The sequence below is a fragment of the Pirellulales bacterium genome (genome assembly GCA_019636335.1).
Lineage (GTDB): Bacteria > Planctomycetota > Planctomycetia > Pirellulales > JAEUIK01 > JAHBXR01.
Map to the genome: position 1 here is coordinate 173,015 of JAHBXR010000004.1, position 57,671 is coordinate 230,685.

At 64.4% G+C, this 57,671-nt stretch carries 36 protein-coding genes (2 of these 36 running past the window's edge); 19 read left to right on the plus strand and 17 right to left on the minus strand.

Features of this window, described 5'->3' with window-relative positions; genetic code table 11:
* The 6 genes from KF708_06075 to KF708_06100 all read left to right on the plus strand — a co-directional run.
* A protein-coding gene (locus tag KF708_06075; protein ID MBX3412267.1) for a hypothetical protein crosses the window boundary here: on the plus strand, nucleotides 1-5,909 show its 3' portion. The gene continues 3,706 nt to the left of window position 1, outside the view; the window shows 5,909 of its 9,615 coding nt (coding positions 3,707-9,615); its start codon lies beyond the left edge, outside the window; the stop codon is at nucleotides 5,907-5,909.
* Nucleotides 5,910-6,072: 163 nt separating this feature from the next.
* Nucleotides 6,073-7,923, plus strand: coding sequence for a glycosyltransferase family 39 protein (locus tag KF708_06080; protein ID MBX3412268.1), 1,851 nt, complete (start codon nucleotides 6,073-6,075; stop codon nucleotides 7,921-7,923).
* A 60-nt stretch (nucleotides 7,924-7,983) separates the two neighbouring features.
* On the plus strand, nucleotides 7,984-9,741 hold the full coding sequence (locus KF708_06085) for a glycosyltransferase family 39 protein (protein MBX3412269.1): 1,758 nt from the start codon (nucleotides 7,984-7,986) through the stop codon (nucleotides 9,739-9,741).
* Nucleotides 9,742-10,035: 294 nt separating this feature from the next.
* Entirely contained in the window at nucleotides 10,036-11,271 is a 1,236-nt protein-coding gene (locus tag KF708_06090; protein MBX3412270.1) for a glucose-1-phosphate thymidylyltransferase, read from the plus strand.
* Between the two features lie 37 nt (nucleotides 11,272-11,308).
* On the plus strand, nucleotides 11,309-12,187 hold the full coding sequence (gene metF / locus KF708_06095) for a methylenetetrahydrofolate reductase [NAD(P)H] (protein MBX3412271.1): 879 nt from the start codon (nucleotides 11,309-11,311) through the stop codon (nucleotides 12,185-12,187).
* Nucleotides 12,188-12,430: 243 nt separating this feature from the next.
* Nucleotides 12,431-13,894, plus strand: a complete 1,464-nt coding sequence (locus KF708_06100; protein ID MBX3412272.1) for a hypothetical protein — start codon at nucleotides 12,431-12,433, stop codon at nucleotides 13,892-13,894.
* A gap of 34 nt (nucleotides 13,895-13,928) precedes the next feature.
* Here the strand turns inward: KF708_06100 and KF708_06105 are convergent, their stop codons facing one another.
* Nucleotides 13,929-15,614: a sigma-70 family RNA polymerase sigma factor gene (locus tag KF708_06105; protein ID MBX3412273.1), complete on the minus strand. Its 1,686-nt coding sequence runs from the start codon at nucleotides 15,612-15,614 to the stop codon at nucleotides 13,929-13,931.
* Between the two features lie 466 nt (nucleotides 15,615-16,080).
* On the opposite strand from KF708_06105, the gene KF708_06110 reads away from it, so the two are divergent.
* Together KF708_06110 and KF708_06115 are read left to right on the plus strand one after the other, a co-directional pair.
* Entirely contained in the window at nucleotides 16,081-17,715 is a 1,635-nt protein-coding gene (locus KF708_06110; GenBank protein MBX3412274.1) for an acyl-CoA carboxylase subunit beta, read from the plus strand.
* Between the two features lie 39 nt (nucleotides 17,716-17,754).
* Nucleotides 17,755-18,540, plus strand: a complete 786-nt coding sequence (locus KF708_06115; GenBank protein ID MBX3412275.1) for an enoyl-CoA hydratase/isomerase family protein — start codon at nucleotides 17,755-17,757, stop codon at nucleotides 18,538-18,540.
* 34 nt (nucleotides 18,541-18,574) lie between these two features.
* Here the strand turns inward: KF708_06115 and KF708_06120 are convergent, their stop codons facing one another.
* Nucleotides 18,575-19,408, minus strand: a complete 834-nt coding sequence (locus KF708_06120; protein ID MBX3412276.1) for a PIG-L family deacetylase — start codon at nucleotides 19,406-19,408, stop codon at nucleotides 18,575-18,577.
* A gap of 381 nt (nucleotides 19,409-19,789) precedes the next feature.
* On the opposite strand from KF708_06120, the gene KF708_06125 reads away from it, so the two are divergent.
* Nucleotides 19,790-22,309, plus strand: coding sequence for a hypothetical protein (locus KF708_06125; GenBank protein ID MBX3412277.1), 2,520 nt, complete (start codon nucleotides 19,790-19,792; stop codon nucleotides 22,307-22,309).
* On the opposite strand, the gene KF708_06130 is transcribed toward KF708_06125, so the two are convergent.
* On the minus strand, nucleotides 22,270-22,710 hold the full coding sequence (locus tag KF708_06130) for a hypothetical protein (protein MBX3412278.1): 441 nt from the start codon (nucleotides 22,708-22,710) through the stop codon (nucleotides 22,270-22,272). The two genes, KF708_06125 and KF708_06130, sit on opposite strands and share 40 nt — an antisense overlap.
* Nucleotides 22,711-23,385: 675 nt before the next feature.
* Between KF708_06130 and KF708_06135 the strand changes: the two genes are divergently transcribed.
* Together KF708_06135 and KF708_06140 are read left to right on the plus strand one after the other, a co-directional pair.
* Nucleotides 23,386-25,065, plus strand: a complete 1,680-nt coding sequence (locus tag KF708_06135) for an SH3 domain-containing protein (protein MBX3412279.1) — start codon at nucleotides 23,386-23,388, stop codon at nucleotides 25,063-25,065.
* 338 nt (nucleotides 25,066-25,403) lie between these two features.
* On the plus strand, nucleotides 25,404-27,290 hold the full coding sequence (locus KF708_06140) for a BBP7 family outer membrane beta-barrel protein (protein MBX3412280.1): 1,887 nt from the start codon (nucleotides 25,404-25,406) through the stop codon (nucleotides 27,288-27,290).
* Between the two features lie 165 nt (nucleotides 27,291-27,455).
* Here KF708_06140 and KF708_06145 read toward each other — a convergent pair whose 3' ends face one another.
* Nucleotides 27,456-28,361, minus strand: coding sequence for a hypothetical protein (locus KF708_06145; GenBank protein MBX3412281.1), 906 nt, complete (start codon nucleotides 28,359-28,361; stop codon nucleotides 27,456-27,458).
* Nucleotides 28,362-28,470: 109 nt separating this feature from the next.
* On the minus strand, nucleotides 28,471-29,289 hold the full coding sequence (locus tag KF708_06150; GenBank protein MBX3412282.1) for a formylmethanofuran dehydrogenase subunit C: 819 nt from the start codon (nucleotides 29,287-29,289) through the stop codon (nucleotides 28,471-28,473).
* 98 nt (nucleotides 29,290-29,387) lie between these two features.
* Between KF708_06150 and KF708_06155 the strand changes: the two genes are divergently transcribed.
* On the plus strand, nucleotides 29,388-29,999 hold the full coding sequence (locus tag KF708_06155; protein MBX3412283.1) for a molybdenum cofactor guanylyltransferase: 612 nt from the start codon (nucleotides 29,388-29,390) through the stop codon (nucleotides 29,997-29,999).
* 136 nt (nucleotides 30,000-30,135) lie between these two features.
* Here KF708_06155 and treY read toward each other — a convergent pair whose 3' ends face one another.
* The 5 genes from treY to glgX all read right to left on the minus strand — a co-directional run bounded on the left by treY (nucleotide 30,136) and on the right by glgX (nucleotide 42,896).
* Nucleotides 30,136-33,309: a malto-oligosyltrehalose synthase gene (gene treY, locus KF708_06160; protein ID MBX3412284.1), complete on the minus strand. Its 3,174-nt coding sequence runs from the start codon at nucleotides 33,307-33,309 to the stop codon at nucleotides 30,136-30,138.
* On the minus strand, nucleotides 33,294-35,198 hold the full coding sequence (gene treZ, locus KF708_06165) for a malto-oligosyltrehalose trehalohydrolase (protein MBX3412285.1): 1,905 nt from the start codon (nucleotides 35,196-35,198) through the stop codon (nucleotides 33,294-33,296). Before treZ ends, treY begins: the two co-directional genes overlap by 16 nt.
* Before the next feature lie 66 nt (nucleotides 35,199-35,264).
* Nucleotides 35,265-37,400, minus strand: coding sequence for a 4-alpha-glucanotransferase (gene malQ, locus KF708_06170; GenBank protein ID MBX3412286.1), 2,136 nt, complete (start codon nucleotides 37,398-37,400; stop codon nucleotides 35,265-35,267).
* A gap of 2 nt (nucleotides 37,401-37,402) precedes the next feature.
* The gene (gene treS / locus KF708_06175; protein ID MBX3412287.1) at nucleotides 37,403-40,756 is read right to left on the minus strand and encodes a maltose alpha-D-glucosyltransferase; all 3,354 of its coding nucleotides are present in this window, start codon (nucleotides 40,754-40,756) and stop codon (nucleotides 37,403-37,405) included.
* Between the two features lie 34 nt (nucleotides 40,757-40,790).
* Complete coding sequence (gene glgX / locus KF708_06180) at nucleotides 40,791-42,896, minus strand: glycogen debranching protein GlgX (protein ID MBX3412288.1); 2,106 nt, start codon at nucleotides 42,894-42,896, stop codon at nucleotides 40,791-40,793.
* 486 nt (nucleotides 42,897-43,382) lie between these two features.
* Here glgX and glgC point away from each other — a divergent pair, with 486 nt between their 5' ends.
* From glgC to mgtE, 5 genes are all read left to right on the plus strand, one after another.
* On the plus strand, nucleotides 43,383-44,645 hold the full coding sequence (gene glgC / locus KF708_06185) for a glucose-1-phosphate adenylyltransferase (protein MBX3412289.1): 1,263 nt from the start codon (nucleotides 43,383-43,385) through the stop codon (nucleotides 44,643-44,645).
* 229 nt (nucleotides 44,646-44,874) lie between these two features.
* Nucleotides 44,875-45,321 carry a hypothetical protein gene (locus KF708_06190; protein ID MBX3412290.1) on the plus strand — a complete coding sequence of 149 codons (447 nt, stop codon included), beginning with the start codon at nucleotides 44,875-44,877 and terminating at the stop codon, nucleotides 45,319-45,321.
* 3 nt (nucleotides 45,322-45,324) lie between these two features.
* Nucleotides 45,325-46,185 (plus strand): purine-nucleoside phosphorylase, encoded by an 861-nt coding sequence (locus KF708_06195; GenBank protein ID MBX3412291.1) that lies wholly within the window; start codon nucleotides 45,325-45,327, stop codon nucleotides 46,183-46,185.
* Nucleotides 46,186-46,497: 312 nt separating this feature from the next.
* Complete coding sequence (locus KF708_06200; protein ID MBX3412292.1) at nucleotides 46,498-47,868, plus strand: hypothetical protein; 1,371 nt, start codon at nucleotides 46,498-46,500, stop codon at nucleotides 47,866-47,868.
* Nucleotides 47,869-48,025: 157 nt separating this feature from the next.
* The gene (gene mgtE, locus KF708_06205; GenBank protein MBX3412293.1) at nucleotides 48,026-49,387 is read left to right on the plus strand and encodes a magnesium transporter; all 1,362 of its coding nucleotides are present in this window, start codon (nucleotides 48,026-48,028) and stop codon (nucleotides 49,385-49,387) included.
* A gap of 45 nt (nucleotides 49,388-49,432) precedes the next feature.
* On the opposite strand, the gene der is transcribed toward mgtE, so the two are convergent.
* A complete protein-coding gene (gene der / locus KF708_06210) occupies nucleotides 49,433-50,857 on the minus strand; it encodes a ribosome biogenesis GTPase Der (protein ID MBX3412294.1) in 1,425 nt (474 codons plus the stop codon).
* Nucleotides 50,858-51,111: 254 nt separating this feature from the next.
* Here der and KF708_06215 point away from each other — a divergent pair, with 254 nt between their 5' ends.
* Nucleotides 51,112-51,945 (plus strand): uracil-DNA glycosylase, encoded by an 834-nt coding sequence (locus KF708_06215; GenBank protein MBX3412295.1) that lies wholly within the window; start codon nucleotides 51,112-51,114, stop codon nucleotides 51,943-51,945.
* A gap of 72 nt (nucleotides 51,946-52,017) precedes the next feature.
* Here KF708_06215 and KF708_06220 read toward each other — a convergent pair whose 3' ends face one another.
* Complete coding sequence (locus KF708_06220; protein MBX3412296.1) at nucleotides 52,018-52,992, minus strand: alpha/beta hydrolase; 975 nt, start codon at nucleotides 52,990-52,992, stop codon at nucleotides 52,018-52,020.
* 170 nt (nucleotides 52,993-53,162) lie between these two features.
* Between KF708_06220 and KF708_06225 the strand changes: the two genes are divergently transcribed.
* Entirely contained in the window at nucleotides 53,163-53,519 is a 357-nt protein-coding gene (locus KF708_06225; GenBank protein ID MBX3412297.1) for an STAS domain-containing protein, read from the plus strand.
* Between the two features lie 222 nt (nucleotides 53,520-53,741).
* On the opposite strand, the gene KF708_06230 is transcribed toward KF708_06225, so the two are convergent.
* The 5 genes from KF708_06230 to KF708_06250 all read right to left on the minus strand — a co-directional run.
* The gene (locus tag KF708_06230) at nucleotides 53,742-54,812 is read right to left on the minus strand and encodes a lipase (protein ID MBX3412298.1); all 1,071 of its coding nucleotides are present in this window, start codon (nucleotides 54,810-54,812) and stop codon (nucleotides 53,742-53,744) included.
* Between the two features lie 127 nt (nucleotides 54,813-54,939).
* Nucleotides 54,940-56,358, minus strand: a complete 1,419-nt coding sequence (locus KF708_06235) for a hypothetical protein (protein MBX3412299.1) — start codon at nucleotides 56,356-56,358, stop codon at nucleotides 54,940-54,942.
* Between the two features lie 139 nt (nucleotides 56,359-56,497).
* Nucleotides 56,498-57,004, minus strand: coding sequence for a hypothetical protein (locus KF708_06240; GenBank protein ID MBX3412300.1), 507 nt, complete (start codon nucleotides 57,002-57,004; stop codon nucleotides 56,498-56,500).
* Nucleotides 56,971-57,474, minus strand: coding sequence for a sigma-70 family RNA polymerase sigma factor (locus KF708_06245; GenBank protein MBX3412301.1), 504 nt, complete (start codon nucleotides 57,472-57,474; stop codon nucleotides 56,971-56,973). Before KF708_06245 ends, KF708_06240 begins: the two co-directional genes overlap by 34 nt.
* 108 nt (nucleotides 57,475-57,582) lie before the next feature.
* A protein-coding gene (locus tag KF708_06250) for a hydantoinase B/oxoprolinase family protein (GenBank protein ID MBX3412302.1) crosses the window boundary here: on the minus strand, nucleotides 57,583-57,671 show its 3' end. The gene runs 3,712 nt beyond the window's last position; 89 of the gene's 3,801 nt are visible here — the last part of the coding sequence; its start codon lies beyond the right edge, outside the window — the gene reads right to left on this strand; the stop codon is at nucleotides 57,583-57,585.

A 57,671-nucleotide genomic window follows, 5' to 3' on the forward strand; every position in this document is an offset into this window, starting at 1 on the left:
TCGCGCCGCAGCGTCCCACGATCGACCTTTTAGCGGCCGACGACACGGGCTTTTCCAACGATGACGACTTCACGAGACTCACGGTGCTCCGTTTCCGCATCTCGGCCGAGGCCGGCAGCGACGTCGTCATCAAGGATGGCAACACCGTCATCGCGACGATCGACAACATCGTGCTCGATTCCGATGGCTTTGCCACGGTTACGCTCGACTTCGTGGCCAATCAAATCAACCACGGCATTCCGGCCGAAGGGCCACATCCCCTGTCAATCGAGTCGACCGACACGGCCGGCAATCGCAGCGCGCAGAGTGCCGTGCTGCCGCTGGTGATCGACAGGACCGCTCCCACCTGGACGTCCCTCGAACTCCTGAATGCCATTGCCGATGGACCGAATCTCTACACCAGAATCAACCCGATCACGATCGAGGGGCACGCGACCGCCCTGGCGCTGGTGCGTATCTACACCGACAACGGCTCCGACCTCATCGGCGAGGCCTACGTCGGCGACGACGATAGCGATGGCATCCCGGGCGATGGTTTCGGCGTCTTCACGGTCACGCTGGCGCCGCTCGTCGATGGCTCGTACGCGTTCCAAATCGAGATCGAGGATCGCGCCGGCAACCTCGATGGCCCGGACGACATCTTTACCAACACGATTCTCGACACCCTCCCCCCCCAGCGGCCGACGATCGACCTGATCACGCCGGACGACACCGGTTCGTTCGACAACGACGACATCACGAATCTCAGCACACTGACCTTCCGCATTTCGGCCGAGCCGGGCAGCGACGTCGTGATCAAGGACGGCGATACCGTCATCGTCACGTTGAACGATCTCGTGGTCGGCCCCGACGGCTTCACCACCGTCGTCATCGACTTTGCCAACATCCCCAACTTCGCGACCGAGGGTCCGCATCCCCTTTCGATCGAGTCGACCGATACGGCCGGCAACCGCAGCGCCCAAAGCGCCGTCCTGCCGTTGGTGATCGATCTGACCGACCCGATTCTCAGCGACAATCCGATCTTCATCCTCGCATCGAGCGTCACCGACATCTGTCTCGACGACGACGTCACGCAAACGAGCGTCAACGAGCCGGCCTTCTCGGGCTACGTCGAGGCCCTGGCCATCGTGCGGCTCTATGCCCGCAATGTCGACGACCCCGACTCCGTGCCCCAGTTGATCGGCATTGGCCAGGCTGGCTCCGACGAGAGCGATGGTGACCCGGCCGACGGCTACGGCATCTGGGAGATCACCGTCGAGCCGCTGGCCGACGGCAACTACGAGATCACGATGCAGGTCGAGGATGTGGCCGGCAACATCACGCCCTGGCCCGATCCCGACGGCGACGGCCTGTTCATCAAGATCGACACGCTCGCGCCGCAGCGGCCGACGATCGACCTGGTCAACATCTACGACACCGGTTCGTCCGATCTCGACAACGTAACGAACCTGTGGTGGCTCGACTTCCGTATCTCGGCCGAACCGGGGAGCCGCGTGCTGATCAAGGATGGGGAAGTCGTGATCTACGAGATCGACCACTTCATCCCCGGCCCCGATGGCTTCGCCATCGTCTCGATCGACTTCTTCTGGGAAGAGTTCGAGCACTTCATCTCGGCCGAAGGCCCACACCCGCTGTCGGTCGAGGCCTTCGATTGCGCCGGCAATCGCAGTGCCCAGTCGGAGGAGTTGCTGGTCGAAATCGATCTCACTGCCCCCTGTGCGGTGACGGCCGACATGCTCTCTTCCAGCGACTCGGGCACGTTCGACGACGACAACGTGACCAACATCCGCACGCCAGCCTTCTCGGGCTATGCCGAAGCGAACGCCACGATTCGCATCTATGCCTCGCCCGTCATCAACGGGGTCGTCGGCGCGCCCGAGCTGGTGGGAGTCGGCCGCGTCGGTTCGGACGAGAGCGACGGCAGACCCTGGGATGGCCTGGGCATCTGGGAAGTTACCATCGAACCGCTCGACGACGGCCAGTACATCATCACGACCGAGGTCGAGGATCTGGCCGGCAACGTTGGCTACTGCGAAGACGACTATGACTGCGGCGGTGGTGGCGGAGGGCCCGCCTTCGCCCCCGCCGGCGAAGGTGGATGGGGCTGCTGCTGCGATTGCTACTGCGACTGCGAACCCCTGACCATCTATATCGACACGCTCGTGCCGAACACGCCCTACCTCGATCTGGTCGCCTCGAGCGATACCGGTCGCCACAACGCCGACAACGTCACGTTCGACATCACGCCCACCTTCACGATCACTGCCGATGACCTGCCGGGCAACGTCAGCATCGATCCCAACGCGATCGTGAACCCGTTCTGGCACGACGTCGTATGGCGGCTCTTCGCGCGTCGCGGCGACACGCCGGAAGTGCTCGTGGCCAGTCTTAATTCGCTGAGCGAGCTCGGCCACTTCGTCACTACGCTCGACTTGCCCGCCTTCTTCGGTACGAATCCCGGCGACGTCGACGGCGTCTACAACTTCAAGCTCGAAGTAGAGGATCGCGCCGGCAACATCAGCCCCGACTTCCTGCTCCAGGTCACGTTCGACACGATCGCGCCGATTCCTGCGGGCGACCTGCACCCGAACAGCGACTCGGGTGTCACCGGCTACACCCCCACGTTCGGCGACAAGGTGACGAACGTGAAGACGCCCAGCTTCTTCGGCTCGGCCGAGGCGAACGTGTTCGTCGATCTGTTGATCGACGGCGTGCCGGCGGGGGGCTCGGTCTCGGTGCCGCTCGACGGCAACTTCGCCTTCCTGTTGAACGGCGAATTCTACACGCAGTCGAATCTGAATCTGCAAGACGGCCTGCACACGGCGATTTTCATTCACGAGGATCTGGCCGGCAACAAGCAGTCTTTCACGCGGCTGTTCTTCGTCGATACGCAAGGCCCGCGGATCACCAACGTCGTGCGGGGACAAGTCTCGTACGACGGCGTGCTCGATTTCGACGGGGTGAACAGCCTCTTCGCGCCGAAGCCGCAGAGCAACGTCGATCCGCTGATCCATAGCATCGTGGTCAACTTCCTCGACAACCCGCCGCGCGTGCAGCAGTTCTTGTACGAGGCAGTCTTCGCCGCGCTGGCCTCGCAGCCGGGCAACTACACCCTGATCGGTGATCGCACCGGTTACGTGACGATCGTCCAGGCGATTCCCACCTTCACGACGATCGCCGGCGTTCCCGCGCTGGCCAGCGTGGAGCTCGTGTTTTCGGAACCGCTGGCCGACGATCGCTACACCTTCTCCGTCTCGCAGAATCTCCGCGACCCGGCGGGCAACGCGTTGGACGGCGAATCGTCGGCCGCCGGGCCGTTTGCCGGCAATCCGGCGCCGCAAGATACGCCTCCCTTCTTTCCCACCGGCGATGGCTCGCCCGGTGGCGGTTTCGTCTCGCGCTTCACGGTCGACAGCCGTCCGGAACTGGGCACGTATGCCTCGACGACGATCTATCTCGACATCAACGGCAACGCGATTTGGGATCCGCAGGGTCAGAACAACGATCGTACGAACGTCGACTTGACGTTCCTCTTCGGAAATCCGTCGAGCCCGAACGACTCGCGCTTCGCCGGCAAGTTCAGCCCGCTGGTGAACGGCGTGAAGACGTTGACCGACGGCTTCGACAAGCTTGCTGCCTACGGCAACTTCGGCGGTACGTTCCGCTGGTTGATCGACACGAACAGCGACGGCGTCCCCGACCTGAACCTGGTGGACGCCTTCCAGAAAGACGGCATTCCGATCGCCGGCAACTTCGACGGGAACAAGGCCAACGGCGACGAGATCGGCTACTTCACCGGCGACAAGTGGTATCTCGATACGAACGGGGACTATATCCTCGATACCGTCATCACCTCGGCGTTGCGTGGCTTCCCGATCGTCGGCGATTTCGACGGCGACGGCTACGACGATCTGGCCACCTACGCGGCCGATCGGTTCCAGTTTGACTTCTACGCCAACGGCGGCTGGAACGGCGTCATCGAGGACACGATCCTGTGGGGCTTCGACGGCGTGGTCGAACGCCCGGTCGCGGCCGATATGGATGCCGACGGCGTCGACGACATTGGCCTGTGGGTACCCGGTCGTAGCGGCCAGCTCCCACGCGTCGCGGCCGAGTGGTTCTTCCTGGTCTCGGGACGCGATCCGATCCCGTCGCAGCCGGCCAACGGCGTGGCCCCCGCCAACGTCTATTACGGAACCGCCAACTGGCTGAAGCATGCCTTCTCGCCGGTGCCGTTCGGCAACGATCTGTTCTTCCAGTTTGGCGATGAGTTCGCGATTCCGATCATCGGCAACTTCGATCCGCCGAACGATCCGCTGACCGACAACTTCGCCTTCTTGCCGTTCGAAGATTCGTTCGACCGGGCCGATAGCACCAACCTGGGGCCGAAATGGGTCGAGCGCCTCGGCAACGTGCGGATCGCCAGCGGCGAGTTGGTGCTGCACAATAACGCCACCAGCATCGCGGCGCTCAACGGCGTCACGGCCACCGACGTCAGCGTCGAAGCCGTGATCGACGTCACCAACGGCAGCAGCGTCGGTTTGCTGGCACGCTACGGCGGCTCCGGCGACTCGAACGCCTACATGGGTCTGCTCGTCAAGACCGGAAGCGGCTACGCGGCGCAAATCTGGCGCAACGTCGGTGGCACGTGGACGAACCTGACCAGCCAGTCTGTCGGGCGCGGCCAAGGCACCCTGCGGTTCGAAGTGGTCGGCACGAGCCTGCGGCTCCTCTTCAACGGACAGACCGTCGGTCAGGCGACCGACGGCGTGCTCACCACCGGGGGTGGCGTCGGCCTGCGTCACTCGGGGGGCAAGGTCGCTAGTTTCAAGGCCGAGACCCAACTGCTCCCGTTCCGCGCCGCGACCGCGTTGCCCTTCGTCGACGACTTTGCCCGAGCCAACAGCACATCGTTGGGCGTCAACTGGCAAGAGCTCGAAGGCGACATCGGCATTTCGAACGGGGCCGCCGTGCTCTATCGCAATGCCACCTCGGTGGCCACGCTCGTGGATGTGGCCGTGGCCGATGTCGTGGTCAGCGCCGATATCGACATCACGGGTGGTGGCAACGCCGGCCTCTTGGCCCGTCACAGCGGGCCGGGCGATTCGAACGGCTACATGGCCCGCTTGTACCGCGGCGATGCTTTCTACGCGGCACAAATCTGGCGCAACGTCGACGGCCAGTACGTGCCGCTCCGCAGCGTGCCCGTCTCTGGCGGCGCCGGCAACCTGCGGTTCGAGGTGATCGGCTCCGAGTTGAAGCTCTACTTCAACGGACAGCTCGTCGCCAGCACGATCGATACCTACATCACGGGCGCCGGATCGGCCGGCATCCGGCACTCGGGGGGTAAGCTCGATAACTTCCAAGTCGAACGCGCCACGGCGCCCACCGCACTGGCCGCCTCGCTTCCCTTTGCCGATGCCTTTACGCGGAACGACAACTCGCTGCTCGCGGCCGATTGGGTGACCCGCGCCGGCGACTTCCGCATCTTTGGCGGCAAGGTGAACATCGGCGCGGGCGAAACCTCGATCGCGGTCCTCAACGGCGCGGTTCAGGCCAACGTCAGCGTCGTGGCCGAGATCGACGTTACCGCCGGTGGCAATATCGGTCTACTGGCCCGCTACAGCGGACCGGGGGACTCGAATGCCTACATGGGACGGCTTGTGACCAGCGGCGGACGCTACTATGCCCAAATCTGGAAGAACCTGGGAGGCAACTGGACCTACCTCACCCACGCCGAAGTTGCCAGCGGCAGCGGCACGCTGCGATTCGACGTGGTGGGCAACTCGTTGAAGCTCTACTTCGACGGCCTGCTGGTCGGCGATACGGTCGATGCGAGCATCACCGCCGCCGGACAAGTCGGCTTCCGACACTCGGGGGGCACGCTCGACAACTTCAGCGCGCAATAGCTTGCCCTGAAACTGCCCGCGGAAAATCGATACGCCTGGGCCGCTGTGCGACGGTAATCCCGTTGCACAGCGGCCTTTTTGATACCTGGATGGAGGGGGACGGCCCGGCCATCGCCGAGCGCGGGATTCGAGTTGACGCCCCGCAGCGGCGCGTCGATCATGGATGGTTGCGTCTGGCGCGGTGCTTGGCCGGGCAGACATGGGCAAGGTCATGCACGGGGGAAGCATGGATCCGACGATCGCGGCACAGCCACGCGCACACGAATCGCCAACAGCAAATCGCGAAGCACAGCGGTCTGCTGCCACCGCGACCTCGGTGCGACTCCTGTGGCAGCATCGGGCCGTCCTGGTGCTCGCGACGCTCTTCGTCACGGTCCCCTTTCTCGGCAAGCCGTTGCACATCGACGACCCCCTCTTCGTCTGGTCGGCGCAGCATCTCCAATCCGATCCGGTCGACTTCTACGGGTTCAATGTCAACTGGTTCGGCTATTCGGCGCCCATGTCGGACATGATGAAGAACCCCCCTCTGGCCTCCTATTACATCGCGGCGGCGGCCACGCTGCTGGGCTTTGGCGAGGTCGGTCTGCACACGGCCCAACTTCTGCCCACGATCGCCGCGGTGCTCGGCACCTTCGAGTTGGCGCGGCTGCTCTGCCGGCGTCCGTTCCTGGCGACGCTCGTCGCCCTGACGACCCCCGTCTTCGTGATCTGTGCCAGCACGCTGATGTGCGACGTGCCGTTCCTGGCGCTGTGGGTTTGGTCGCTCGTGTGCTGGCATCGCGGGTTGCACGAAGAACGGCAGGGGCTGCTCCTGGCGGGCGCCGTGCTTGCCACGCTGGCGGCACTCACCAAATACTTCGGCATGTGCCTCGTGCCGCTCATGCTGCTCGACGCCATCGACGTGCGCCGCAAAGCCACCTGGGGCATGCTCTGGCTGCTCGTGCCGGTGCTGGCCATGCTCGCCTTCGAGCGAGTCACCGAATCGATGTACGGCTTCGGACTGGTCTCGGACGCACAATCGTATGCCTCTCGGGCGAATGAAACCGAAGGCGCCCCGCGCAACTTGCAGGGCTTTTTCCGGCTGGTCGTCTATATCGGCGGCTGCGTCGTGGGAGTGGCCTTGTTTGCGCCGCGCTGCTGGCAGTATTGGACGCTCGGCGTTACGGTGGTCGCGTCCCTCGTGCTTTCATTCCTGGCGCTCTACCGCGGCTGGGCCGACGTGCTGCAGCAAGTCACCAGCCTGACCACGGGCGAAGGCTGGCGCCTCTTCGCCCACGTGTTCGTCTTTCTGCTGGCCGGGTTCACCGTGCTGGGTCTGGTGGTCTCGGATTTTGCTGCCCAGCGCCAGCGTTCGAAACTTCTGCTGGGGGGCTGGATGGTCGGCACGCTCCTGTTCGCCGGCTTCGTCAATTGGACGATCAACGGCCGCTCGGTGCTGCCCATGGTGCCGGCGCTCGGCATACTCGTGGCACGACGACTTGAAGAAACCGAAAGTGATGTCGCTGAGAAAAAGTGGCTGGACGAAATCAGTCTCCGCGACGCGGCGCCCTTGCTGGTCGGTCTTGCCGCGGCCATGCTAGCTACGGCGGGAGATTACGAACACGCGGCCTCTGCCCGACGCGCTGCCGAGATCCTGGCCCGCGACCATCGTCCGCAGGACCAGCAGTTTACCTTCGTCGGACATTGGGGCTTCCAATACTATTTCGAAAAGCTGGGCGTTGCGCCGCTCGATTCGAGCCGAATTCGCTTCCAGGAGGGCGATGTCGTCGTGGCCCCACTGGCCAATACGAACACGGTGCTTCTGCCTACCGAACTTGCCGAAGTGAAGACCGCCGTCACGATGAACATGAAACTGCCCGTGGCCACCCAGCGGAAGCAGGCAAACGCGGGCTTCTACGGCACCAGCTATGGTCGGCTCCCCTGGCGGTTGGGATCTGTTCCTGCGGACCAATACCTGGTACAGGTTCTACGGCGCGATTTCAAATTGGATCTTCCCCCGCCGGCCATTCGCTAACATGTACTCCGCGCGGCAAGCTTATCGCGCGCCCTTCGACCTTTGCGCGAGCAGTATTCGATGTCATTTCCGGCGCCGGCCACCTCGAAGCCTCTCGTGCAGACACCCAAGCTCGCACAAGACTCGACACCGGATTGCTCCGCGCGCCTCGTCGTCCGCTACCCCAGGCTGCTGCTCGCGGGACTGACGCTGGCCTGCCTGCTCCCCTTCGTGGCGCAGCCGCCACACGTGGACGACCCCCTCTTCATCTGGACGGCCCAGCATATCGCGCAGGTACCGGCCGACTTCTATGGCTTCTCGGCCAATTGGTTCGGCACCGAAGCGCCGATGATCATCAACATGAAGAACCCGCCCCTGGCCTCCTATTATCTGGCGGTCGTGGGGTCGCTGTTTGGCTTTCACGCGGTCGTGCTCCATCTGGCCATGCTGGCGCCGGCCGTATTGACCGTGTGGGGGGTCTATACACTGGCCGACCGCTTGGGTCTCGACCCCCTTCTCTCGGGCTGCCTCACGCTGGCCATGCCCGTGTTTCTCATGTCGGCCACCATGCTCATGTGCGACGTCATGTTGTTGGCCTGCTGGACTTGGGGCATCGCCTTTTGGGTCGATGGCATCCAGCGCCGCAGGTTGCTACCCCAAGCATTGGCCGCGCTCTGCATGGCATTGGCCGTGCTCATCAAGTATTTCGGCATCGCCCTGGCCCCCTTGCTACTGGTCTATGCCCTAACCGTCCGGAAGAACGTCGGCTGGTGGTTGCTCTGGTTCGGCGTGCCACTGGCGACCCTGGTCGGTTATGAGTCGTGGACGGCTCACCTCTACGGCGCGGGGTTGCTCGCCGATGCCATGCACTACAGTTCTGAAGCCCGGCAGGCAAATCAACTGCTCATCAGTTTGGAAACGAGCTTTGTCGCGGTGCTGTTTCTCGGGGGCTGCCTGTTGGGGGTGCTGACCTATGCTCCGCGAATGTGGAACATCGTTTGGCTGGTGGGCATCGTCGTGGTGATCTGCCTGATTAGCGTGGCAGCCGTGTCGCAGGGCTGGCTCGACCCCGACAATCTCGCGCCTGATATCTCGAGTCCAAGCGAACGCACCATTCAGGTCGTCCATGTGCTGCTGATGGTTGGAGCAGGACTCACCGTTCTCGTGCTGGTCGTCAGCGACCTGAAAAACCAGCGCGACGCCCTGTCGCTAATGCTGGCCTTGTGGGTCGGCGGAACGTTCATCTTCGCCGGCTTTCTGAATTGGACGGTCAGTGGAAGATCGATGCTCCCCATAGCGCCGGCCGTGGCCCTGCTGGTGGCACGCAACCTCGAGCGTTGTTCGCTGCTGCGGGGACCGCGACGCTGGCGATGGGACTACGGCTCGCTACTTTTTGGTCTGGCCGTGGGGATGCTGGGAGCCTGGGGTAACTACGCCCAGGCCTCGACCGCTTACGAAGCAGCCCAACAAATCGTCGCCAAGTACCAGAAAGACGGCACTCGACTCTGGTTCGAAGGACATTGGGGATTCCAATACGAGATGCAGCGTCTCGGCGCGATGCCCCTCGACTACGATCACCTCGATTTGGCCGTGGGCGACTACGTGGCAATCCCCAGCTACAACACGAATCTGTGGCACCTCTCGACCGAACTGGCCACGACCCGCGAGTCGTTCGAGATCGCGCACCGCTCCCCCGTGATCACGATGCGGGCCCCGCTCCACGCGGGCTTCTATGCCGCCGTGATCGGCCGCTTCCCTTACATCATGCTGGGAGACATCTCCCCGGATCGCTATACCGTCTACCAGATCCGCCAGCCGTTGCAGCGCAAGTCGCGCTAACAGGCCGGGGAAATATTCCTCGGCCCGTGCGGATCGCGGGATGCGATCCCAGAATCGCGACGCAAGTCGTCATTTTGCGAGCCGTGAGCAGCTACACGCGAACCTGGCGATGGCTTCGACCGGGCCTTGGCGGCGTGCCAGGCCCTTGCTTCGTCCGGCGGCCCAGGGCAGCAGCGGTTGACCGTCTGGCAACGCGGCGCTAAGGTTATCGGCGGATAGACGCGGCAGGGAGCCGTTTCAGCCGGCTGCTGCACGCAGCAAGACTTCGCCTCGCCCCTCGGGCACAGGACCGCCGTGACCGTCGTTCTCTTCGAAGATGAATGGGTGCCGCAGCTCTACCCGGTTTCGATCGGCAAGCCGGCCTTTGCGATCACCTGCGGCGGATACCGGCTCATCGATCTGATCGCGGAGTTCGATGCCTCTGTCCGTTGGATCGTGCGTCCCTACTTGCGCGAGATTCAGCGCGAGAATTTTCCTGAGTTGGCCGCCGCACCTGCCGATCCAGGCCCGACGCTGCTCGTCAATGCGGCGCTCGCCCCGCTCGCCTCGTCGCTCGACACGCTCGACAGGCTCGTGCGCGAGGGGCGGCCCTGCATCGTGCGAGCCAAGAAACGCACGGTCGTGGCGCTGTTGCCCGCCGGCGCCTCGCCTCCGGCCGAAGGTTCGACCGCCGAGGAGCTCACGCTCTACTTCAAGGGGCTCGAGTTCGACGCGCTCGAGCTCGACCTGCCGCTGCTCGAGTATCCGCACGACATCGTGCGTTACCACCTGCTGGGGCTGGCCGGCAATCTCGAGCGGCGTCTGCAGCGCGGCCACTACCGCGAGGCCTCGCCTGGCCTGTTCGTGTCCGACGAGGTTCAGCTCGGCGCGCACGTGGTGACCGACACGCGCAAGGGCCCCATCCTCGTCGACACGGGTGCCAACATAGGTCCCTACTGCTACCTGAATGGCCCGGCCTACATCGGCGCCCACGCCCGGGTCATCGAGCACTCGGCCATCAAGGATGGCGTCGTGCTCGGCCATACGACCAAGATCGGCGGCGAGGTCGAGGCCTCGGTCATCGAGCCCTACACGAACAAACAGCACCACGGTTTCCTCGGGCACAGCTATCTGGGAAGCTGGATCAACCTGGGCGCCGGTACGTGCAACAGCGATCTGAAAAACACGTACGGCGAAGTGAACATGGAGTACCAGGGCAAGCGCGTGCCGACCGGCATGCAGTTCATTGGCTGCATCGTGGGAGACTACGTCAAATCGGCCATCAATACCGGAATCTTCACCGGCAAGACCATCGGCGTCTGTAGTATGGTCTATGGCTTCGTGACGACGAACGTGCCCAGCTTTGTCAACTACGCGCGCCTCTTCGGCCAGGTGACCGAAACGCCGGTCGAGGTGCTGATCGACACGCAGGCACGCATGTTCGCGCGGCGTAACGTGACGCAACGACTCTGCGATCGGCAGTTGCTGCGCGACATGTACGAGCTGACGCGCTACGAGCGTCAACTGGCCGGCGAACCGCTGGTCCTGTAAGGGGGACAGGGGATCTTTGGAACGGGTGGATAGATCGTTGGCGACGAAACTCTCGCAAGTCTACGGCTCTGGACGCTTCACGCTTTCCTTCGAGCTCTTTCCGCCCAAGACGGCCGAAGGAGAAGCGGAGATGTTCCGCCACGTGGCGGAGCTCGTAAAATTCTCGCCCAGCTTCGTCACCTGCACTTACGGGGCCGGTGGATCGACGCGCGATAAGACCCTTTCGATCGTCGAACGCGTGCGGCGCGACTTCGATCTCGACGTGGCAGCTCACCTCACGTGCGTCGGCTCGACCGTCGACGAGCTGCGCGGCTATCTCGCCGAGGCGATCCAGCGCGGCGTCGGCAGCATCGTCGCCCTGCGCGGCGATCCCCCCAAGGGCGAAACCAGCTTCCGCGCCGTCGCCGGCGGATTGTCGTATGCCAACGAGCTGGTGACCCTCATCCGACGCGAGTTTGCCACGCTGGGCATCGCCGTGGCTGGTTACCCCGAGACCCACCAAGAGGCCCCCAGCGCGGAGAGCGATCTCGAGAACCTCAAGCGCAAGGTCGACGCGGGCGCCGACGTCGTCGTGACGCAGTTGTTCTACGACAACGACGACTTCTTCCGCTTCCGCGACCGCGCCGAAAAGCTGGGCGTGCGCGTGCCGATCGTGCCGGGCGTCTTGCCCGTCACGAACCTGGCCCAGATTCGCCGCATCACCTCGCTCTGCGGCGCGAAGCTGCCGCTCGACTTCGTCACGCGACTCGAAGCGCAGCAAGACGATGCCGCCGGGCAATTCGACGTCGGCGTCGAGTTCGCCACCGCCCAGGTCCAAGGGCTGGCCGATGGCGGCGTGCCGGGCGTTCACTTCTACGTGCTCAACAAGTCGCAGGCCACGGCGGCCGTGCTCCGCAACGTGAAACGGCCGGGATAACGCCGTCCGAATCGTCCATCATCGTGTGGCGCTGCCCGTCGCACCCCCCAGGGTCTTCGCGACTGATCTCGGCGCGTGGACGATAAGTTTTTCAACTTCGACGTGCGAGCCAGTCGATACTCACTTGATGGGTGCTTGCGTGCGACGAGCCGACTTGGACTAGGCGCCAAACGGCAATTCGGTTACACGTTGGGCACGATTTTGCAGGCGGTCCGCTCACAGCACAGCGCAAGGAATGCACTGGTGCCGAGACCGTTGAGCTTTGCTCCGAGCCGGCGCGAGCTCCGCCTGGGATGGCGGTCCTGGCTCACTCTCTCGGCGGTGGCCGGCCTCTTTCTCCTGCTCGGCCTGGAGACCCTCTGGCAACACGGTCGCAGTCCCGACCCGAGCCTCTACCGCGCCCCCAGTGGCGTCGTGCTCGTGCTGTTGGCCCTCGTGCAGTGGCACGTCCTGTGGCGTCTCTACCGGTGTGGCGGCGCCGCCGATCCACGTCAGCTCTATTGGCGTCCCAACTTCTGGCAGTGGATGTTCGCCGGCGCTGTGCTGAACTACGTGGCCGTTCTTTCGCTGGGCGAACCGCACGACGTGCGGTACCTGTTTCGGGCCGCCGTAGCCGCCTGGTACACCGCGAGCCTGCTGCCGCTGGCGGCCCCGCGACGCTTCGAAAAAATCACCGTCACGCTCGGCGAACGCGCAACGATGCGCTCTTTGGGACGGCTGGCGTTTTACATCCTGCTGCTCGTCGCCTCGTTCGAGGCGACGTTGCGGCTGCACACGCTGGTCTTCGATGGTCGCGGTCCGGCGGCCTTCGTCGCCCAGGGCTTGCGGCTTCCCCCCGGCAGCCAGCACGGCGGCCGCAACGTCAATCGCCACGGGTACTGGGACGACGAATTCGTTCGCGCGACCACGCCCGGCGTCTTCCGCATCGCGGCCCTGGGGGATGGCGTGACCATTTCCGGCACGGCTCAGACGAACTACCTGGAGCTCGTCGAACAGAGCCTGCCCGGCGTCGAGATCTACAATTTCGGGCTGCCGCATGCTGGCCCGCGAGAATACGCCGCCCAGCTCGTGCATGAAGTGGCCGGCTTCCGGCCGGGGCTCGTCCTCGTCTTCCTCTCGGTCGACGACGACATCACGCGCGAGCTGCCCCTGCCCGATCCCTTTGAATGGCAGGGACTACGGCTCTATCAAACCATGACCGGCGCACTGCTCCCCCGCACGGGCAGGCAGCTTGCCGAAGAAGAATCGGCCGAGCGCGAGCGCCGCAAGGCCGAGGCGCTCGCCGTCTGTCGCACGCCCCTGGGGGACGAGATGCGCACGCGGTGGGACGAAGCCCTGGCCCACGTGAACGATCTCGTCGAGCAGTGTGCGCGGCGCGATTTACCCTGCGCCCTGGTGATCGTGCCGGGCGAGTTTCAGCTCAACGACGCCCGTTGTCAGAGCCTGGCTCGCCGCGCCGGTTACCCCCTGCAAGAGCTCGATCTGGAATTGCCGCAGCGGCGGATCGTGGGCTTCGCCCAAGAGAGGGCCGTGGCTCACCTCGACCTGCTTCCCTACCTGCGGCGCGCCGAGCAGCCCGTCTACGCGCCGCAGGATGGAAACTGGACGAGTGCCGGCCATCTCGCCGCGGCCGATTCGATCCGCGGCTGGTTGACGCGACAGTTTGGCCCCCTGATGACCTCGCACGCCCAAGCGGCGGCGTACTAGGTGCATCCTCAACTCGCAGGCCGACGCGATCGTCTCAGGCGATCTCGACGCCGTCGACGAAGCCACCCAACTCGCGGCAGCGCACCGGGTGCTGCAGCTTGCGGACGGCCTTGGCCTCGATCTGTCGCACGCGTTCGCGGGTCACGGAGAAGATTTTGCCCACCTCTTCGAGCGTGTAGGCATAACCGTCCGTCAGGCCATATCGCAGGCGGATGATTTCCCGCTCGCGATAGTTCAGCCCCTCGAGCACGTCGTCGATGGTGCGCTTGAGGTGCTCCTGGCTCAGGTCTCGCAGCGGATCTTCGTTGTGCCCATCCTCGACGAATTCTCCGAAGAAGCTATCGTCGTGCTCGCCGACCGGTTGATCGAGCGAAAGAGGATGCCGGGTCATGTTCAACACGCAGCGGGTCTCTTCGAGCGAAAGTCCCGCGGCCAAGGCGGTCTCTTCCAGGCTGGGATCGCGCCCCTTCTCCTGGTACAGGTCGCGCGTCACGGTGCGCACCTTGCTCATCGTCTCAATCATGTGAACCGGCAGGCGGATCGTGCGGCTCTGATCGGCGATGGCCCGGGTAATCGCCTGGCGAATCCACCACGTGGCATAGGTCGAGAACTTGTAGCCGCGGGCGTGCTCGAACTTGTCGACGGCCCGCATCAGGCCGGTGTTGCCTTCCTGAATCAGGTCGAGGAAGCTCAGCCCCCGGTTGCGATAACGCTTGGCGATCGACACGACCAGACGCAGGTTGCCGGCTGAGAGGACCCGCTTGGCGGCATCATAGCGAGCCTGCAAGTGGTGCGTCCTCGCCACGCGACGACGCAGCGTGGCGGGACTCTCGTAGGTGATCTTCATCAGGTAGTGCAGCTCGCTCTTCAGCTCGTCGGGGTGCGACATGCACAGGCCCCCCCGCTTCGCCTCGGCCAGTTGCTGCTGGAGGGCGTCCATCCGAGCACTGATCTCGGCCAATTGCTGCATGAGCGGTTGCAGGCGTTGCGTACGCAGGCCCAACTCTTCGACGAGGCGGACCGCCTTGTGACGGCGGCGCACCAGGCGGCGCCAGGCGGCACGGCGCTCCGACATGGGATAGCGCTTCGACACGGCGACCCGGTAATCGTGCGCGTTCTGCGCGAGCAGGTGATCGAGCGTCGTGAGATTCGGCTGCAGGCGACGTAGCACGTGGCGCTTCTCGGCGGCGTCGGTCACCGAGACCTCGACCGTGCGATCGAGTCGCAATTCGCCATCGCGCACCTTGCGGAGCAGGCTCACTGCTCCCTGCAACAAGTAGTCGCTGGCGAGCATCGAGTTGCGATAGTGCGTGCGGCTCTGCTCGATGTCGCGAGCGGCGTTCAATTCTTGCTCGCGCGAGAGGAGCGGAATCTCGCCCATCTGCATCAAGTAGATGCGGACCGGATCGTCGATGCGGGCATCGCCGTGCTCGTCCGATTCGAGGAGATCGTCGCCGTAGACGTCTTCTTCTTCACCGCGGTGCTCGTTATCGACGCCTTCTTCCTCGAAGCGTTCGTCGCGATCTTCCACGCCGGCGCGGGGCGAGGTTTCGTCTTCAAAGACCGCTTCGACCAGGCGCTCGACGCCCGATTTCTCTTTGCGAGCGGGCGTCGCGTGCTGGGCGACCTTGGAGCGAGTGACGCGAGAAGAGGGCTGCTTCCGGGTGTTCTTTCGCAAGTTGCTTCCCTTGTTCCGTGACGCACAAAAGGTCGCCGGCATCGAGCACGGCGGTCTGGCTGGCAGTTGAATGCACGTCGAGTGCCAGACCTCAGAGCCTTGCCGTCCGAACGACGACAAACGCCGAAATAGACGAGAGTTACGATGAGTTGAAGAGCCGCCGCCGCCGGTCGATCGAGGGGAGCATGTTGCCCGGCGGCATCGTGGACCGAACGGTCGCGTTGTCTTTCTGCAATACGTGCCCCGGTCACGCCTGGATCGAAGGGACCTGGGAGAAAGCGTTCTCGCGCCGTCAGAACCGCCCCGATCGGCACGACACTGCCGGTCAGCCGCCGGTCAACTTGGCCCGTCGCAGGGGGCTGCTATCATGGCCTGTTTCGCCGGTTGGCAGGTCGTCGTTCGAGGAAAACGAGCGATGCCCGGATCGACCCCCTTGGAGCATCCAGGGGCTGCCTGCCAGCGAGCGAACGAGCCGCCGCTTCCTCTCCTTGCAGCCTTCTGGAACGCCATGCCCCCCACGACGACAGCCCCAGCCAGCACCCTTTCGGCCCTGGTCGCCGAGTTCAAAAAGCAAGAAGAGGTGATTCGTCTGGGGGGTGGCAAAGCGGCCATCGCACGCCAGCACGAAAAGGGCCGCCTCACGGCCCGCGAACGCATCGAGCGGCTCATCGATCCCGGCACGAACTTCTTCGAGATCGGGTTGTGGCGCGCCTTCGAAATGTACGAAGAATGGGGGGGCGCCCCGTCGGCCGGAGTGGTCGTCGGCATCGGCAAGATCGCCGGCCGCCGCCATATGATCGTGGCCAACGATGCCACCGTGAAGGCGGGGGCCTTCTTCCCCGCCACAGCAAAAAAAGTGCTCCGCGCGCAGCGCATCGCCCTCGTGAACCGCTTGCCACTCGTCTACCTGGTCGACTCGGCCGGCGTCTTCTTGCCTCTGCAAGAGGATGTCTTTCCCGACGAGGACGACTTCGGCCGCATCTTTCGCAACAACGCCGTGATCTCGGCCGGTGGGCTGAGCCAGATCGCCGCGATCATGGGAAACTGCGTCGCCGGCGGCGGATACCTGCCTGTGCTGTGCGACAAGCTGCTCATGACCGAAGGCTCGGGCCTTTACCTGGCCGGGCCGGCCCTGGTACGCAGCGCCATCGGTCAGCGCGTCTCGCACGAAGAGCTCGGCGGCGCGGCCATGCATGCGCAGGTCTCAGGCACGATCGACTATCGCGATCCGAACGACGAAGCGTGCCTCGAGCGGCTGCGGAAGCTTGTCGCGCTCGGGGCCCCCGATTCCGAGCTGCCGCCAGCCCCGTTTACGCGGCAGGCTGCCGCGGGGCCTGCCCGACCGGGAACCGATCTCTACGACCTGGTGAACCCCGATCCGCAGAAGCCGTACGAGGCACGCGATGTCATCGCCTGCCTGGTCGACCGCGACAGCTTCGAGGAGTACAAGCCCGAGTACGGCCAGTCGGTCGTCTGCGGCACGGCCCATCTCGGCGGCTTTCCGGTGGGCATCTTCGCGAATCAGCACCACCAGGTGCAGCCGGCGCAAGGGCCGATCCAATTCGGCGGCGTGCTCTACGTCGACAGCGCCGAAAAGGCCGCCCGGTTCATCATGAACTGCAACCAGGACTGGCTGCCAATCATCTTCTTGCACGACGTGAACGGCTTCATGGTCGGCCGCGACAGCGAGCAGGAAGGGATCATCCGAGCGGGGGCGAAGCTCGTGAACGCCATCAGCAACAGCCGCGTGCCGAAGCTTAGCGTGATGCTGGGGGGCTCCTTCGGGGCAGGCAATTACGCCATGTGCGGCAAGGCCTACGACCCGCGCTTCATTTTCGCCTGGCCCACGGCCCGCTGCGCCGTGATGGGAGGCGAGCAGGCCACGTCGACCTTGCTCGACGTGACGGTGAAGAGCCTCGAGCGGCAGGGGCACGCCGTCGATGCCGCCGAGTTGGCCGCCCTGCGCGACAAGGTCAAGGGAAGCTACGATCGACAGATGGACCCGCGCTACGGCGCCGCACGCGGCTGGGTTGATGCCATCATCGATCCGGCCGAGACGCGCGACGTCCTGATCACGGCGCTGGAAGTCGCCACGCGACATGCCGAACAGGAGCCCTTCCGCGTGGGGGTCTTCCAGGTGTAACGTCGGATGCCGCGGACCGAGGAAACCGAGGAGATCACCATGAGCGACGCGCCGGTCCGCATCCACATCCACGATTCGACCGCCACGGTCGTCATGAATCGCCCCGGCAAGCGCAACGCGCTCAGTCGCGAATTGCTGGCCGAGCTGGCGCAGGCCTTCAGCGACCTGCATCAAGAACGCCGCGTTCGCGCCGTGATTCTCACCGGCTCTGGACCCGCCTTCTGCGCCGGCATGGACCTGGGCGAGATGCTCGACGTGGCCGGCACGCCCGAGGCCTATGCCACCTGGCAGAACGACGCGCTGGCCTACCGCGATCTCGTGCAGCAGATGCTGATCTTTCCCAAGCCCATCATCGCCGCCGTGAATGGCGCTGCGCTGGCCGGCGGAGCGGGACTACTGCTTGCCTCGGACATCGTCGTGGCGGCCGAAGGGGCCTCGTTCGGGCTGCCCGAGCCACGGCGCGGCATCGTGGCGGGGCTGGTTGCGCCGCTGCTGGCGTTCCGCGTCGGAGCCGGTCCGGCCGGCTACCTGATGCTCACCGCCGCGCCGATCTTCGCCTCCGAGGCCCTGCGCCTGCATCTCTTTCACGAAGTGGTGCATCCCGACCATCTCTGGCCCCGCGCCAAGGAGATCGGCACGGCCTGCGCCGAATCGGCCCCCGAGGCCATTCAACTCACCAAGCGGATGCTCAACGAGACGGTCGGCGAGCACCTGAACACGCTGTTGACGGCCGGCGCGGCCGTGAGCGCCACGTCGCGCACGACCGAAGCGGCGCGCGAAGGGCTAGCGGCGTTCCGCGAGAAGCGCGCGCCGCAGTGGGTATAAGGCAGCCGTCGGCGATGCGTAGCTCGCGCGCTCGTCAACTGCGGGTGTAATAACGTCCAGGCAGTAGATCGACAAGCGAGTTGTGGCTGGGGTAGGGATGTCCCACGTGCTGCCGATAGGCTTCGGCGAACTTGACCCCCACTTCCCAACCGCGACCGGCGCCCCAGCGACGCTGGCTCTCGAGATACTCGTCGACACCGTGCTGCGCGCGGAGCCAGTTGCGCTGGCTTTCGTGACACGCCAGCATCTGCTGCTTCGTCTCGAAGACGTCGCTCACGTCGATGTAGAAGTGCGGCAGGATCGGCTCCCCCCACAGATCCTTCCCCTCGACCGGATCGACATAGAACAGCGCCGGAATTCGATCGGTCGGCGGCGCCGGCTCCCATTGACGCGTGGCGTAATTGGGACAGCTCGCGTTGAAGCAGGCGTCGCGTACCAGCTTGCTCGTCGCCTCGTGATCTTCCATATAATCGACCGGCGGCGCCGTCAGCACGACGTCGGGTCGGGCGCGGCGCACCAGCTCGGTGACGCGGCGCTTCGAGTCGTTGTCGATCACGATGCTCAGATCGCGGAACTCGAGGCAGTGATACTCCGCGCCGATGATCTCCGCCGCGCGACGCGCCTCTTCGCGGCGCACCGCGGCGATCTCCTCGGGACCCATCTCGCGGCTGCCGCAGTCTCCCGGCGTCATCGTGGCGATGATGACTGTGTGCCCCGCCGCGGCCAACAGTGCCAGCGTGCCCGCGCACTGGAATTCCACGTCGTCCGGATGGGCGTGGATGGCAAGAATGCGACGCTTCACGTCGCGGGCGCGGTCTGGCGCCGTTTCGCCATGCGCGGGGGAGTGCATATCGTGCTTGTCGTTCATCGGTCGCCTGCTGGTCGCGAAGTGAACAGATGGTTCAGGAGCGACCAGATTAGCAGATACCAAGGTAGCTGCCGAGCAGACCCGGCGCTCGGATGTAGCGGACGTAGATGAGGAGCCATCTGAGCCATGTGGCCGGCTGGACTTGGTCCGTCCCTCGCCCAGAGGATACACTGGGGAATGACGAGCGGCCCGCACTTCGGGCTGCACTCGTGGTCCCGCTCCGATGAACCGGCTCACGACGCGTCGAGCATGCCAGCGACGTGTTCCAATACGGTGGTGTTTCGTAATGCCGGAGGGGACAGGGTGGCCAGCGGGGCCGCCGAATTTTCCAGGCGCCCACGAAGCGCATCACGGCCGCGCATTTTCCAGGAGACAGACGCCATGTGGAATTCATTGCACCGGTTGTTCCGTTCGCCGTCGTCGCGGCCGGCACGCGGCTCCTCCGCGCCGCGTTCGGCTCGGCGCAAAGGCTTGACGCGCGCGACAGCCCAGCTCGAATCGCTCGAGCATCGCCGGCTGCTCGCGCTCGCGCCGGTGCAGTTCGACCAGGTGCTCGACATCGAAACCGTGGGAGATCAGTTCTACTTTTCCGCGGCCTATGAATCGCAACAAGGCGCGCCCGGCACGGTGGGCGTCGAACTATGGGTGAGCGACGGCACCACGGCCGGCACGCGACTGGTCAAGGATATTCGGCCCGGCCCGGCGAACTCGTCGCCCCAGCAACTCACCAATGTCAATGGCACGCTCTTCTTCATCGCGCGCACCGACGAACACGGCCTCGAACTGTGGAAGAGCGATGGCACCACCAGCGGCACCGTGCTGGTGAAAGACATTAGCAGCGGTCCCAATTCGTCGGCGCCCAGCGATCTTTCCAACGTGAATGGAATGCTCTACTTCCGGACGCAATTGGAGGGCAACACCACTACCATCCATCGGAGTGACGGTACGGAAGCCGGCACCGTGCTGCTCGCCGTCATCCCCAAGTTGTCGCCGAGCAGCGAGGTGGTGTCAGGCGGTTTTACCGAGGTGAATGGCCTCGCCTTCTTCCGCGGCGACGATGGCACGAACGGCATGGAACTCTGGAAAAGCGACGGCACGCCCGGCGGGACGAGCATCGTGAAGAACATTGGCCCCGGCATAAATCGCGGTGTCAACAACCATGGAATCAACGTCGGCGGCACGCTGTTCTTTACCGCCGACGATGGTACGGGATTCAGACTCTGGATGAGCGACGGCACCCCAGCCGGCACGGTAAAGTTGGGAACCACCTCGCCACACGACTTGACGAATCTCAACGGCTTGTTGTATTTCGGCGCATTCGAAGCCGGCTTGGGCAATGAACTCTGGAAGAGCGATGGCACTCAAGCCGGGACGGTCCTCGTGGGCGATATCACCCCGGGCTCCTCATCGAGCGCGCCCGATGGGCTCACCACGATCGGCAATACCCTCTATCTCAAAGCCGAAAACCGGCTGTGGTGGAGCGACGGCAGCCCGGCAGGCACCAATCGTATCTCGAACAATGTCCAACCGACGTTCAACACCCTGGCCGCGGACGAAACTCCTTTCGTCGGCGCGAATGGCCTGGTCTTCTTTCCGGGTCGGCCCCCCGGCTCTCTCCCGAACGTGCCGACGGTATTGTGGAAAACCGATGGGACGAACGCCGGCACGGCCCCCGTCTCGCAAATCGCCGACATTCCCCACCGGCTGCGTTCGTTTGACAACTCGGTCTATTTCGTGGCGCAGAGCGAACGCGTGCTGATGCGCACCGACGGTTCGACCGCAATCCGCGTCTTGGGTCTCGATCCGCAAGATACGAATGGCGTGAACCTCAGCCCGTTCCCCTACTTCGATTCGTTCGATCGCCCCGACAGCAGCCGCCTGGCGGGACCCTGGCTGGAACAGGTCGGCGATTTGCGCATGGCCAACAACGTCGTTGAACTTGCCCAGAACACCGAGTCGGTCGCCACGCTGTTCGGGCTGAGCAAAACAGATATGCTCGTTCGTGTCGACTACGACCTCAGCGGCGGCATCGAAGGCCAGAGCGTCGGCGTGCTGGCACGCTACGGTGGTCCGGGCGATGCCAATACCTACATGGCGCGCGTCATACGTGGTCCGAACAACACCTACAGTGCCAACATCTGGTTGAACCTGAATGGCAACTACACGCCGCTGGCCAGTGCCGCTACGAGCGCCGCGGTCGGCACCCTGCGGTTCGAGGTCCTCGGCAATCGGCTTTCGCTCTTCATCGACGACGTGCTGATCACCAGCGTGACCGACAACAGTATCGCCGGGCCGGGTTCAGCGGGCATCCGTCTGACGGGCGGAACCGCAAACAATTTCCTCGTCGACGAACCACTTTTCACGCCGCCCGCTAATGTCACGCTCCCGTTCACTGACAATTTTAATCGTGCCAACAATCCGAATCTCGGCGCCGATTGGACCGAGCAGTTGGGTGACCTGCGCATCCTCAACAACGCCCTGGTGCAACAATTCAACTCCACCGCCGTTCTGACGCTGAATGGCCCGGACGTGTCGAACGTAACCATCTCGGCCGATATCGACCTGACCACGCTCGCCCAAACCGGCAGCAGCATCGGGCTTTTGGGACGCTACAGCGGACCGGGGGACTCGAACGGATACATGGCGCGGCTCTACCGCAGCAATGCGTCGCAGTACTTCGTGCAGATCTGGCGCCATACCGGCCTCGACTGGGAGTTCCTCAATCAGAATTCCGTGGCGAGCGGCGTGGGCAATCTGCGCTTCGTCCTGAACGGCACGTCGCTCCAGGCCTTCTGGAACAATGTGCTGACCGTGAGTGTCATCGACAGCGCCATCACCGGACCAGGTCTGATCGGCATCCGTCACTCGGGAGGCGTGCTCGACAATTTCAGCGCGCAATGAGCCGTCGCTGCGTCGAGGGGCGTCGAGTCGTCCTCCGTGCGGATCGTTTCCTTGGCGGTCCCCGGCTCGTTCGCCGCCCCCGCGAAGCTCAGATCGAGGAACAACTCCTCGCTCGTCTCGGCCAGCACGTTGTCGAGGATCGTCGCGTCGACCGGCTGCGACGTTTCGTCGCGTGCGATGTCGAGCAACCCATTCTCGGCGCTACAGTCGGAAATGGCGCCGTCCGTCCCGTCGTGCAGCGCGACGGCCGACGGCCCCACGGAATTGCCTTGTTCGGTCGTGGTGAAGCTCACCTCGGGGAGATCGGCCGTCAGCAAACGGCGAACTTCCAACGATTCCTGCTTCAAGCGTCGGGGTAAATGCGAATTGTGCGCGGGCATGCGACGACGCGGGGGTGCCATGCGGCCATCTCCTGCGGAAAAACAAACGTTCAGCGGCGCTCAGCTACGGAGTTCCCTGGCAAACATCGCTTGCAGAGAAACATCGTGCGCATGCGGTGCAACAACAGCGCAGCGCGCTGAACTGCCGCGTTCGACGGGGAGACACCAACCTCCGCCGCCAAACATGGGTACTGGCTTCGGCGGGGTTTGTTTAACGGGGTTGGCCTCGTCGACAGAAGGAGGATCGAGATCCCATGGTGCATCGGGCCTCGTCTTGAGGACAGCGATTCAGTATGCACGGCTGCCTCCAATACGCCCACCAGAAGGGAGTGGTTCTCGCACCTTAAGAAAAACCCAGCAACTTTCTTGGCCCCGCTCGGGCGAACCCACTAGCGGCGACGGTCTCACCGTTGCGAAACCGGGATTTCGGTTCTCCGCTGGTAGGACCGCTCCCATGTCGCAGAATTCATGCCATAACCGAATATTTTCGATCGCCTACTACGATGCGAGGCCAGAACGAAGCGGTCCGCTGCTCGGCAGGTTGCTTCTCTGCTATCACGCGCGGAAATGCACCCCGCACGCCAGCAGACTGGCAAGTGCCCTTGAGCCGGTCGACTCGTTCGGCTACAAGACGCCCCTCTTCTCTCCGCATCTTATCTGTCTGCGTCCGAACTTATCGACGAGGAGGCCCTCTCGATGCCCCCGCGTATTGCGCTTGCCGCACTCATCGCCTTGCTCGTTGCGTCCGCGCCGCTGGCCGCGCAAGAGTTTCCCTACGTAGGCTACATTCAACGCGACGACGTCTATCTGCGCAGCGGTCCTGGCAAGAACTACTATGCCACGACGCGTCTCTACGAGGGAGACACGGTCGAAGTCTATCGCCACGATCCCGGTGGCTGGTGCGCCGTGCGACCGCCGCAAGGCAGCTTCAGTTGGGTGCTCGCCACGCAAGTGCGCTTGCTCGACGGACAACGGGGCGTGGTCCAGGCGGACGACGTCGTGGCGCGCGTCGGCACCGAGCAGGGGGATACGCGCGACGTGATTCAAGTGCGGCTCGACCGCGGCGAAGAGGTGGTTGTGCTCGAGGCGCAACAGTTCGGCGAGGGTCCGAAAGCCGTCACGTGGTTCAAGATCGCGCCCCCCGCTGGCGAGTTCCGCTGGATATCTGCCGCCGATCTCGCGCCGGAGCCGTCCGGTGAGGAGTACGTCGAGGAACCCGCGCCGCACGAAGCAGAGATGGAACAACCCGCCGGCGATGAAGAGCCAGCGGCGCCGCGCCGATTGAAACCGATCGCAGCCAGGCCGATTTCGGGGGCAGCATCGGACGCCGAAGAATTCGTCGCGGACGAAGAGGACGAGCCCGCGCCCTCCCAACGTGCCAAAAAGAAATCGGCCAACCCGCGTCCTGCCCAGCGCAAGCCTGCGCCTCTCGACCAAGTCGAAGAGGAGGACGTAGAAGCGACTCGCTACGAGGAAGCATATGCCGACGAAGCGGACGAAGTACGGAAGCAACCTCAGCGCCGTCCAAGCCGTAGCGCCGAGCGCAAACGACCGGCTCGCCAAGAATACAACGACGAATACGACGCGGAAGAATCGTACGAGTCGTTGGACGACGAGAGGTACGACGACCAGGTCGCGCCGGCGCAATACCAGACGCCCTCGGAGAAATCTCGCGCGCGTCGCGAAGAAGCCGCCGCCAAGATCCGTCACGAACGCATCGCCTCGCGTCAAAAGTACGAGCGCGATCACGCCGACGAAAACATCTATCCCCCACGCGTGCCGCAGCATGGCGACCGCGAGGGGGATCACGAGTCGACCGAACTCCCCCCGGGCGCTGCGCTCGAAGAAATCGACCTGGCGCTCTCGCGGATGGTGACCGCAGAGCCCCAACGTTGGAAGCTCCAACCGTTGAAGCTTCGCGCCGAGGAGATTCTCGCGCAGTCCAGCACCGCGGTGGAACGAGGCCGCGCGCGCTTGCTCGTGGGACGCATCGAGCGCTTCGAGGACGTCCAGATGCGGGCCAAGTCTCTCGGGAGCGCGCAAGCCAGCCTCGAGGCTCGTCGCGGAAGGGTCGACCAGGTCCGCGAGGCGCGCCGCGCTACCCCCGCCGCCGACGACGTCAATGCGTCGCGCTACGACGGCGTGGGCAAGCTCGCCCAGATCGAATCGAACAAGCCCGGCGGCGCCAGCTACGCCTTGGTCGATTCGGCCGGCCGGGTACGTTCCTACGTCACCCCTGCGCCGGGCGTCAATCTGCGGCACTACCTGGGACACAACGTGGGCATCTCGGGCACGCAGGGCTACCTGCCCGATGCCGACCGTCATCACGTTACCGCCCGACGTATCACGGTTCTCGACGGCCGTACGTTGCGTTAGACGCTACTCCAGCGACAGCCCCCACGCCCTCCTTTGCGCATGGCGCCGCTGCGCCGCCACGCTCCCTTCCGGCAGCCGGTTGCTAGCATCGCTGGCGCGCCGGCCCGCAAACTCCCCTCGTTTTGCTGCAACCTCGCACCTCAGAAAATCGTCTGCAAGGGACGCTTTCTACTTAACTGGCACTTCTCCCTCGACCGATACAAGCCACACGGTCCGCGGCAGCGATTGCGCGCCCGTTGCGCCGCAACGGCATCGCCGCTCGCCGGGAGACGTCTGTGTGGGATCCTTCGCATCCTCAATTCGGATGGCGAAGGTGAGCTTCGAGGGAGATCGATCCGATGAAATGCCGGTGGTTCGAAGTCGTGGCACTCGCAGGGCTCGTATGCGCCTGCCAGGCACTGCAACCAACAGCCACGGGTCAAGAGCGAGCCCGTTCGGCTCCGCGCTCGACGCCCCCTCGCGTCCGCTTGCCCATCGATCCGCTCGACGAGTTTTCGAACCCGGCCGTCAGTGTCGCGGAAGAAGACCCGCGTTGGACGCCACGTCGTCCCGCCAATCGCCAACCGGTTCCCGCGCGCCAGAGCCGTACGACGAGCCATCCTGCGTCGAGCCAGCCGCGCTCCTCGCGCGCTCAGGCAGCGCGTGCCAACCACGAACGTTACTCGCGCGAACGAGCTGCCTACGACGACGAATTCGGCAACGAGTATGACGACCGTGTCGCGCCGGCCAGTTACAACGACGGGTACTACGATCCCACCGTGCGCGGCAATACCGACGTCCTACAGCACAAGTACGATCAAGAGTACGTCGAGTACGACCACGAATACGGCGTTCGCTATCGTCCCTATCGCATCGCGCGGACGGCCTACGACGATCCCCTGCCCCTGCTCGAAGAGGTAGCGCCGCCGGGCGAATGGCACGGCGACTACGCGCCCAACTACGATCCTGCCTTCGATGCCGGACCGGGAGGCCCTGGATCCTATCGAGACATGGATCCTTACGCCTATGGTCCTCCGCCAGGCGGATGCCGTAGCGGCCAACCCCCGGGTGGTTGCGCTGCCGGGGGATACGGAGGCGGTTGTGGCAGCCATCCCTGGTGGTACTCCCCCGAATGCTGCGATCCGCTCTTCGACGATACGTACACCAAGTCGTTCGGACTTTGGGCGCAGGCCGATTACTTGCTGTGGTGGACCAAGGGCGAATCCGTGCCCGCTCTCGTCACGACCAGCCCCGCCGAGACCCCCCGTCCGCAAGCCGGCGTGTTGGGCCAACCAGGAACGGAAACCCTCTACGGCGGCGACCGCTACCTGAACGATTACCGCTCTGGCGGACGACTCGATTTCGGCGCCTGGCTGAACCAGCGACGGTCCGTCGGCATCGGCGGTGGTTTCTTCGCGCTCGAAGACGCTACGAGTAGCTTCTCGGCCACGTCGCTGGGCGAACCGATTCTCGCGCGACCGTTCTTCAACCCCAACTCCGGCGCGCAAGACTCGGCCCTGGTGGCCTACAGCAGCACCGCCACGGGCGACATCATCGCCGGCACCATCAACGCCAACACCTCGAACAGCCTGATCAATGCCAACGCCTACATGACCGGCATGCTCTTTCGTAACAACGGGGTGCGCTTCGACCTGCTGGGCGGTTATCGCTTCACCCGCTTCGACGAAAGCGTCGGCATCACCGAAAACCTGGTGATTACCGAACAGGGAGGCCTGGTTCCGACCGGCACCACCTTCAACACGCTCGACACGTTCGACGTCACCAATACCTTCAACGGCGGCGAGTTGGGCCTGCTGTTCGAAACCACGACCGGCCGCTGGTCGATGGATGGCGCCTTCAAGCTCGGGCTCGGCAACATGCACGAGACGGTGAATATCTGGGGCAGCACGATCGTCACGCCCCCCGGCGGCGGTTCCGACTCGCGCGAAGGGGGGTTGCTCGCCCTGCCGTCGAATATCGGTTACTACAGCCGCAACGAGTTCGCCGTCGTGCCCGAGGCACAGATCAACCTCAGCTACCACTTCACCACTTGGTGGCGCGTGCAGGTCGGCTACACGTTCATCTACTGGAACAACGTCGTGCGCGCCGGCCACCAGATCGATACGACCGTCAACACGACGCAGCTCGATCCGGTGCAGGTCGGTCCCGATCGCCCCGCCTTCTCCTTCGTCAGCGGCGACCTCTGGGCGCAAGGCCTCAACGTCGGTACCGAACTACGGTACTAATCAAACGCACGCGCACACGTCGAGCAGTGGGTAGCAGATGATTTTGCGGTGCGACTGAACGACACCAGAAGACACCGAGTCGCAAAATCGTCGGTGTCGCGCAGCGACAAGAGGATCAGTGCCGAGCCTCAAAGCGCCGTTCGCATTGCGTTGAAGTAAACAACTTCACCAGGCCAACTTCGCCGGCAGGTACTCCGCCGCCAGCTCTTCATAGTATGGCCGCAACTCGACGGCGTTGGGGCGTTCTTTGCTCTTCGTGTACAGATCGTACGGATTGAACGCGTCGACCCAGCGGAACAGCTCCCGGTCGTGATCGTTCATCAGGTGGTCGTACGCATGCTCGCGGTGGCCTGCATAGAACGAGTGATACCGCAGCATGTAGAGTGCCGGCTCGGGCAGATAGTCCTTCATCACCTGGTAGATGTACTCGTCGTGCCCCCACGAGAGCAGCACGTTGTCCAGGCCGCAGTTCGGCTCGTAGATGCCGCACGGCGTTTGATACTCCGACACATGGCTGTCGGGATTGTCGGCAAAGAACTCCGGGAACACGATCCGCTCCGAGTAGCGACAGCCCACCGGGAACGTATCGCCCACGACGGCCCACTGCGGCTCGCCGTATAAGCAAAGCACCTTGCCCAGGTCGTGCAACAACCCGGTGAGCACGAACCAGCGCGGATGGCCATCGCGGCGAATCGCCTCGGAGGTCTGCAGCAGGTGTTCGATCTGCGGCAGATCGGTATCGGGATCGCTGTCGTCGACGAGCGTGTTGAGAAACTCGAGGGCCTCCCACAGTGTCATCTCGCGCCGCCCCGGCGGCAGATACTCGGCCCGCTTCTGCCGAACGAATTCGAGCGTCTGATAGCGATGATTCAAGCGGTAGAACTCCTTGACGCTCGCGCGAGCCTCGGCGCGGTAGTCGCGGAACTGCTCTTCCTGCTTGTCGGGATCGGTGGCCTGAAAGGCAGGCTTCGCGCCGGCCGGTTCGGGATACCGCCGCTTGAGGTCATCTTCCCACTCGTCGAGACTCGCCAGCGGGGCATGCGACTTCGGATCACGAGCGGCGTCGACCATGGAAAAGGCTCCGGAACAGGGGCTGAAGGCCACTTCATCCTAGTCGCAACGCCGACCCTGCGGCAATGCGGGTGGAAGGCTCAAACCAAGCCCCCCCCCAGCTCCATTCTCAATGGACGCGTACGAAGATCTCCCCCCGTCCGAGTGACAGGAAGTCGCCGTGGTGCAGATCGAAGTCGGCTTGGATCGCGCTCTCATCCAGCGCGAATCGATCGCTACGAACGCGGGCCAGCGTCATGCCCAGGAAAGGCGGCTTCAAGCGGCACGCGTAGCGGAACGTGGGTAGCAGCGGCGGATGTTCTCCAGAGAGCAACACGATCGTGCCGCGGCGCATGCCGCCACCGGTACGAGCTCCTGCCGAGCCACCGACGACGATGGTGCCCGCCAACATCTCGTAACCCAACGCATCGCCGACCGAGCCCCCGACGAAGAGCATTCCTCTCCGCATGGCGCGTCCGACCTCGGTACCGGCATGGCCGGCGATGAGAATCTCGCCCCCCTGCATGCCGCGTCGGGCGCCCCGATAGGCGGCCCCCACCAGATGGCCCGCGTTGCCGCGAACGAGAATCCTGCCCCCCAGCATCTCGGCCCCCAGCCAATCGCTGGCGTCTCCCTCGATGGTGATCGTGCCCCCCGACATGTCGGCGCCCGTGTGGCGACCAACGCTGCCTTGCACCAAGATCGAGCCGGTCGTCATGCCCGCGCCGATGCGATGCACGCCACTCAAGTCGCCAACGAAATGAATGGCACCATCCGCGGGATCGCCCGAGATGCGAAACAACTCGGCCAGCGGCACGCGCCGATTGCCATGAAAGATCTCGTGCCGTTCGACTTCGGCCAACGACATAGATCGCGTACGGTCCGGAGTCAGTCCTTCGACTTCGACCGGCACACGGTCCAGCGGCGTATACTCAAGCAGGAGCGGCATCAGCGGTAATCGCGCGGCGACCCGAGTTGAACGTCCCTAAACGGCAAGCAGAATCGAGTATAGATGGCCACTCCACAGCCCGATAGGACCGAACCGTCATGACGCGCGGGACGATCATCCTCTGCGGGGGACACAGCCGGCGGATGGGTTCGGCCAAGGCGCTGCTGCCGTTCGGGCCCGAGACGATGCTGGCCCGCGTCGTGCGCCTCGTGGGTCAAACGGTCGACGAGTTGGTCGTCGTCGCCGCGGCCGAACAAAGCCTGCCGCCGCTGCCGGACAACGTCCGCATTGCGCGCGATCGTCAACCCGATCGCGGTCCGCTCGAAGGCCTGGCCACCGGGCTGCGTGCGCTCGCCGGAACAGTCGACGTCGCTTTCGTCACCAGTTGCGATGTGCCGTTGCTCGTGCCTGACTTCGTGACGCGCTTGTTCGAGCTGATCGGAAAGCATGACGCCGTGGCGCCCCTGGTTGAAGATCGACTGCATCCTCTCTCGGCCGTGTATCGCCAGAGCGTGCTCGCCGCGGTCGAACAACAATTGGCCGCCGATCGGCGTCGCGTCACTGAGCTCTTGCGCGAGATCGACACCCGGTACGTCACCGCGTCCGAGTTCGCCGACGCCGATCCCGACTGCCGCAGCCTGTGCAACATCAATGATCCAGCAGACTATGAGGCGGCGCTGGCTGCAGCAGGATTCAGTCCGCCAACTTAACCGGCAAGTGGCACCGGCCGCCGGTCGGTGTGGGAAATACCGAACCTGGAAAGCGCTTCTGAAGCCACTCTTGATCTCTGCACAGGCCGGCAGCCTGTGCTACTTTAGTGGTTCATGACCTTGATCTGTCGAGATGTTAAGCCTTCTCGAGCAGCGCGACGGGAAAGTCGGCCAGCACCTCCGCCAGCGGCACCCCTTCGTCGCGCCAGGCAAGCTCTTCGCCCGTAAACACCTGGCGGAACTTCACCCCCGCCAGCCCTTCGGCCACGAGCATGGTATCGCCCCAGATGGCCGGTCCCAGTGGGGGTGGCGTCATCTCGCCCTCGGCCGCGGGCGTCAATCGCGCGAGCAAGCGTGGCATCACGGCGATCGCTCCTTCGTCGGGAGCCGCACCCTGCCACGACCACGCGCACACGTGCGCCGCCTGCCCGCCGCGCACCTCGAGGGGTCGATACTCTCCTTCACCGAACAGCCTGGCATGCGCCCGGCGAAACTGCAGCGCTCGCCACGTAACGAACAACTTTGCGCGCTCGTCGCGCACGTGGCGCCCCAACTGCCTGGCCATTTCGTAGAGGCTGCCATCCTGGCGCTGCTCGGCGGCCGTGAACTCATCGAGCGCCGCGCGGCGCCGATCGTAGTCCACCGGCCGGCGGTTGTCGGGATCGACCAGGCTGAAGTCCCACAACTCCTGCCCCTGGTAGATGTCGGGTACGCCGGGCGAGAGCAGCTTGCCGAACGTCTGCGAGAGCGCCGTATAAAGCCCCCAGTCGACGATTCGCTCGTGAAACGCCTGTAGCTCCTGCAAAAAACGCGCGCTGCGCACCGGATCGAGGGCATGCGCCACGAACTCCGCCACCGCACGATCGTACTCGGCATGCGGGTTGATCCAGCTCGTGCGGAGCTTGGCTTCGCGGGTCGCCTTCTCCATGTAGGTCTGCATCCGCGCGGTCAGCTCGCGCAAGGCGACTTCATCGGGACGGACCAGGGGCCACACGCCCAGCAACGACTGGTAGAACAGGTACTCGGCATTGCGACTGGGCGCCTCTTCGCCGTCGACTTCACGGCGGAAACGGCGGTTCCAGCGCGCGAAGCGATTCAACGCGACCCGCCACAGATGGGGTACCTCGGACAAGACGCTGATCCTGGCGCGCACGTCTTCGCTGCGCTTGGTGTCGTGCGTGGTGGTGCAGGTCAGCGAGTTCGGCCGCTGCGTGCGGCGTTCGAGATTGTCGCGATGGAAGGCCTCGACGGTCGTGACCGAATGCGGCGGATCGCCCCCTACCTCGTTTTCCGACACGAGCGGCACATATTGATAGAAGGCCGTGTCTTCGATCCCCTTGGCCATCGCGGGGCTCGTGATCTGCTGGCAGCGACCGACGAACAACATGCGCTCGTAGTAGTTGGCCGATTCCTTCGTCGCCCAATCGGCCGACAAGAACACGTCGCGGATGAAATCGAACAGCGCCCCGTCGAGCGTGGGATTGCGCCGCCGCGCCTGCGCCACCGCCTGCAGCACCACGTGGCGACCTTCTTCCGATACGTCGGCCGAATCGATGTACGTGCGATAGACGGGAAAACAGGTCAGCACCTCGCGCAGGGCTTGCCTCAGCGTGTTGAGCGTAAAATCGCAAAAACGCCGCTGACGCTCCGAGATGCGATTCAAACGATGCGCGAGCACCTGGACTTCGCTCGAGAGCGCGCTGCGCAGGATCAACTTCTTCGCCGTGTAGGCTACTTCGTGGAAGTCGAAATGCCGGCCGAGAAAGCGATCGTAGGTCTTGATCACCGCCTGCCGCCCGACAGGATCGATGAACAACCCGCCCAGCGAATTGAGGAAGTCGTAGCCCGTGGTGCCCGCCGTGGCCCAATCCTGTGGCAAAGGCTCGGTCGGGCCAAGAATCTTTTCCACGACCACGTAGAGTGGCGGCGCGTGCTCGCCGGCAGAGGCGTCGCCGGCCGGAGGCAGATCGTTGGTCGCGTGGTCGAGCTTGGCGGGCAGCAATCGCTCGGGCGCCGGCCGGGCGTCGGCCTCTTGCCATAGAGCCGGCAGTTCGCTTCCCACGAGCGGTACCAGCGCCGCGAGTGTCGCCTCGGCCACGTCGTGCCAGGCGGCGCCCTCGACGGCCGTCGCGAACTCTCGCTCGAAGATTGCCCGGGCCAACGCTCGCACGAACTTCCATTGCAGGCGGCGCAGATACTCGCGCGGGTTGTAGAGGCCGTCGATATGATCGATGCGCAACCCCAGCACATCGCCGCGCACGAGCAGTTCCGTCACCAATCGATGCGCATGCTGGAAGACCTCGGCGTCCTCCATGCACACGGCGGCCAGCTCGTTGATGTCGAAGAAGCGGCGGTAGTTGATCTCGTCGGCCGCCGCTTTCCAGTGCGAGAGCCGATACGGCTGCCGGCGCAACAATTGATCGAGCGGATCGAACGTTTCCGGCTCGCCGACTTGGCCGTTGAACCACGCCACGCTGCGCTCGATGGCCACGGCGACGCCCGGTTCGCTCGCCACGAGCGCCGCGAGACGTCGACGCAGGATCTCTTTCTCGCGGCGTCGCTCGGCCATCGCGTCGGGAAACACCGTCAGCGTATCGGGCAGGTGTTCGAGTCCCGACCGAATGCTCTCGAATTCCCAAAGCGCCGGCGACTCTGGCCCCAACTCGCGGCGCAGCGTTTCACGATCGTGATCCAGCAGATCGGTCGTCGTCCGCGGATCGAGCGGAAACGACTGGTGAAAGTAGTTCACCGAGAAGCTGCCCTCGGCGAACGCCAGCTTCAACTGCCCCGCTTCGAGCACGTGACCATACTGATCGCCCAGGACGGGCAGCAGCACTTTGCCGGCCAGCTCGGCCTTGACCGGATACCAGTCGATATCGAAGTAATGTGCGAAGGGGGAGCTTTGCCCGTTCTCGAGGACGTCGCGCCACCAGGTGTTGTCGTCGCTGGTGATGCCCATGTGATTGGGCACGATGTCGAGTACCTGGCGCATGCCATGCTCGGCCAGCGTCGCGCACAGCGCCTCGAAATCGTCGGACGTCCCCAGCTCGGGATTCAAGCGATTGTGGTCGCAAACATCGTACCCGTGGCGGCTGCCTTGCCTGGCCTTCAGGTAAGGCGAGGCATAAAGATCGCTCACTCCCAGCGCCGCGAGATACGGCACCAGGGCTTGCACGTCGCGAAACGTGAAGTCGGCGTGCAACTGCACGCGGTACGTCGCATGCGGCACGGCGCGCCGACGGCGCAGCAGGTCGCGCACGCGATCGGCCACCTGCTCGGCGAGCTTGGCCGCGTCTAGCGTGGTCGCCATGACTGGGGCCCCCATATCACCAACTCGAACGGTTCGAGTACGCTCACTTCGTCGAGCGACGTTCGCTCCCCTGCATAACAAGATTGTGCCGTGCTGAGCACGGCGGTGGGCAGCTCGCCCAAAATGTCTGCCAGTTCGCCCGCGACGTCCGGACAGGCCTGCCTCGACTTGCTCAGATTGGCCACCGCCAACAAGGCTGGCTGTGCCCCGCGGCGCACGATGAGCAGTGGTGGCGGACCGTCATCGGCGCCGCGACGATCACCCCCGTCACCCGACACCACGCGTGCCGTCGTAGGGGCGATGTCGCGCAACGCCGGCCACGTACGCCGCGCGGACAACAGGTCGCGGTACAGCGCCCGCAGGCCGGCCGCCTCGCTCCCCGCTGGCCAGCTCCAGGTGAGCTTGGCCGCTTCGAACGTGGACAGCGCCTGCGGATCGAGTGGTTCCTTACTCCAGCGGAACGTGTGCCCGGCGAATTCCGCCGCGCGCCCCCGGCGCACCGCCTCGACCAGGCCGCGATCTTCGAACGAGCAGAAGAACGGAAAGGGTCGTTGCTCGCCATATTCCTCGCCCATGAAGAGCATCGGCACCCCCGGCGCGATCAGCAAGAGCGCCGCGGCCAGACGCTGTTCGGCCATCGAGAGCAGCGCGCCGAAACGATCGCTCTCCGCGCGATTGCCCACCTGGTCGTGATTCTGCAGACAGATCACGAAGCGATCGCGCGGCGCGTCCCCCGCAGGCATGCCATGCCGCCGCTGGCGATAATGACTGTAGCAGCCGTCGAGCACGAAGACGTCGTTGAACGACTTGGCCAGGTGCTCCGGCTGTCCGTAGTCCTGGTAGTAGCCGTCTCGCTCGCCCGTGAGCAGCGCGTGAACGCTGTGGTGAAAATCGTCGCTCCACACGCCATCGAGGCCGTAACCGCCGAGCGCGGGGGGGTTCACCAGGCGCAAGTCTTCCTGATTCGTTTCGGCAATGACGTGTGTCGTGCGACCTTGTTTCTCACCGGCTTCGTGCGCCACGGCCGCGATCTCGCTCAGCAGGTGCCGCGTGCCGAGATCGTAAATCTCTTGCGCTGCATCGAGCCGCAGCCCATCGAAGTGAAAATCGCGGATCCACATCCGCACGTTGTCGAGTACGAAGTGGCGCACGGGATCGCTGAACGCGCGATCGTAATTCAGCGCCCGACCCCACGGCGTGTGGTGATAATCGGCAAAGTAATGGCCGAAGCGCGAGAAGTAGTTTCCCTCGGGCCCCAGGTGGTTGTAGACCACGTCGAGAATCACGGCCAGCCCCGCCGCATGCGCCGCATCGACCAGACGCTGGAGCGCGCGAGGTCCACCATAGCTTTGCTGCACGGCAAAGGGATAGACGCCGTCGTAGCCCCAGTTGCGCGAGCCGGGGAACTGCGCCACGGGCATGATCTCGATCGCCGTCACCCCTAATTCGCGCAGCTCGGCCAAACGCGGAATGATCGCCTCGAACGTCCCCTCGCGCGTGAACGTGCCGGTGTGCAGCTCGTAGATCACCAATTCGCCTCGCGGCACGCCACGCCAGCCGCTGTCGGTCCAGCGAAAATCCTGCGGAAAGAAGACGGCTGAGGGGGTATGCACGCCGTCTGGCTGCCAGCGCGAGGCAGGATCTGGAAACTCTCCCTCCCCGTCGAGTCGATAAATGTATCGCTGCCCTTCGCGCACTCCCCGGGCGCGGTACGTGAAGAAGCCGTTGCCCGCCGGCTTCATCAGGTGCGCGCGGGGAGGCCCCTCGGTATGCAGCACCAGTTCGAGCTTCTGATGGCGCGGCGCCCAGATGTGCCATGCCACGCCGCCATCGGGCTGACGCAGCGCGCCCTGCTCGAAAAAGGGTGGATCGACCGGCAAACGGCTCATCGTGCAGATATTCTCCCGACGTGACGCCGCACCGCGGTACGCACCACGAACTTCGACCACATTCTATCAAGTGGCGCTCGAAGCTGGCACCCGACGGGCAGCCCGGATCCGCTGAAATGCCGCGATAACCTCGGGCAATTGCGCGAATTGCTCGAGGCTGTACTTGGCGCGGCGACACCAGTTGCGGCGCTCGTGCAACGTGCCCGGCACGTTGTGCGGCGCCAGCTCCTGCCAGAGATCCTCGATCGTCACCAGCAACATGCGGGCATCGCTCGTCACCAGCCATTCGAGACAGGCCGCCACCACGCTCCCCGCGTCGTCGGCATCGGCGGCCAGCAGTTGCTTGCCGCGCAGCCATTTCACGAGGGCCGCGCGCACCTCGGCACGCTCCTCATGCTCGACGTGGGCCTCCTCGGCCGAGAGCAACTTGAGATCCAGCCGGTCGTCGATATCGAGGCCCCGCCAGAAGGCGGCGAACATCGGCAGATCGTGCGTGTTGATGCTCGCCACCGCGCCGTGCGGCACCGGACGAATCGCGTCGTCCCCTTTCGGATCGAGCGAGAACTGCAGCACGTACAGGCCGTGGATGCCGTCGCGCTTCAGCGCGCGATTGACGTAGCGCGGCACGGTGCCGAGATTCTCGCCCACCAGCCACGCCCGGCGGCGGAACGATTCGATCTTGAGAATCGCGTAGAGCTCTTCGTCGCGGTAGCGCACGTACACGCCGTCGCGCGCGTCGAGACCGCTGGGCACCCAATACAGGCGATGCAGCCCCATCACGTGATCGATCCGCAACAAACCCGTGTATTGCAGATGATGCCGCAATACGTTGATCCAGTAGGCATAGTGCGTTTCGCGCAGGCGCTCGGGGTGAAGCGGCGGAAAGCCCCAGTTCTGTCCGCGCGTGAAGAACGCATCGGGAGGCGCACCCCCCGCCGCCGCGCGGGCAAAGACATCGCGATGCCGCCACACGTCGTAGCCATCGCCATTCACGCCCAACGGCAGATCGAGATACCAGATCAAGCCGCGCCGCTCGGCGTCGGTCGCCAGCCTGGCCAACTCTTCATCGGCCAGAAACTGCACGTACAGGTGATACTGCTCGTTGGCGCGCTCGCAGCAGTCGTCGCCGAGCCGGCCGTCGCGCGCGAGCGACGGCCAATTCAACCAGGGGCGCCCCAGCTTCTCGCACGCCGCGCGGAAGCGGGCATAATCTTCCACCTCGGGACGCCGGTGGACGAACTTCTCGAACGCCGCGCGACGCTCCGTGTGCCCCGCGAAAAACGCCGCGGCCATTCGCTCGAGCACTTGACGCTTCAAGCCCGCCTGGCGGCGATAGTCGACCCAACCCGCCCCTCGCAACTCGGCCAGCGCCTGTTGAAACTCGGGCGAAGCCACGAGCGACGCGGCCTCGGGCGACGCGGCCAGCTCCGGGGCGCGCTCGACATCGAGATACATCTCTTCCCAAAAGAGTCGCGTGGCGGGGGAATAGGGGCTCACGCCGTCGTCGTGATCGGAAAACGACGCCAGAATCGGCAACGTCGCTACACAGTGTCCTCCCTGGTCGGCCACCCAGTCGGACAACGCGTGCAGATCGCTCAAATCGCCGGCGCCCCAACTTCGCGAGGTGTGCAGCGCGTAGAGGGGCAGGAACACGCCCCATTGCCGCGCGTTGGCCCCCGCCGCGCCTTGATAGGCCTGTTTCGGCGCGGCAAGGATCAACACCTCGAACTGCCGGCCATGTAAGCGCAGGATGAGCTTGTGGTAGCCCAATTCCAGGGCCCCCGGCAACGGGCAGCGCAACAGCACGTGACGCTCTCCGGCGATCTCGAGATGCCCCGCCAGGTGCAGGTCCTCGACCAGATTCACAAACGTGAACGTCTCGCCCGTCTCGAGGAACAGCTCTCCTTCGAGCCGCCCCGTGGCGCGCGACTCGGGCAGCCGCAGCCCCACCGTGTCGATCGCGCCCATCTTGACTACCGCCACCGGTTCGACCCACGCGGCGTTCTGCGCGGACTCGAAGGCGCGGAGCGCCTCGGGCACGTCCTCGTACGTTTCGAGCGGCGCGCCAAAACCCTGCAACGTGGCGAGCATCGCCCGCGGCGTGGCGTTTTGGCGCGTGCCGCTCACATCCTCGTACGAGGTCTGCAAGCCATGAGCACGAGCGAGCTTCTTCAGAGCGGCCAAATGCTTCGGAGCGGCCATCGTCAGGTTGTCCCATCCACGAGTTGCAAAATGCCTTCCAACGGAATTCGCGCCCATACCGGCCGGTCGGCCAACTCATCGACCAGCTCGTCCAGCATGCGCTCGAACAAGAAGAAGCGCAGCAGTTCGTGGCATTCCTCGGGCTTCGACGGAACGAACGGTGCATCGTGAATCGCCTGCAAGTACGCGTCGAAGAACGCGGCCGCCGTCCAGCGCCGCCACTGCTCGGCCCAAGGCTCGAGCTGCGTGTAGTCGGCCGGGCGGTCCTGCTTGGTGAACTCCTGCAAGGCGGCGAACGCCACATAATCGAACGAGCGCACCATGCCCGCGATATCGCGCAACACGCACTGCTTGGCCCGGCGCTGCACCAAGGGGCGCGCCGCCTCTCCTTCAAAGTCGAGGATGACGTAGTCATTCTCGACCCACAGCACCTGACCCAGGTGATAGTCGCCGTGAATGCGAATCTTCATCACCGCCAGCTCTTCGGCGGGCTGCTGGCTGAAGCGCGTCACCAGCCGCGGAATCTCATCAAGCACCTGCTCGGCCAGCGGCAACCAGGGGGCGGGCAATATCTCCAGCCGCGCCGAAAGCCGACTCTGTGCCAGGCGACCTCGTTCCCCCAGGCGCTTTACGAACGTGGCGACATCGCTCGAGTTCAACGGCTCGGGCTTGAAGAGCGGATCTTGCCGCTCATCGGCCAGCGCCAGGTGCAGCTCGCCCGTGCGCTGCCCCAACAGTGCCGCGGCGGCCAGCGCCGGACCGATCCGCTCGGCAACGAACGCCGGCGGTTCTGCCTGGGCGCGGATGGCTTGGGGCTCCGACTCGATCCCGGCCGAAGAGGCCGTGGTCGAGTCCGTATACGCCCGCTCGTAATACTGACCCAGCATGTCGAGCAGACGTTCCCAGGCGTCTCCCTGGTTGGGCACGAATTCTTGCAGCAGGGCCAGCGTCGTGGGCTCGCGCCGCAGCGGCTGGTATTCGATCGCCCCCGCCGTGCGCGGCACGCGATTGAACTGCACCCGTTCGGTAAGAAAGCGCCCGATCTCGTAGTCGGGATTCGGTCCCGGCTCCAGCCGGCGAAACATCTTGAGCGCGAAACGCTCGTTGAAAAAAACGGTCGAGTTGGCCTGGTTCGTCGTGTTGGGCCGAATCGAGAGGGTCGTGGGATCCACCTCGCCGCGAATATCGGCCAGGGCCCGCATCGCGGTGGTCCGCAGTTCACCAACTTGGGTGGGCCATTTGACGGGCGATTCGATCGCGCGGAACATTTCGGCACAGGCCGCCTCGTCCACCAGCGCATCGTACAGGATGCCCATCGTCGCGCCCGACTGCAGTTGCGCCACGATCGCGCTCGGCTGCCAACGAGCGATCGTTTCTGCCTGCTGCCCGAGGGCGATCGCCAAGGGCACGAAGTAGGACTCGCTCGCGCCGCCGCTGTACGCCGCGTCGACCACGGCCAGGATCGTGGGGAGCGCGCCGCCATTGAGCAGCGCCCAATCGCGAATGGTAACCGTTTCGAGCGTTCTCGATTTCGTGCTGAACCAGCGCTGCTGCTGGAGAAATCGCGGCAGCGCGCTGCGTTCGAGCCTCGCCCGAATCTGTCCTTCAGTGATGGTCGACCACCCGCCGGGAAGGGTCACCTTGGGCAATGCGCCGATCGCTTCGTCCGAAGGCGCCACGGCGTGGACTGTGATCTGCTCCGGATTGTGCTCCAAACGAAACCAATAGAACGAGTGGGGCCCCAGCGTGACGAAATAGGGCAACTCGCCGATCGGTGGAAACTGCACGTGGCCGAACAACTCGACCGGCGTGCGCCCGGCAAACTCCGACAAGTCCAACTCCGCCGGCTGGACGAACCGCGACAGGTTCGCCACGACGAGAATCACGTCTTCCTCGTAGCGCCGCAGATACGCCAGGACCTTGCGGTTCGTCGGATACAGAAACTGCATCTCGCCGCGGCCAAACGCCGTAAAACGTTTGCGCAGCGCGATCAGTCGCTTCATCCAGTGCAAGAGGGACGAAGGATCGCGCTGCTCGGCCTCGACGTTCACCGCCTGGTAGCCGTACACGGGGTCCATGATGATCGGCGAATAGAGCTGGGCGAAGTCGGCCTTCGAAAAGCCCGCGTTGCGATCCCCCGTCCATTGCATCGGGGTGCGCACGCCGTTGCGATCGCCGAGATAGATATTGTCTCCCATACCGATCTCGTCGCCGTAGTAGACGATCGGCGTGCCCGGAAACGAGAACAGCAAACTGTTGAGCAGCTCGATGCGGTGGCGACTGTTGCCCAAGAGCGGCGCCAGCCGGCGGCGAATGCCCAGGTTCAACCGCGCCTGCGGATCCGACGCATACTCGCGATACATGTAGTCGCGCTCTTCGTCGGTCACCATCTCGAGCGTCAGTTCGTCGTGATTCCGCAGGAAGAGCGCCCATTGGCACTCGGGCGGAATCTCGGGCGTCTGCCGCATGATCTCGATGATCGGGTGCCGATCTTCCTGCCGCAGCGCCATGAACATGCGCGGCATGAGCGGAAAATGAAACACCATGTGACACTCGTCGCCGTCACCGAAATAGGGACGCACGTCGAGGGGCCACTGGTTCGCCTCGGCCAGGAACATGCGATCCTGATAACCGGCGTCGAGCTCGCGCCGCAGCGCCCGCAGCACGCGGTGTGTCTCGGGCAGATTCTCGCAGTTCGTCCCCTCGCGCTCGATCAAGTAGGGAATCGCGTCCAGCCGCACGCCGTCGACCCCCATGTCCAGCCAGTGTCGCATCACGCGCGTCACCGCCTTGAACACCACGGGGTTGTCGAAGTTCAGGTCGGGCTGATGGTGGAAGAAGCGATGCCAGTAGTACGTTTCCGCCACCGGATCCCAGGTCCAGTTCGAGCGCTCGGTGTCGGTGAAGATGATCCGCGCCTCGCGATACTTCTCGTCGCTGTCGCTCCAGACGTAGAAATTGCGTTTGCTCGAGCCGCGCGGCGCCCGCCGCGCCGCCTGGAACCAGGGATGCTGGTCGGACGTGTGATTGATGACGATCTCGGTGATGATCCGCATGTCGCGGCGATGCGCCTCGCGCACGAACTGGCGAAAGTCGCGGACCGTGCCGTACGAAGGATGCACGCCGAAATAATCGGCGATATCGTAGCCATCGTCGCGCAGGGGCGAGGGATAGAAGGGCAAGAGCCATAGTGCCGTGACGCCCAGGTCCTGCAGGTAATCGAGCTTCTCGATCAGGCCCGAGAAATCGCCGATCCCATCGCCGTTCGCGTCGAAGAAGGCGCGCACGTGCAACTGGTAAATGATGGCGTCTTTGTACCACTCGGGCGACGAGCGATCGCGCGGGTCGTGCCTCATCGTGCGTCCACCTGTGCCGCGCGAAGACGGTCAGCTACGACTGAAATTCCTGCTTCCACACGCGGAAGGCGGCCATCGAGCGCCCGTGTACCTGGTAGCGGCGCCCCCCCGCCAGGTGCATGGCGCGACCTACCGTCCCGCACGTATCGAACAACGGTTCCCAGCGCGTGTTCGGGGTGATGCGCGGCAGGGTGAAGCGAATCGACTCGCCATGCGCGTTGAGCAAGAGCAACAACGTATCGCCGACGATCTCCTCGCCACGTTCGTCCGTCTCATCCATGAGCTCACCCGCCAGGCAGACTCCGATCGAGCGGACGAAGCCGGAATGCCAGGCACTATCGGTCATTTCCCGGCCCGAGGGCTCGAACCAGGTTACGTCTTTCAAACCCGCCCCGCGCAGCGATCTCCCCTGCGAGAACTTGCGCCGCCGCAGCACCGGCTGCCGATGGCGCAAGCGGATCAGCCCCGCCACGAACTCGAAGAACTTCAATTCTTCCTCGGTCAAATCCCAATCGAGCCAACTGATCTCGTTGTCCTGGCAGTAGGCATTGTTGTTGCCGTGCTGCGTGTGGCTCAACTCATCGCCGGCGCGAATCATCGGCACGCCCTGCGAGAGCAGCAGCGTGGCCAGAAAGTTCCGCTTCTGCCGCAGGCGGAGCGCTTTCACCTGCGGATCGTCGGTTGGTCCTTCGACGCCGCAGTTCCAGCTCAGGTTGTGGCCTTCGCCGTCCCGATTCCCCTCGTGATTCGCCTGGTTGTGCTTGTCGTTGTAACTCACCAGGTCTTCGAGCGAGAACCCGTCGTGCGCCGTCACGAAGTTGATGCTGGCGTAGGGCCGTCGCCCGCTGTGCTCGTAGAGATCGCTGCTGCCGCAGAGCCGGGTGGCCAATTCCGACACGGCGCCACCGTCGCCGCGCCAGAAGCGCCGCACCGAGTCGCGGTACTTGCCGTTCCACTCGGTCCACAACACCGGGAAGTTCCCCACCTGGTATCCCCCCTCGCCCAAATCCCAGGGCTCGGCGATGAGCTTCACCTGCGAGAGGATCGGATCTTGATGCACGATGTCGAAGAACGCCCCCAGGCGATCTACCTCGTGCAACTCGCGTGCCAGCGCGCTGGCCAGATCGAAGCGGAAACCGTCCACGTGCATCTCGAGCACCCAGTAGCGCAAGCTGTCCATGATGAGCTGCAACACGCGTGGGTGGCGCATGTTCAGCGTATTGCCACAACCGGTGTAATCCATGTAGTAGCGCGGATTGGCATGCACCAGCCGATAATAGGCGGCATTGTCGATGCCGCGCAGCGACAGCGTCGGGCCGAAGTGGTTTCCTTCGGCCGTGTGGTTGTAGACCACGTCGAGAATCACCTCGATGCCCGCCGTGTGCAGGGCGCGGACCATGCGCTTGAAGGCCCGCACCGATTGCCGGCCACCTCCCGATGGCGCGTAGCGACTGTCGGGCGCGAAGAACGACAGCGTGTTGTAACCCCAGTAATTCGACAGCCCACGCTCGACCAGATGTCGATCGTCGAGCCGGTGATGGACGGGCATCAACTCGATGGCCGTGATGCCCAACCGCTTGAAGTAGGCGATCGATTCCGCCGAGGCCAGCGCCGAATACGTGCCGCGCAGGTGTTTGGGAATCGCCGGGTTGAGCTTCGAGAAGCCTTTGACGTGCAACTCGTAGATCACCGTGCGGTTCCAGGGGGTGCGCGGCGGGCGATCGTCTCCCCAGGTGAACGCCGGGTCGATTACCTGGCCGAGCGGCGCAAAGGCCGCATTGTCGCGTTCGTCGACCACCAGGTCCGCGGCCGGATCGCCGATGCGGTAGCCGAACATCTCGTCGGCCCATTGCACGTCGCGACCCACCGCCTTGGCGTACGGGTCGAGCACGATCTTGTGCGCGTTGAAGCGATGCCCGGCTTGCGGTTGGTAAGGACCATGCATGCGGTAGCCGTAGAGTTGCCCCGGTTCGACATCGGGCAGATAGCCGTGCCAGACCATGTCGGTCTGCTCGGGCAGAGGAATTCGCTGCGTTTCGACGACGTCGTGCGCCGAATCGAACAGGCAGAGCTCGACCTTGGTGGCGTGCTCGGAAAAGATGGCAAAGTTGACCCCGGCGCCATCCCAGGTCGCCCCCAAGGGATACGATCGTCCCGGCCAAACGCGAGTCTGACCTTTGCTGGCTGCCAGAGTCGGGCGGAGCGTCGAGGTCTTCACGTATAAGGCGCCCGAGCGGAAGGGACTCGCCCGGCAGACTCCGGCCCCGCGCGCCACGCTGGTCACGTCATCGACCGAAACCCGCCGACAGCCGGGCCGCCATTCGCCCTGTCGTTCGTGCCACGGCACGGGTGCCGTGGGGTGCCAACGCGACCGGCCGACGATCCTCGGCCACTCGCGCCGCGTTTTTGGGACGCTCCGATTGTGCAGCATACTGCTGCGGGCAGTCGAACGTCGAACTTAACGCACGCCGCTTCTCTTCTGCAAGGGGGTTCAGCGCCGCGGCCCGAAGCGTTACGATGAACGGCTCTACTCGCCGATCGAAACCGCGTATCTCGAGTCGCCCTGGCCGCCCGCCGTTCGCTCCCCGCGAGCGTCTCGCGCGCCATCACCGGAGGAAAGAGCGTTATGGATCGAGTGTTGGCCGTCGTGCTGGCAGGTGGTAAGGGAACGCGACTCGAACCCCTCACGCGCGACCGCGCCAAGCCCGCCGTTCCCTTCGGCGGCGCGTATCGCATCATCGATTTCACGCTCTCCAACTGCATCAACAGCGGCATTCGCCAGCTCCTCGTCCTGACGCAGTACAAGGCGATGAGTCTCGATCGCCACATCAACATGGGGTGGCGGAGCCTGCTCTGCCGCGAATTGGGCGATTTCATCGACGTCGTCCCCCCGCAGCAACGCATCGACGAAAACTGGTATCAGGGCACGGCCGACGCCGTCTACCAGAACATCTACACCGTCGAAAAAGAAAAACCCGACTACGTCATCATCCTGGCCGGCGACCACATCTATAAGATGAACTACGCCCGGCTGCTCGATTACCACAAAGAGACGGGCGCCGACATGACCATCGGCGCGCTCCGCGTGCCGGCCAGCGAATCGCGGCATTTTGGCGTCATGCAGGTCGACGCCGACCAGCGCGTGATGGGCTTCGAAGAAAAACCCGCCGTGCCGAAGACCATTCCCGGCGACCCCGACAACATCCTCGCCTCGATGGGCATCTACGTCTTCGGGGCCCGCTACCTGTTCGAGCAACTCTGCCTCGACGCCGCGAACTCCGAAAGTCAGCACGATTTCGGTCGCAATATCGTCCCCTCGCTGGTGGGCACCGATCGCATCATGGCCTATCCCTTCGTGCAGGACGAAAATCGCAAAGCGCAGGCCTACTGGCGCGACGTCGGCACGATCGACGCCTATTTCGAAGCGAGCATGGATCTCGTCGCCGTCGATCCCGAGCTGAACATGTACGACGAGAAATGGCCCATCCGCACCTACCACCCGAATTTCCCGCCGCCGAAGTTCGTCTTCGCCGACGAACAAGCTGGGGGACGCGTCGGCTGCGCCCTCGATAGCATCGTCTGTCAGGGCTCGATCATCTCGGGCGGACAGGTCCACCGCTCGATCCTGGGTCACAACGTCCGCGTGAACAGCTACTCGCGCATCGAAGATTCGATTCTCTTCGACGACATCGATATTGGCCGCCACTGCCGCATCCGCCGCACGATCATCGACAAGGGCGTGCGCATTCCCCCCGGCACCGAGATCGGCTTCGATCACGACCTGGACCGCCAGCGCGGCTTCACCGTGAGCGAGGGGGGCGTTACCGTCATCGCCAAGGGGAACGGACTGGAAGAGCTCCTCGGCGTCGAACGTGCCGCCACGGCCTGACCCCGCGGCCAGCACGCGATGCCGCGTCGCGGCGAGAATCGCGTGCCATTCGGGAAAAAGTTGCGTCCGTGCTAGCACTGTCGCAGCACGAAAACGCGAGTCTGACGCGTTCACCCTCATTGCAGCCCTGGTACCGAGTCCTATAATTTTTGCGGGCCCCGATCGAGCTTCTGGCGATCGGCACGAAATGGATTCGCTGGTCCAGGCGCGCCGGCAATCGAATACTCAAATGGGGACGTCCATGGCCATGTTTCCCTCCGACGACGTATCGTCCGACGCGATAACGTCGCAACCGACCCTCGAGCGGTTGCAGAGTCGTAGTCAGGTCGATTTCGACCTCGAGTTCTTCGGCCGGATTCTCTCGCGTGCCCCCGAATTCGTCGACGTGCTGCGCTGCCAGGGAGAGTTGCTCACCCGCAAGGGGTTGCACGACGACGCGCTACGCGTCGATCGCCATCTGGCACGCTTGCTCCCCGACGATTGCATCGTCCGCTACAACCTAGCCTGCAGTCTCGCCCTGGTGGGCGAGACGGTCGAGGCGATCGACGAGCTCCGCGCCGCGTTCGAACGCGGCTACAACGACCTCGGTCACCTCGAGATCGACAGCGATCTCGACGGGCTGCGCGAGCTGCCCGAGTTTCAGTTGCTCCTCGACGAATTTGGCCTGGACAACTGAACCGTGCTGCACTTCTACGATGAGATCGAAGCCGCCGCGCAGGCGATTCGCGAGCGCTGGACGACCAAGCCTCGCGTGGGCCTGATTCTGGGCACCGGACTCGGCGGACTCGCCGCCGAGATCGAGCATGCCACCCCGATCGATTACGAGCAGATCCCGCACTTTCCGCGATCCACCTCGGTCAGCCACAAGGGTCGCCTCGTCTGCGGCACGCTCGAAGACGTGCCCCTCGTGGCCATGGAAGGACGCCATCACGCCTACGAAGGCTATCCGCTCGATCGCATCACGTTTCCGGTGCGCGTCATGCAGGCCCTCGGCGCCGAGACCCTCATCGTCTCGAACGCCTGCGGAGGTATGAATCCCCTTTACGCCGCGGGCGATGTCGTCGTCATCGACGATCACATCAATCTGCTGCCCGGCAATCCGCTGGTGGGCGTGAACGACGATCGCCTGGGTCCCCGCTTTCCCGACATGTCGTGTCCGTACGATCGGGCCCTCTCGGACGAAGCGCTGGCCATCGCGCGGCGCGAAGATTTCGCCGCCCATCGTGGTGTCTACGTCGCGGTGCTCGGGCCGAATCTCGAAACCCGCGCCGAGTACCGTTTCTTGCGCACCATCGGCGCGGACGTGGTTGGCATGTCGACCGTGCCCGAGGTGATCGTCGCCGTACACGCCGGCCTGCGCGTGTTGGGCTTGTCGATCGTGACCGACCTGTGCCTGCCCGATGCGCTCGAGCCGGCCAGCGTCGAGGCGATCCTGGCCACCGCCGCCCGGGCCGAACCAAACCTGCGCAAGATCGTGCGTGGCGTGTTACGCAGCAAGGCCCTGCTCGAGCCGGCGGCGAAGGCCCCCGGCCACCACTAGACAGATGCACACGCAGGGGGATTCCGCCTACCTGTCGGCCGCGCCCCACCGCGTCCAAGCCGATGCCCCTCCGGCCGCGTGAGAAGCCCTGCGGAAGGCCATTTTTCAGCGGTTTCTGCCCTGAAAACCGTCGCCGGCCACACAATTGTTCACGAGGCTAATTATCTCGCTTGACTCCCACTTGGTGGGGTCTAAGAATGCTTTTCGGGTCGACGCCCCACGTAGCAATCTCGCACGATTCGCCACACGCTCCCCCGCGTCGCGTCGACGAAGAAAATCATCCCGAATTTCTCGCCCAACGGTCCCGCCGGTATGCCTCGCCTCTCTCGCCTTGCGTTGGGGACCGTTCAACAGGGTGCTGATGCCCAGCCTGCCACCTGGGCCCTGCTGGGGCTGCTCACGCGGGCCGGCCTGCAGGTGCAACACTTCCTCTCGCGGGCCTGCTTCGCTCCGCTCGATGGAGCCGCCGTCACGACCGGCGTCAATTCGCGACATCTCGATTCGTGGCTCATGAGCGAAGACCTCTGCCGCGAAACCTTTACCCGCGACGCCGCCACAACCGACGTCGCCGTGGTCGAAGGTCGCTTCGATTCGGCCGTGCCGTTCTACGCTCGCGACGGCGGCAGTCTCGAAACGCTCTGCCAGTGGCTCGACCTGCCGCGCATCGCCATTGTCGATGTCGGCCGCATGGGGCCCTGCCAGTTGCCCGCGTGTCCCGCCGGGATCGATGCCATCCTTCTCGATCGGCTCCCCGATCGCAGCAGCTTCTACCGCTGGCAAGTCGAGCTCGAATCGCTGTGGCGCACGCCGGTCATAGGGGGCCTGCTCGACGATCCCGTGCTGCGGGCGATCATCGACAAGCTGCCGCGCGGCGCATCGCCCCATCCGCAGATTTGCGGAGAGCTGGCCGACAGCCTAGCCAGCTTCACGCCGACCGAGCGCTTCCTCGAGTTGGCGTCGCGCCGCGATCAAATCTCCGCGCCATTACGACCGGCTCTGATGGCGCCGACGGACGAACCGGTCACGGTCGCCGTCGCGTACGACGAGGCATTCCGTTGCTACTTCCCCGACACGCTCGCCCTGTTCGAGCAGCTCGGCGCCGAAGTAGTCGATTTCTCTCCGCTCCGCAGCGAAGTGCTCCCCGAGCACGCCGACGTCGTCTACCTCGGCTGTGGTCATCCCGAACGCTATGCCGATGACCTGGCCAGCAACCACTGCCTGATGATGGCCCTGCGCGAGCATGTCTGCGCGGGCCGGCGCATTTATGCCGAGGGGGGTGGTCTGGCCTACTTGTGTCAGTCGCTCGAGACGCCCGACGGTCGCCTCGAGCCGATGTTGGGCGTGCTTCCCGCCGTGGCCCGTTTGGGACGCACGCTCCGCCCCCCCGAGCCGGTCGAGTTGCACCTTTCGCGCGGCAGTTGGCTGGGCCGTGCCGGCGGACGCCTGCGTGGCTATCGCAGTTCGAATTGGCAACTCGAACCGACCGGCGATCTTCTCTCCTTCGCGCATGTCGTCGGTGAAAGCCGCTTCTCGGAATACGATCTCGTCGGACGCCATCATGCCATCGGCAGCCGCGTGCATCTGAACTTTGCAGTCCAACGCGAGTTTCTGCGCAATTTCCTGCGCCCCCATGCACCGTGCCTCGAAGTGGCGCGGAGCACCTCGACAAGCGGTTGCGGCTGACCCACGGCGAGCGCCCCTCGCGGCCGCTCGCTCGAGCAACGCCCGATCGTCCCGCCAGCACCCCCTCGGCGAACATGCCCCAGGTGCTACACTCGTGTAGGCGACGGCTCCGCCACGCCCCCTCATTTCCGCTCCGCCTCGCCCCCAACGCGCTCGCATGACGAATACCCTCTACCTGCCGGAATTGCGCGAGGCGCTGGCCGAAAACAACACGGCCGAGCTGCGCGAATTCTGCTACGCGCTGCATCCCGCGCGAACGGCAGAGTTCATGGAGGGGCTCACCCCGCTCGAATCCTGGGAGGTTCTCCGCCACGCCGATCCGGCGCAGCGGGCCGAGATCTTCCACTACTTCGATCTCGACAAGCAAGTCGAGATCATCGAGAACGTCGATCGCGCGGAAATCGGTCAGTTGATCGGCGACATGGCGCCGGACGACCGGGTCGACCTGCTCGAAGAGGTCTCCCCCGAGGTGGTCAGCGAGGTGCTCCCGCTCGTCGCCCCGGAAGAGCGCCGCGACATTCTCCGCTTGCAGTCCTATCCCGAGGGGACCGCCGGCGCCGTCATGACGACCGACTTCGCGCGGCTCAGCGAGAACCTGACCGTCAGCGAAGCAATCGAGTCGGTGCGCAACCAGGCTGAATCGTCCGAGACCGTCTACTATCTCTACGTGGTCGACGACGAAGACCACCTGCACGGGCTCGTCAGCTTGCGGCAGATCCTGCTCGCCCGGCCCAACGTGAAGATCGCCGATATAATGGAGCGGACGGTCGTCTCCGTCGGCGTGCTCGACGATCAGGAGGTCGTGGCGCAGACGATCGCCAAGTTCGACTTTCAGGCCATTCCGGTCGTCGACGAAGAACACCACCTGGTGGGCATCGTCACGCACGACGACGTGATCGACGTGGTCGTCGAAGAGGCGATCGAAGACGCGCACCGCTTCGGCGGTATGCAGCCGCTGGTGATGGGCTACCTCGAGACGCATCCCCTGACGATGACCTGGAAACGCGGCGTGTGGCTCATGATCCTCATGTGCGCCTCGCTCACGACGGCCATGGCTCTGAATCGCTACCAGGGTCAGTTCGAGGCCATTGCCTGGCTCGTGCTATTTTTGCCCCTGGTGATCTCGAGCGGTGGCAACTCCGGCAGTCAGGCTGCCACGCTCGTCATCACGGCCCTCTCGTCGGGCGACATCACCAGTGCCGATTGGGGGCGCGTCTTGCGCCGCGAGCTGTTGATGGGCGCGCTGCTGGGAGGGTTGCTCGCTTCGATCGGGTTGGTGGCCGGTCTGGTCGTCGCGCCCGATGTACGAGGCGCCCTCGTCTTGCCCCTCACGCTGACGCTGGTCGTGGCGGTCGGCACCCTCATCGGATCGGTGCTGCCGCTGGTCTTCCGCCGCCTCGGGCTCGATCCCGCCTTGATGAGCAACCCGATCGTCGCCGGGATCATGGATATCCTCGGCATCATGATCTACGTCGAGGTGGCCCTGTTGCTCCTCTCGCGCGAGATGCACGTGCCGTAGCGCGTGTCGAAATCGCTTCTACGGGTGGGCGTCGAGGCGATCCACCTATGCGTGGCCGCTTTCTTCGAAGTCGGGCGTGGGAGCGTCACCGTCGATCACGTCCTGCTCGAAATCGGTCGGCTCCCCTTCCAGCTTTTCTTTTCCCGCCCCCGTGCCACTCTCGCGCTTGCGCAGGTAGAGCTTGATCGGCACTTCACCGAAGGGAAGGTGATCGCGCATCGTGCTCAACAGGTAGCGGCGATATTGGTTCGTGATCGCCGTGGGGCTGTTGCAGAAGAGCACGATCGTAGGAGGCTGGATGCCCACCTGCGTGCCAAAGTAGATCTTCGTCTCGCGCCCCTGGGAGGCCGGCGGCTGCTTATGCTTCACCGCAAAGCGAATCACCTTGTTCAACTGGCTCGTCGTGACCCGCTCGAGCGACTGCTTGAACAACATCTGCGAGTGGTTCAACAGCGCCTTCATGTTCTTGCCGGTCTGCCCGGTGACGAAGGCGATCGGCACGTGCCACATCGAGCGGAACGTCTCGCGCAGATAGTTGGCCCATTTCTCGGTAGGCATGGTACCGGCGTACAGGTCCCACTTGTTCACCACGAACACGCACGGCTTGTACTGCAGCTCGATATAGGCCGCCAGTTGCTTGTCGACCTTGCTGATGCGCTGACTGGCATCGAAAAACAGCAGCGACACGTCCGCGCGGCGAATGCTGCGTTGCGCGCGGTGCGTGCTGTAGAAATCGAGGTCCGTGACGACGCTCTTGCGGGCCTTGATCCCCGGCGTATCGATGGCCACGAAGGCCTTCCCATCCAGCTCGAAACGCACGTCCACGCTGTCGCGCGTCGTGCCCGGCACCTCGCTCGTGATCATCCGCTCGGCCTGGGCGAGCGAGTTCACGAAGGTGCTCTTGCCCGTGTTGCGCCGCCCGACGATCGCCACCTTCATCACCGGCTCTTCAAGCGGCAGCGACAGGTCGTGTTCGGGCAGGCGCTCGAGGATCATGCGCACGAGCAGGTCCCGGCCGCGATTCTGATGGACGCTCGTCCGCACCAACTTGCCGCGTCCTAGCTTGTAAAACTCGTCGGCCTGCGGGTCGAGCGATTCGGCGTCGGCTTTGTTCGCCACGCACAGAATCGGCACGTCGGCGTAGCGCAAACGGCGCGCCACCTCTTGATCGAGGGGGACCAGGCCGTCGCGCGTGTCGACGACGAACAAGATCACCGAGGCTGTCTCGAGCGCCGCCTCGATCTGGCGCTCGACGTCGTCCGTCAGGTTGTCGACGTCCTCGACCCCCATGCCTCCCGTGTCGACCAGCTCGAAATAGCGGTCGTCGACGCACATGAGATAACTCTGGCGGTCGCGCGTGACGCCGGCCTGGTCATCGACGATGGCCAATCGCCGACCGGCGAGCCAATTGAACAGGCTCGACTTGCCGACGTTCGGCCGCCCGACGATTACTACCTGAGGAACGCCCATCGCCACCACTCCGCCAATCGCTCGTCCACCTGCGCCCCAAATTCCATGAACCCTTCATCATAGTTCAGCAGAGGGGAGCCGGACAGCAGCGGCGCGTCCCCCCTGGCGGCGAAACAACGCCTGCTTGCGAACTGTTAAGCCGGGCCGTTTGGCGTATACTGCGGACCACTCGCTCGCCCCATTGCCAGCCACCCCAGGGAAACAAGGACGTGACCTCGAAACGCACGCGGACGCAGAATCCCACGGCGCGCGGGATCGCGCAAACGCTCGAGAGCCTGCAACGGGCCGGCGTCACGCACGTCTCCCGCCGGCGCGGCTCGTCAAGCGCTGCCTCGCCGCCACCACCTGCGGAACCAGCAACCGCCAAGACACCACCCCTCGCGGTGGCCGGCAAGCCTGCCGCGACACCTCCACCCAAGGTTGAATCGGCGCCCGTTCCCCCCGCGACGACTCTCGCCAAGCGCTCGGCCGATCTTTTAGCGGCCCAGGATCCTGCCGTTCCCGCCCTGTCGCGTGCCGAGCGCGTCTCCGCGCTGCAAGTCATCCAGCAGGAAGTGAAGGGGTGCGTTCGCTGCCACGAGTTGGCCACTACGCGCACGCAAACCGTCTTTGGCGTCGGCAATCCCGAGGCGCGGCTCGTCTTCTGTGGCGAGGCCCCCGGCGCCGACGAAGATCGCCAGGGCGAACCCTTCGTGGGGCGAGCCGGACAACTGCTCAACAAGATCATCGAGGCCTGTACCCTGCGCCGCGAGGATGTCTTCATCCTGAACGTGCTGAAGTGCCGCCCCCCGGGCAATCGCAATCCCGCGCCCGACGAAGTCGCGCATTGCCGCGGCTATCTCGATCGGCAGCTCTCGATTATCCGCCCCGAGTTCATCTGCTGCCTCGGCTCGATCGCCGCGCAGACGCTCCTCGAAACGAACGTCTCGATCGGCAAGTTGCGCAAGAAGTTTCACGCGTACGAGGGGATTCCCGTCCTCGTCACCTACCACCCTGCCTACCTGCTGCGCAACCCGGCCGCCAAACGCGATGTCTGGGAAGACATGCAGGTGCTGATGAAAGAGATGGGCATCGAGCTACCCAAATAGGTCAGGTACTCCGTACCTGACAATCGATCGAGTTGGCCATATCGAATCACTGTCAGGTACGGCGTACCTGACCTACTTGCCCACCGGCTCCGCCTCGGCCGGTGTCGCCGCGAGTTGTTTGTCGAGCCAATCGGCGGCCACCTTTACCTCTTCGTGAATCGTCGGCCAGGGGTGCCCGCCTCCCGGCTTCACGATCAGCTCGCACGGCACGCCCACTTTTTCGCACGCTTCTTTCATCGTCTCCGACTGCTGCAGCGGCACCAGCGGGTCGGCGTCGCCGTGAATCAGCAACAGCGGCGGCCCGGCGCTGTGGACCAGACGCGCGGGCGATATTTTTTCCACCTGTACGGCAATCTCTTCGTCGCTCTTCCCTTCAATCCCCTCGGCGAACAGTAGATTGCCCAGCATGCGGCCGAGCCGGCTCTTCGCCTCCGAGATGTCGCGCTGCCTGCCGCCATAGGTCAGAAAATCGGTGGGCGGAAAGAAGGCGATCGCCGCTTTGACGTCGGTACCGTAGCGGTCGAGTTCGTTCCGCGCTTCGGGGCGGCCCGGTTCGGCCGTCATCACCGTCAGGCAGGTCAAGTGTCCGCCGGCCGAAGCCCCCGCCATCGCCAGCCGATCGGGATCGATGCCGTACTCCTCGCTGTGCGACTTCACCCAGCGAATCGCCCGCTTGAGGTGACGCACCATCTCCGGCGCGGCGAACTTCGTGATCGAGCCGGGACGCACGGCAAACACGGTGTATCCGCGGCCACACAGAATGTCGAACATCTGCGCCTGCTTGTGATCGTTGATCTTCCCCCGATCCGAGTGCCACGCGCCGCTGGCCACGTCGACGATGCCCAGGCCGTTCGAAGGCCCCGTCGGTGTGAAGATGTCCATCACCAGCGCCAGCCCGTCCGTCTCGCCATAGACCACATCCTGCTGCTGCTTGTAGGGCGGGTCGTCCGCACGGGCCGAGCGGGGCATCGCGGCCAGCACCAGCAGCACGAGCGACCACGGCACGAATCGAACGGAGCAAGCGGGCAAACCATAAAACGGCGGCATGAGCGAGATCTCCAGACGGGCGGCGCGGTTGGCAAAGCGCCGCTAGTGTACACCATGCCCGGCCGAGCGGGGCAAGACCGCCCTACTTTCTGACTCCCCGCCAGGTGGTGTAAACTCGGGCACGAATCGTGAAAGCCGCAGCTTCGACCGCTTCTACAGGCGCACCAACGATGACTCAACAAACGCGACAAGGGGATGTGACCGTCTTTCAGCTCGATCGCGAGTACGATGCGCTCGACGTCGCACGGTTCGAGCCCTTTGCCGCCGAATTGTTGGCCGCCGCCAAATCGGCGAATCCCCCGCTCCTCGTGCTCGACTTTGGCCACACCGCCTACATCGGCTCGAGTTTCATCGAAATGCTCGTGCGAGCCTGGAAGCGACTCAACGAACGCGGCGGGCGGATGGCCCTCTGTGGCGTGGCCGGCTTCTGCCAGGACGTGCTCCGCGCCACGCAACTCGATACGCTGTGGCCCATCTGCGACGACCGTGATGCCGCCGTCGCGCTGCTGCAGGAACCCGCCTCGTAATCTCGCGCCCCAGCGCCCCCCAAAGACAGTTACCGCAGCCGAATTTCAAGCGCGAAGCGTCCGTTTTGAAGTGGCGCTTTTCGCGGAATCATAACCCGACGCATCAGCGAGGGGACACTTTGCTCGACGTTCTTTGCAGGAATTCCCTCGCTCACGCTTCGGGGTAGGGTGGGCTGATTGGCCGAGGATCGAGGTTCCCGAACTTCTGACTTTGACAGACTGTTAGGGCTGATTTGCCTCGCGCGCGAGAAACCTTCCCTCGCGCAAGAAACGCAGCGTACATTCGAGCGTCTGCTTGTTCGACATGATGAACGTGTGGCTCGCCGGCACGACGATGAAGTCCGCCGCCCCGTCGAGCCGCGTCTCGTCGACCCGCACCAACCCATCGTCATCGCCGGGCAGGAGCGGATTCCAACCGTTGCCCGAACGCGTGCCGCCGGCGATCACGCCGAACTCGCACGAGGGGGTGGCCAACTCGAGGTTCAAACGGTCCCATTCACGCGAAATCTGGCGCGCCGGCTTCCCCCCGATCGTACGAAAGGCCACGTTCACCACCGCCGCCTGGGCCAACAGCGCCCCCTGATTGGGCGGCGCCAACATCACGAAGCGCCTGATGCGAGGATCGGGCCCGCGGCCACTCGCTGGATCGTGCAGGTCGGCCAGGTAATGGCGCACGACGATACTGCCCAGGCTATGTCCGACGAAGTTCAACTCGGTCGCCTCGGGCATGCCGTCGATCACGCGCGCCAGCGTGGCGGCATGTTCCGCCACCGACTTGCGTGTCGTCGGGTAGCAGAAATCGACAACCGTGTAATCGCTCTGCTTGCGCAAATACTTCACTAGCGGGCGCATGGCGTCGCGGCTGCGCATCAGCCCGTGCAGCACGATCACCACGCGGCCCCGCGTCGGCTCGAGCTGCCGCTCGGCGATCAACTCGTCGAGCTTCGCCTGGCATTGTTCGTACGTGCCCCAGGCATAGCGGAGATCGCGCGGGCCCAGCAGCCGGTAGTGCCCATCGACGGCATGCTGTTGGATGCGCCACGCGCCGTAGATCAGCTCATCGCCCCAAAGCTGCGTGCCGCCGAGCGTGGGGGTCACCAGGTTCGGATAGCCGGTCGGCGTGGCCAGTGCCTCGGGCAGCAGCTTCGGCTGCTCGTCGTCTGGTTCTTCATCGTCCGACTCGACGAAGCTCTCGGCAGACTCGACGCCTGCCGGTTCATGCGCCGCGGCGGAGATCGGTAGTACGACCGTGCCAACAACGGTGAGTAAGAGTCGCAGCAACAAGCGAGGCATGGGCCAGTTCCTTCCTTGGATCGGGCCGATGAACCGAGGAGCGTCCGCCAAGAAGGGCGAACCTGCGGAGAATACGTATCCCGCGGGTACGCCCACAAGAGCAACGCCCTCGAATCGTGCTAGCGTCTCACTTGCTAGCAGCCGGCCGCACCTGGATCCGCCAGTCGAGCCCGGCGCGGTAATTCATCTTGGCCATAGGCGAGGCTTTCAACTCGGCGATTCCGTCGGAGTTCAAACGATACTCGAACTCGCCGCCGCCGACCGGATTCTTCGGAGCCGCCGGCTCGAGCTCGGCCAGCGCCGCGGGAAGCTTGCCCTCGTGCCCTGCCGCGTAGAGCCCTAGCGCCCCGACCGCCTGCAACGCATCGAGGCGTCGATCGAGCTTGAGCTGCGCCTTGACCGCCTGCTCGATTCCGGGCACGAAGAACTGCGCCAGCGGAATCATCTCTTTCACCCGCCCCTTGGCAAGCTGCTGGCCGAGGGCCGCGGGTTCGTTGGCCAGGTGCGGCAGATAGGCGGCCTTCGCCACCCCATCGTAGAAGTAGTAGTAGACCAGCACCGTGTAGCGCACGGTGACCTCGCCCTCGGACATGCCCTTCACGCGTTCCGGAGAAAAACCGGCCTGATCGATCAGAAAGGCACGTGCCTCGTCGACGCTCGGCTTCTCGGCGCTGTCCCACAAGGTCGACCACTCGAAGCTCTCCAACTCCTGGCGCATCTGCTCGGCGGTCGATCGCATCTGACTTTCGAGGCGCGACCACTCCTCCTCGCTGCGCGGACGTTCCAGGTCGCGCAGTTCAGGAAACTTGTAGAGCAGCAACTCGCGCTCGAAGTCGAGCGAGCCGCGCACGTCGATCAAGGGGCGCGGCAACGACGCCAGGGCCCAGTACAGATTGGGCGCGCCGGGCTGCGTGATGAACTCCTGCACCTCGTCGAGCAGCAACTCGGCAATCGCCACGCCCGTCAGGCGATTCACCAGGAACGGCGCGTTGGCGACGTGCCGCGCAAAGGCCAGCCCCGTTTGCAGCGTATGGACGGCGTCGTCGAAGCGGCCGGCCTGGACGTCGCCGCGAATCTTCACCGCCAGCAGGCGCCCGTACAATCGCATTTGCGTAATGTCCGGCAGACGGAACTCCAGCGGATCCTGACCGTCCTCGCCGTAGGGATACTCCCAATCGCACGTCTCGCGACGCGCGCCGACTTCCAATTGAGAGAGCACGTATGCGTAGCTCTCGAGCAGCTTGTCGACTTCGTCCGCCTTCAACTCTCCGCGCGGCACCGTCAACAGTCGCTGGCACTCTTCGATGAGATGCTTGTTCCATTCGTCGTGTTTCTCGTGCCGCGGCCGTAGATAGAGAGGCGCCGCGTTCCCCGGACGCAAGTCGGTCAGGGGCGGAAGCAGCCGGTATTGGAACGCCGGCACGGGCTCGCGTCGCGCATCCATGACGAACGTCTCGACCGGCGTCGCCGGTGGCGATGCCGCTTCGTCCGAGTATCCCATCCAGCCTGCCGCCATCAAACTCGTGACCATGACTAGGGAACGCATCGCACGGTTCCTTTCCATTCGTAAGGGAAGCGAGTGTCGCCGCCCGGTGCGGAGACACGTTGCAGCGGATGAGAAGTGTTTAGGGCGTCATCCCCCCGCGCCATGCCGCGGCAGGCAGATCAGCTCGATGCCCTGCCATTCAGGTGGGCGTCCACAGTTCTTCCAACAGCGCCTTTTCCAAAGCACGCCGCGTCGGCGTGGGAGGCGGAGCGTTCGTTTCGACCGGCCTCGAGGGTATGGACTGCTGCTCAGGTTCCGGCAAACCCGCTGCCGTCATGCGAGTCCGTTGCACGAGATAACTCGCACCAGAACGCGCCGGTCGCGCGTCGGCGGACAATGGCTCGCGATTCGTGGGTGGGTCCACTTCGGCGAGATTCGCACGCACCTGCTCGGCAGGAACCGTCGATAACTCGAGCGAGGGCGCTTCACGACTCGTGTTGGTAAGAGTCCACGCCGCGACGGCGGCCATCGCGCAGGCAGACAGCAGCGCCGCAAGGTTCCACTGCCGAGCCTGGCGCCGGCCGGCGCGGCGGCCTGCCTCGAACAAGATCCGGTCGCGCTGCAATCCTCCCGCGTCGGGAACGAGGTGCGCAAGCCGCGCGGCCAGTTCGTTTAGCGATTCGTCGTGTGGATCGTGTTCGGACATGAGGCACCCAAGATCTCGCGCAGCGCGGCGATCGCTGCCTGGTAACGCCGGTACACGGTCGCGAGCGACGTGGCGTGTACTTCGGCTATCTGTTCGAAGGTCAGTCCCCCCCACAAACGCGCGACGACAATCTCGCGCAGCTCGCCCGGCAACTGCTCGAGCGCGGCCGATGCTACCTGTCCATCGAGCGAGTCCGCCCGGGGAACGAAGCTGCGATCCTCGCGCGAGACCGCCTGCTCGCGACGTTTCCGCCGCCAGAAACTGCGCCGCTCGGAAATCGCCGCGTTACGCGTCACGCGAAAGAGCCACGGTTCGATCGGCTCGGGCCAGGGGCGCAGGTCGACCAGCTTGATGAACGTCTCTTGCACGACATCTTCGGCCGATGCCGTCCATTGTCGCGCGTAGAGCACCAGCGGACCGCCGTAACGGTCGACCAGCCTCCCCAGGCGGTCCGGCAACTCTTCGCTCATCGAGCTCGCGTCTCCCTGTTCCGTCTAACAGGATAACGCCACGACCGGCACGGTTTTTCAGGCCGAAAGTTGGAATCTCGACATTTCCGTCGAGGAAGCATGTCGCGGCTAGGGCGTGCCAAATCCGCCACCGCCGGGCGTTTCGATCGTCAGCACGTCTCCCGGCTCGGCCACGAACTGCGCCGCGCCGGGGAGCG

Bases quoted from the DNA above. Each gene is read 5' to 3' on its own strand.
- KF708_06150 (MBX3412282.1), bottom strand. From the start codon at position 29,289: ATGCCGCTCCTGCTTGAGTATACGCCGCTGGACCGTGTGCCGGTCGAA.
- KF708_06145 (MBX3412281.1), bottom strand. From the start codon at position 28,361: ATGGTCGACGCCGCTCGTGATCCGAAGTCGCATGCCCCGCTGGCGAGT.
- der (MBX3412294.1), bottom strand. From the start codon at position 50,857: ATGGGCGTTCCTCAGGTAGTAATCGTCGGGCGGCCGAACGTCGGCAAG.
- malQ (MBX3412286.1), bottom strand. From the start codon at position 37,400: ATGGCCGCTCCGAAGCATTTGGCCGCTCTGAAGAAGCTCGCTCGTGCT.
- KF708_06110 (MBX3412274.1), top strand. From the start codon at position 16,081: ATGCCCCCCACGACGACAGCCCCAGCCAGCACCCTTTCGGCCCTGGTC.
- KF708_06240 (MBX3412300.1), bottom strand. From the start codon at position 57,004: ATGTCCGAACACGATCCACACGACGAATCGCTAAACGAACTGGCCGCG.
- KF708_06220 (MBX3412296.1), bottom strand. From the start codon at position 52,992: ATGCCGCCGTTTTATGGTTTGCCCGCTTGCTCCGTTCGATTCGTGCCG.
- treY (MBX3412284.1), bottom strand. From the start codon at position 33,309: ATGGCGACCACGCTAGACGCGGCCAAGCTCGCCGAGCAGGTGGCCGAT.
- KF708_06085 (MBX3412269.1), top strand. From the start codon at position 7,984: ATGTCATTTCCGGCGCCGGCCACCTCGAAGCCTCTCGTGCAGACACCC.
- treZ (MBX3412285.1), bottom strand. From the start codon at position 35,198: ATGAGCCGTTTGCCGGTCGATCCACCCTTTTTCGAGCAGGGCGCGCTG.
- KF708_06125 (MBX3412277.1), top strand. From the start codon at position 19,790: ATGTGGAATTCATTGCACCGGTTGTTCCGTTCGCCGTCGTCGCGGCCG.
- mgtE (MBX3412293.1), top strand. From the start codon at position 48,026: ATGACGAATACCCTCTACCTGCCGGAATTGCGCGAGGCGCTGGCCGAA.
- KF708_06115 (MBX3412275.1), top strand. From the start codon at position 17,755: ATGAGCGACGCGCCGGTCCGCATCCACATCCACGATTCGACCGCCACG.
- KF708_06135 (MBX3412279.1), top strand. From the start codon at position 23,386: ATGCCCCCGCGTATTGCGCTTGCCGCACTCATCGCCTTGCTCGTTGCG.
- KF708_06245 (MBX3412301.1), bottom strand. From the start codon at position 57,474: ATGAGCGAAGAGTTGCCGGACCGCCTGGGGAGGCTGGTCGACCGTTAC.
- KF708_06080 (MBX3412268.1), top strand. From the start codon at position 6,073: ATGGTTGCGTCTGGCGCGGTGCTTGGCCGGGCAGACATGGGCAAGGTC.
- KF708_06190 (MBX3412290.1), top strand. From the start codon at position 44,875: ATGGGGACGTCCATGGCCATGTTTCCCTCCGACGACGTATCGTCCGAC.
- KF708_06105 (MBX3412273.1), bottom strand. From the start codon at position 15,614: ATGCCGGCGACCTTTTGTGCGTCACGGAACAAGGGAAGCAACTTGCGA.
- glgC (MBX3412289.1), top strand. From the start codon at position 43,383: ATGGATCGAGTGTTGGCCGTCGTGCTGGCAGGTGGTAAGGGAACGCGA.
- KF708_06140 (MBX3412280.1), top strand. From the start codon at position 25,404: ATGAAATGCCGGTGGTTCGAAGTCGTGGCACTCGCAGGGCTCGTATGC.
- KF708_06230 (MBX3412298.1), bottom strand. From the start codon at position 54,812: ATGCCTCGCTTGTTGCTGCGACTCTTACTCACCGTTGTTGGCACGGTC.
- KF708_06130 (MBX3412278.1), bottom strand. From the start codon at position 22,710: ATGGCACCCCCGCGTCGTCGCATGCCCGCGCACAATTCGCATTTACCC.
- KF708_06155 (MBX3412283.1), top strand. From the start codon at position 29,388: ATGACGCGCGGGACGATCATCCTCTGCGGGGGACACAGCCGGCGGATG.
- KF708_06235 (MBX3412299.1), bottom strand. From the start codon at position 56,358: ATGCGTTCCCTAGTCATGGTCACGAGTTTGATGGCGGCAGGCTGGATG.
- KF708_06200 (MBX3412292.1), top strand. From the start codon at position 46,498: ATGCCTCGCCTCTCTCGCCTTGCGTTGGGGACCGTTCAACAGGGTGCT.
- treS (MBX3412287.1), bottom strand. From the start codon at position 40,756: ATGAGGCACGACCCGCGCGATCGCTCGTCGCCCGAGTGGTACAAAGAC.
- KF708_06225 (MBX3412297.1), top strand. From the start codon at position 53,163: ATGACTCAACAAACGCGACAAGGGGATGTGACCGTCTTTCAGCTCGAT.
- KF708_06120 (MBX3412276.1), bottom strand. From the start codon at position 19,408: ATGAACGACAAGCACGATATGCACTCCCCCGCGCATGGCGAAACGGCG.